Raw genomic sequence first — 57,671 nt, 5'->3', positions numbered from 1 at the left:
CGCAAGTAAGTTGTTTCTTAGAATAAAAAACGGAGGTCTCAATGATTTATACGGAACAGGAATTAACAAAACCTGAGTCAATCATCTCACAGGCTATTGAAAAATATCCGCAATTAAATAAGCCCCAGCATAAGTCGATGCTTAACTTTCTTCTCCGACAAGACGAATCCGGTAATAATCTCATAAACGCTCTCAGCTCAAATCAACCTACTGGTGGAAGCATCGAAATCAAATTGGCGGAATTGGCAATTAAAACTTTGCAAAATGGGAAATTACCGAATGAACTTGCTCTTTTCGTTGTGCTTTCAAGACTATTATCCCCGTTAACCTATGACGATATTCAACTTGTTTGGCGTGAGCTTCAATTGACCGAAGCATTTAACCATTCCCCTGAAGATGCCTTTCTTAGTTTGGCTAACAGCGGTTTCTTATCAGCAGAAATTCTCAAAGAGATCAACTATTTTTCTGTTTCAGAAATAGTAAAAAGAAAGCTTCATGTCTCACAGGAAGATAACCGAAATGCACACATAGCCCTTGCGAACTTTTATACAAAAAAAGTTTGCGATGTCAATTTTAATGAAGGAAATCGAGCAAAAGCGATTCAATTTCATTTGATGAGTGCCGGGCTTGACATGCAATCCGTTCAAATGACATTGTCACTTCTTCCAGAGTTGATTGAAAAAAAAATGTTTCCGGATGCATATGATTTACTGAAAATGGCGTTGGAAGTATCAGAATCTGAACTGAGGTTAACGGTGATGATTCGTCTTCAATTCGCATCAGTTTGTTTGGTTCTTAACCGAATGTTGGAAGCAACAGAGGCGATGGAGAAGGCTATTGGTGAATTAGATGAATTAGAAAACATGATGGGTGCAATGGCTACCAGAAATCAATTAGCGGCGATTTATGCTTCGAATGGTCAAATGAAAAAAGCACGAGCGAAATTTTTAGAAATTTTTGAAACGCAAGATCAATTGAAAAATATTTCCGGAGTCGCTGCGGCTGCTTCTCAACTTGGAATTTTTTTGCATCATACAAAAAGTGACTTTGAAGCGGTTAAGTATCTTTATGTTTCACATTTGCTTTCAAGTTCTTTGGAAGAAGAGGAAGCTGAATTACATCGTCGAAATTTTGAAGGAATTCGGATGGAATTGGGCGAGGTGCCATTTAATGAAATCATGCGCTCAGTTGAAGAAGAGGCTGAAATGATAGTTTCAAAGTATCGCAGTTAAAAACTTCATAAAACATTTTGTAAACATTAAAAGAAAATAATTTTTAAATCTATTCTGTAAATCAATGAATATTCACGAGCATCAAGCAAAAGATTTGTTAAAGCAATATGGCGTTTCTGTCCCAAAAAATGTTGTTGTTTACAACGCAGAAGACGCAAAAGTTGAAGCTGAAAAAATGCTTTCTGCACAAGGGGGAGGAAAAGTGGTTGTAAAGGCACAGATTCATGCAGGCGGAAGAGGTAAGGCAGGCGGAGTAAAGGTTGTTGGTTCGGCGGAAGAAGCGTTTCAAGTGGCAAGTCGCTTAATCGGTGCTAAACTTGTCACCCACCAAACAGGACCTGAGGGGAAGATCGTTCGACGGTTAATTGTTGAAGAGGGAATGGCAATCGAAAAGGAGTTTTACCTTGGAATTACGCTTGACCGTGCTGTATCAATGAATGTTTTGATGGTTTCAACTGAAGGTGGAATGGAAATTGAAAAAGTGGCTGAGGAAGCACCTGAAAAATTATTAAAGATTCACATTCATCCGACTCTTGGTCTTCAAGCATTTCAAGCACGGGAAGCAGCGTTATTCTTAGGTCTTTCAGGAGATCAATACAAAAACGCTGTGCAATTTATTCATGCTCTTTATGATGCTTTTCTGAAATCAGATGCCTCAATTGCAGAGATTAATCCATTGGTGGTGACTAAGGAGGGACGCGTTCTTGCTTTGGACGCGAAGATTAACTTGGATGAGAACGCGCTATTTCGACACAAAGAATATGCGGCATTACGTGATGAAACAGAGGAGGATCCGCTTGAAGTAGAAGCCTCTCGTTCAAACTTAAACTATGTTCGCTTGGATGGAAATGTTGGCTGTATGGTAAATGGTGCCGGACTTGCTATGGCAACGATGGATGTGATAAAACTTGCAGGGGCAAAACCGGCTAACTTTTTGGATGTAGGCGGTGGGGCAAGTGCAAAGACCGTACAGGAGGGATTTCGGATTATCTTGGGAGATAAAAATGTCAAAGCCATTTTTGTTAACATTTTTGGAGGGATTGTTCGATGTGACCGTGTTGCCGCCGGAATTATTGAAGCTGCAAAAGGGATAAATATTCAAGTGCCTGTTATTGTTCGCTTGGCTGGAACCAATGCCGATATTGCACGACAAATGTTAGATGAATCCGGTCTTAATCTCATTGGCGCGGAGGGATTGGGCGATGCCGCTCAAAAGATAACGAGTGTGGTTTCAATGAATTAAAGCTTCAAACAACCTTGTTAAGAAAAAGAGCGCCAAGAAGGCGCTCTTTTTTATCGAACCTGTCCATCTCCACGAATTTTCCATTTATAAGTACAAAGCTCAGGAAGTGCCATTGGGCCACGGGCGTGGAGCTTTTGTGTGCTAATTCCGATTTCTGCCCCCATTCCGAATTCACCGCCATCTGTAAAAGCAGTTGAAGCATTGGCATAGACTGCGGCAGCATCTACCAAATTGAGAAAGTCTTCAATAACTCCCGCATCTTCAGAGATTATGGCTTCACTATGTTTTGAGCTGAATTGAGCTATGTGAGCTAAGGCGTGCTCGAAAGTATCAACGGTTTTAACTGATAATGTGAGAGATAAAAATTCGATTCCAAAATGTTCCTCAGTTGCTTTTTCTAAATACGGATAATTACCATCAAGGGTTTTGAACGAAAGTTCATCGGCGTAAATCAGAACACGCTTTTCAAGTAATGGACGAACTAATGGAATCAGGTCGTTTAGACGGCTTCGATGAATAATTAGGGTATCAAGACTATTACAAACACTGGGGCGGCGAGTTTTTGCATTATATATTATTTCTTTTCCTTTTTCTAAATCGCCTGATTGGTCGAAATAAGTATGAACGATTCCTGCGCCGGTTTCAATTACCGCTACAAGGGATTTTTCTCTTACGAATTGAATCAATTCTTGACTTCCTCTTGGGATGAGAACATCAACATACTCTCTTGCAGAAAGCAAAATATCTGTTGCTGCTCGTTCAATTGGAAGAAGTGTAATGATTGAAGGATTCAGCCCTAAGGATGTAAGAATCTCTTGAATGGCTTGAACCGCTGCTCGATTGGTTTCTTCAGCATCACTTCCGCCTTTGAGTATGCAAACATTTCCAGATTTGAAGCAAAGCGCAAAAACGTCAAAAGTAACATTGGGGCGGGCTTCATAGATGACACCCACAGAGCCTAAAGGAACGCGAATCTTTTCAAGAGTTAAACCATTCTCAAGCTTTTTTCTCTCCAACACAGTACCAATTGGCGATGGTAGCAAAGAAACGCGCCTCATATCCTTTAGAATTGATTCAAGCCTTGAAGGAGAAAGGAGAAGACGATCATACTTAGGATTATTGGGGTCCATTTTCTTCAAGTCTCGCGAATTGGCTTCAAGTATCCGTTGAGAATATTTTTCTAACTCGATTGCAATTTTAGAAAGTGCGTCCTCTGCTTCTTTTGTTGTGAGCCGTAAAAGGGAAGATGAAGAAGACTTCGCTTTTTTGAGAAGCAAAAGTGTGTTTTGTGGAAGAGAGCTAAGGTTATTTAAATCCGCCATAACAACAGAATCAAAATTAGACGAAGTACAAACAGATTGATTTTAAGAATCATCTACGAAATGTACAGATAAAAAAATGTATGTTTATTCATGTTTTCATTAATAAATACTTTAGATTTTCGCATGTCAGATAAAAAGAACAAAAAATCACAAATGAAGCATCAAGAGCATTCAGCGGCAGATTCTTCGATTTTGAAAGAAGCTGTTAAAATTTTGAACAAGATTTTAGAAGCTGAACTTGCAGGTGTTGTTCGCTACACCCATTATTCATTTATGATATACGGGTATAATCGAATTCCAATCGTCTCTTGGCTTAGAACTCAAGCGAGTGAATCGCTCACACATGCTCATCAGGCGGGCGAATTGATTACGGGATTGGGTGAGCATCCTTCACTTGGAATTGGTCAATTGCTAGAAACTGAAAATCATGATATCGGTGCGATACTTCGTGAATCCCTTGAGCATGAAGAAATGGGTCTTTCACTATACAAAGATCTGCTTGACTGTGTTGAAGGCAAATCGGTGCTTTTGGAAGAGTATGCTCGTCAAATGATACATGATGAAGAGCTTCATATTATGGAAGTCAATAAAATGCTGAGAAACCCCGGAGACATTGAACCCTTCCGAAAGAAATAAATTTACCTTTCATCAGAAGCATTGGTAAGAATCTTGCCAATGCTTTTTTATTTTAAATCTTTTCAATTCAATGAATCGGTTATGAAATTAGCCTTAAAGGCACTTGCTTTATTTTATGAATTCATAACTACGCTAAGAAATAAGGCATTTGAAAAGGGGTTTTTAAAGGTTTACAATTCGCCAATTCCAGTAGTCTCGGTTGGGAATCTCTCGGTTGGTGGCGAAGGGAAGACGCCGATTGTCGATTGGTTGATTCAATTTTATTTATCTCAAAATGTGCGAGTGGCCGTAATATCTAGGGGATACGGCAGAAAAACCAAAGGTACGCTTACGGTTTGCGATGGAAATTTAGTAAGGCTTAGTGCAAGCGAAGCAGGTGATGAGCCTTTAATGCTTGCAAGGCGAAATCCGAAAACGATTGTTGTTGTCGCAGAAGTTCGTTCCGAAGGTGTCGAATTAATCTTACGAGATTTTGGAAACCACCTTCCTGATGTCATTCTTTTAGATGATGGATTTCAACATCAATCAATTCGTCGAGATTTGGATCTTTTAGTGATTAATCCCCTGCGTTCTCCATTTGAAGATTTCTTGATTCCTCTCGGAAGATTACGAGAGAGTGTTGATGGGATTAAACGGGCAGACTTTATTCTACTTTCAAAAGTTGATCGTTATTCACCCATTAAACAAATAACAAAAGAAATTGCACCATACCACAAACCTATCGTGAAAACAACTATGGTGATTAAAGGCTTAAGAAGTTTTGCAACCGGAGAATTGATCGACTTAGGAAAGAATAATTTCAATTACACTTCGGTGTTTGCTTTTTGCGGCATAGGCGACCCAAATAGTTTTCGGGAGACACTTGAATATGCAGGACTCTTGGTTGACGAATTCAAAGTATTCCCTGATCATTACATTTTTCAAGAAAGGGATATTGAAGATATTCTTTTAAGAAGATTGAGAAAGGGGATTAACCTTATTGTAACAACCGAAAAAGATTACTTTCGATTAAAGGCAAATGAACAAATTTTTGGAAGGCTGGCAAAAGATGCTTGTTTCTATTTAGAAATCGGGGTGGAATTTGGTGTTGATTCTAAAAACGAGAATGATTTACTTGCTTCAAAATTGATAAGTGTATTGAACATGCATGCGAATTGAGATGAAACAAAAAGGGTTAAATTTTTTCTAAGTAAAACATGCGAGCCTTCTCATTAGCGAATTTCTCTTAATGAGACAGTGAATGATGAAAAAAGTGATTAACGAAGCCAAAGATATTTTTCGATTGATTTCAAAAGATGTGCTTTTGGAGTCTAGAAATAAGTACGGGTTTAATGCCATTTTACTTTTTGTTTTGATCTCAGTATCTCTGGTTCTTTTTTCAGTTGGTGACTCCCGCTTAAGAAATGATGTTGTTGCTACCTTGATGTGGAACACGATTTTCTTTGCGGCTATGACGGCGCTTCAAAGAGGCTTTATTAGCGAAGGGGAGAGAGGAACTTCTTTATTATTAAAGTTATCTTATTCCACGGATGTCATTTTTGGGGCAAAGTTCTTTGTCAATTTAATTTTCTCTTTATTTATCAATCTTCTTATTGCACTTCTTTATTCAGCCTTTCTTCAACTGCAAATTGAAAACACGCTAATATTTTCCGTTACGATGTTTTTAGGGGCGATAGGGACTGCCATCGTTCTTACATTAATCAGTGCTATTGTTTCTATGACCAACGGAAAGAGCGGATTATTTGCCGCTTTATCGTTTGTACCAATACTTCCGGTAATCATTTTGGTGGTTAAAGCAACTGAAGTCGCGACGGAACCAGATGCACCGTTTTTCCGTGCTGAGAATTTTCTTAAACTCCTAACTGCTTACGATATCATCATGATGGTGCTTTCAATCTTCCTTTTTGAGTTTGTTTGGGAGGAATAAAAAAAACGAGGCAAACTGCCTCGTTTTTTGCCAATGATCCGATGAAAGAATTATGCGGGAGGTAAGATTCCCATTTTTCGCTTGAGCTCTGCTAAGGTATCGTTGGCTTGAGAGGGTGACGGTTCTGCAAGTGCCTTTTCGATTTTTTCGTCTAATGAAACATTCACATCAGCAAGTTGACCGTAAGCTTCCGCCAGCGACTCTTCTTCAATCACCTTGGTTTTCATTTTTTCAAGCATCGCGACAGTTCCACCTGAGTCAACATTTGAAAGTTGTTGATTGATTTTTCGTGTTGCTTGTGCGGTTTGTGCGCGAGCTCGAAGCGTAATTAATTCATTCTCATATTTAGTGATGGTGTTTTTCAGCTTTTCAATCTTTGATTGAAGTTGGTCAGCCATTGCTTGCTGTTTTTGCCCATCAGTAATTAAAGTAACTGCACGCTGTGAAGCGTCGTTTTTACGATTCATCGCTTCAAGTGCAAGTTTCTCTGCTTCTGCTGTATTGATTTCTCCCTTTTGTGCGCGTTGAAGAAGCAGCATCGCTTTTCGTTCCATTTCATCAGAAATTCGCTGCTGATCTTCACCGTCTTTTCTCAATCTTACAGCACTGGCTTTTACTTGGGCAAGGGCCATCATCGATTGCTGAAGATCGTTTTTTAAATCACGGATTCCTTGTTCGGTGAGCTTTATCGGGTCTTCAAGTTTATCGACAATCGAATGTGCTTCCGACTGAGTAACTTTAAAAATGCGTTTAAAGAGATTCATATTTCCTCCGAATGATTGATGTTTAAGATTGATGAGCATATTTGAGCAATTCGCTGCTATGTTCAGCCATTGCTAATGAGAGTGCGCGAATACTTCCTTGAAGTTCATTCGAGTCAAGGTTTTCAATTTGAAGGGTATCTCGGAAAAACACAAATCGCTCTTTTGCATCAATTGCAAAAGCGCCGTGAACCAGTGTTTCATTCATTTGAAGAAGTCTTTTGTACAATTCCCCTCGCTCACCTTTGATTGGCATAATGAGTTGTTCAAGAACCACAAGCGGCGGTTCAAGATCGATGATAAGATTTTTTATCCCATTTTCTTCATCATCGACAACAAAGAGTTCTTCATTGGTGTCCTCTTGAATGATCTTCATTTCCATTTCAAGTAGCAAAGCTTTTATTTGCTGGAATTTTTCCGATGGTACTGTTTGGTTTTGTGGCATAAAAGTAGAAGTTTTTAGGTGTAAAGACGGTTTGATTATACTTTTTTAGCTAAGATAAGTTACTTCAAAAAAGTTCATATAATGACGTCGAAAAGGGTTCAATCAAAGGCTATTTCTTACCTTTAAGATATCGTGTCAGTTCTTGATAAGCTGTATTAATCCCTTTGGTAATCTCGGTTGCAAGTTTCTGTTTTTCTGGATCGCCATTGAATTTATCAGGATGATACTTTCGGACAAGGTTAAGCCAAGCCTTACGAACGGTTTCGGAATCCGAGCCGTATGGAAGTTCTAAATTTGCATAGTAAGCAGCAAGGATAGGATCTTTATCTGGTTCTCTCGGGGTGCTGTAACTTTTTTGTCGATAATTGCCGCTTTCCGTTTTTGGATTGCCCTCGGAAGAATAAAACCGGTTGTAGCGGTCATAAAACCATTCTTGTTCAGATTCAAAAAAAGTTTCGCTTCGTTTTGAACCAAAAGAGCCTGAGTAATTCCCCTGCGATTTTTTCTTCTTAAGGTATTCGATGTAAAACTTTCTGAACTCCTCATCTTGCAAGTAATGAAGCCTTGTGCGAAGTTCAGCCTTTAAGATTTTTGATAATCGTGAAAATAAGCTCATTCCGTCGGTCAATTGATGCTAAATAACCTTGTTCAAGTAATAAGTCCTTTATTCATCATTCATTTGAAGCGTGTCTGAAAGAGGCATAGAGAACTTAAGCATCGAAGCGGCCTTACCTGTTAACCTAAGGTTCCCCGAAAGCGTTGAGTCTTTTGTGTATTGACGCTCTTTCATTTTTTGCAGTACAAAACTCATTTGTTCAACACGTTCCTCACGAAGCTTTCCCTCCTTAAATGCCCAAAAAAATCGTTTCGGAGATGGGATAATACTTCCTAAAAACAATGATTCTTCAAGCGTAAGTTGAGAAGGGCGTTTTGAAAAATAAAATTGTGATGCCTCTGCAATACCATAGACATTCGGCCCCCATTCAATGATGTTAAGATAAATTTCAAGTAACCTTTCTTTACTCACAAAACCGCTTCTTTCCAAAAGCCAAACAATCCAAATCTCTTCAAACTTCCTCGCAAGAGTTTTCTTTCGATTGAGATAAATGTTTTTTACCAACTGCATCGAAATGGTACTTCCCCCTCTGACAAATTCTGAACGACGAATATTATCAGCAATAGCCGTTGCGAATGAGGCTTCATTAAATCCGCGATGAAGGAAAAATCCGCCATCTTCATTGGTAAGAACGGCGCCGATAAGATGTTTTGGAATTTGAACTAACGGGGTAAAACTTTGATTTGAAGGATTGAGTTCGATGACCCGCGCGGTTCTTGAATCCTTTTCCTTAGCTTCATGTGAGAATTTCCCTGTAAGCTTTTGGAAATCAATATTCCCATAATCTAACACCTTAAATGAATCCGTATAAACAGAGGATTCTAAGATGACTTCATCTAATTTTCTCCAATCAATGTTGAGGTAAAGCGAATATGCCAGTTTGCCTTTAAATCGCATTTCACCTAAATCTTTTCGCATTGCTAAAGGAAGCGATTCGAAAAAGCGAGTCGCAGAAAGTGTATCGGTTTTTAATTGCAATCCAACTTGAAGTGAATCGGAACGATCAAACCATAATGAAAGCAGAACATTCATTGAATCAACGCCTTCTGTTGAAAATGAGAGTTGCGTTTCGGGTTCAACGACTATCGCTTTAGAATCGATTCGAAAAATGGCGTTCAACGACCCTTTTTCAAGCGAAAGAGTATCAGTAGAAATTTTCGGATGATATAATTGAATCTGATTGACACTAAACAGCGATCCCACCTTCAAATATGAATCCTCAGTTTCTGCCGGATCAACTTTGAACGTCAGATCTTTTGCTTTAGCTACTAGGCCAAATTTATTTTTAAAATATGGGAGTGAAATAAACGGAGCGCCATAAAGATTCACTTCCGCAGATTCACGTTTTCGATTAAGTAATCCTGAAACGATAAACCGCTGTGTTTCCTCTTGAACCGAGTATGGAAGAATATTCCTTTCTGAAAGAGAGACACTCGCTCTAAAAAAATTATCCTGCATCACGAACTGAGGAATTTCAAGAGCAAGCGAAACAGAATCTGTAATGCTCGAATAAAAGACTGATAAATTATCAATTCGAATAGCATCGGGAATTTGAGAGTACAATAAACGAAGCAGATTTTTTGATCGAATATTCCAACCCAAATTCTCCGATTTTATTTTTCTAAGAGTATCAAGGGTTTGAGAGTGTTGAAATGCCTCTAAAATGGCTCCGAAATTTGAAAGAGAATCATTGTATTCTTGCAGTTTTAATGAAAGCCTCTTTGCCTCAAGTGTCTTTAAACGCAAATCACCGTTCATTAAAGGTAAGAGTCTTACCGATGCATCAAGAGTTTCAATGAATAGAAGGGTGTCTTCGGGTGCATCAAGCGGGGTTATTGTAACATTTTCAAGTGATACCGAGCGTAACGCAGACGCAGAAATTGATTCCGCCGAGAGTTTGATGTGATACTTTCTTTCAAGACCTTTTGACGTTTTTTCAAAAGCGTTATGGACAATGTAAGAACGAATCAATAGGACAAGAATGATAACCAAGCCGAGTGTCCCGAAGAAATAAAACTTTTTTTTAGATGATGATTGATGTGAAGCGTCTGTCACGGAAAATAATGATTCGAATGAAAAAATATTTTTACTTAGTTGAGTACGGTTTTCCTTTTTTTCTTTGGCTTGGGGTTTGAAATAATTCCAATTAAGGGACTTTCATTTGCAGCCAAATGAAAAAGCGACTTTACTACTGTTTCATACTGAGGATTTAAATCACTAATGTGAAGCCACTTTGGGAGAGTTTGTTGTGGCTTTAAGGAGGGAAATCGACTGATTAATTCACGATGATGCTCTTGTGATGTCATAAACGAACATCCTCTCCACTCATCAATCAACCCTTTTCCCTTCGACCAACTTCCGCTTTCTTCGGTTCCACCCGAATAAATTAGCATCATTCGATTTTCACCACGCATTTGGTAAACTGTAACACCACCAAACATTGGTTTCACAATTGACCCGTAAAGAGAAGAAAATGTACGAATTGCAAAATCCAACGAGTAATCTTTTTTTGGCTTAACCAATTCTTGATGAATGACTTTCACCCTCAGGATAGGCTTTAAAGTTTTGTAATAAATACCTTAAAAATTTGAACTAAAACACAAACTTAACTAAGTTAAGTTAACGAAGTAAAACCATATAATTCAATTCAAATTCAAAGAGGACAATGCAATTTCGCCCAACCTTAAGCAAAAAACATTTCATCATTCCAATTCTCCAATTCATTTTTGTTTTACTGTTTTTTTCACTTCTTTTACAAGAATTACCTGCACAAACCCGAAAAATTTCTAGAAACAATTCAATTCGCTCCGGCCCAATGCTCGGCTACTCTGAAATGCGTGAAGTTCTCATTTGGGTACAAACACTTGCAGAGTGCGAGGTTTGGGCTGAGTACATTGAAGAAGGGATTAAAAATGAAGCAATTGGCTCCACCAACCGTGTGAAGACGGAAAGGGAAAAAGCTTTTACTGCCAAACTCATTGCGGCTGATCTGGAGCCGGGGAAAAGATATGTCTATTGGATTGTTATCAATGGAAAACGCCAACCCGCTCAATACCCTCAAGTATTTCAAACACTTTCTCTTTGGCAATGGCGAAAAGACGCTCCTAATGTCACTTTTGCTATTGGAAGTTGCGCTTATATCAATGAAGAGCGGTTTGATCGTTCGGGAAAACCGTATGGTGAGCACTATGATATTTTTTCTACAATCGCAGGAAAATCGCCCGACTTTATGGTTTGGTTAGGTGATAACACCTATTTAAGAGATCCTGATTGGGGCTCCCGAAGCGGAATATTGTATCGCTATTCACATACGCGAGAATTAAAAGAATTACAACCCCTTCTTGCCTCTGTTCATCACTACGCAATTTGGGATGATCATGACTATGGCTCAAACGATGCCGATAATAGTTTTATTGGCAAACAATTGACACGAGAGGCCTTCACCCTTTTTTGGGGAAATCCAACTTACGGAATGGATGGAAAAAATGGGATAACAACTTCATTTCGATGGTCTGACGCGGAATTCTTTCTTTTGGATGATCGATGGTTCAAATCTCCTAATAAACGAAGAACCGGAAAACGAGAAATCATTGGCGAAAGCCAATTCGAATGGCTCATCAATTCACTAAGTTCGAGCCAAGCGACTTTCAAATTTATTGTAATTGGAGGGCAAGTGTTAAATAGCGCGGCAATTCACGAGAATTTTTCAACTTACCCTGAGGAACGAAAAAAATTACTTGATGCAATTTTAGCAGAAAAAATCTCCGGTGTAATCTTTTTAACCGGAGACCGTCACTACACTTCATTAAGCAAAATGAATCGTGAAGGGACTTATCCACTTTATGATTTAACCGTTTCTCCTTTAACATCGGGTACATATCAAATGCGTGACGAAGTAAATGACTTTCTCATTCCAGAAACATATCTCTCCGAACGAAACTTTGGATTGCTGAAACTTGAAGGAAAAGGGACTGAGCGAAAATTGGTGATTGAGGTATTTACTTGGGATGGAAAAAAAGCTTGGGTAAAAGAAATCTTAGCGAAGGATTTGAAATAATCATCTTAATTAAAACGGGTGATTGAGATTTCTTGACTAAGAAAGGCTTTTACAAAAAGGATAATGGCTATCAATGGAGTAAAAGCCTTTCTGAGAAATCAGCTATTAGTTATTTTGATTAATGATGACCAAAAATTTTCTGTGCAAGAAGTTCCGTTGCGGCCTTTTCTCCTGAAATGATGTGACCCATTTTTTCGCGTTTGGTCTCCATATACCCTTTGTTGATTTCATTGGTTGGAATTTCAAGGGCAACACGCTCCGTGACTTCTAACCCGTAACCTTGAAGCCCTACAACTTTTTTCGGATTGTTGGTCATCAATTTCATTTTTTTTACTCCAAGATCCAATAGAATTTGTGCGCCAATACCATAATCACGTAGGTCAGCTTTAAAGCCAAGTTTTTCATTGGCTTCTACGGTGTCATAGCCCTCATCTTGCAAATTGTAAGCCTTCAGTTTGTTGATCAGACCGATTCCACGCCCTTCTTGCATAATGTAAACCACAACGCCTCGACCTTCACGCTCAATCATCATCATTGCAGTTGCGAGCTGTTCACCGCAATCGCAACGCATTGAGCCAAAGAGATCGCCGGTGGCACAAGAGGAGTGCATTCTCAAAAGCACGGGTTCTCCGTTCGAAACATCGCCCTTAACCAAAGCAAGATGATTTTTATCATCAACACAAGTTTCGTAAGCGATGAGCCTAAATGTTCCTAAATGCGTAGGCAGATTCACTTCAACTGCCCTTTTGACAAGCTTTTCGCGTTGCATACGGTAAGCAACAAGATCTTTGATTGTTACGAGTTTTAATCCAAATTTTTTCTTCATTTGGATAAGCTCGGGTAACCGCGCCATTGTTCCATCTTCGGCTAAAATTTCGCAAATGACCCCAACAGGTCGAAATCCTGCCAAGCGTGCTAAATCGACAGAAGCCTCGGTATGACCTACTCGGCGAAGAACTCCGCCTTCCATTGAACGAAGGGGGAAAATATGACCCGGACGAGCCAAGTCCGATGGTTTGGTGAGTGGATCAGCAAGCTGGCGGATGGTAACAGCACGGTCGTGTGCGGAAATTCCGGTTGAAGTTCCGGGCAACTTGCTATCCACAGAAATGGTGAACGCGGTTTCGTGTAGTGAAGTGTTGTTACTGACCATCATGTCCAGTTCAAGCTCTTGTGCTCTTAAACGGGTCATCGGTGCGCAAAGTAAGCCGCGCGCTTCTTTGGTGATAAAATTAACCTGTTCTGGGGTTATGGTTTCAGCCACACCGACAAGATCACCCTCATTTTCACGGTCTTCATCATCAACGACAATTATTAACTTTCCATTTTTTAGGTCTTCGAGAGCGTCTTCAATGGTGTCAAAAGCTGTATTATTCATAAGTGTTTCGAAATATTCTTTAAATCTCAAACATTAAAATAGCAAATTGAAAACAAGTGAAAGGCAAGTTCAGTTTTTTGAAAAAAATGGTGTTGATTTAGCTAAATGAATATTTAATAATTTAGAAATCTGTTGTATCTTAACCATTATTTTTGCCGAGGTGGCGGAATTGGTAGACGCACTCGTTTCAGGTGCGAGCGCCGCGAGGCATAGGAGTTCGAGTCTCCTCCTCGGCACCAACTTTAGTGGTTATGTTGAAACGGTCAAAATTGTACCTTGAAAATAGTCTAGTTCAGAACCCTGACGGTTTTTCGAGCGCCTTTCATTTTGTCAAGCAAAATGTTAGGCGCTTTTTTTTTGCCTCTAAGAATTTCACTTTGCTTAAACTAAACTTACAAACACCGTGCGCGAAGAATTAAAAGCCCTACTAGAATTACAACATCTTGACAATGACTTGCGTGATATTTTGAGCGAGCAAGAAGAGCTTCCGGAGGTTATCGAAGGTCTCAAAAATAAAGCAAATAGAATTTATGCCATTCTTCAAGATCGAGAGAAAATTGAAAAGGAAGCTACAGTAAAAAAGGATTTGCTTCGATTAGAAATAAAAAGTTCGCAAGAAAAAATCGAAAAGTACAAAGAGCAGCAGAAAAGCGCTCGAAACAATCGTGAATACGATGCGTTTTCGAAGCAAATTGACCACGAAGATTACGAGATCAAGAAGTATGAATTTCAAATTCAAACCATTGATCAAGAAGTCATGAATCGAATGGAAATTGAAGAGAAAAGCAAATCGTTAATTTCGGATAATCGTGCCGATGAAATTGATGAACGCGATTTACCCACCGAATTCCTCCAAAATCTCTTCAACAAGGCTTCTGAGGAATCTGAAAAAAAATCTCAAGACCTCTCTAAAATCAGTGCGGAAACTGAAGAGGAAGTTAAAGTTTTGCGCGAGAAAATTGAGGCCAAACGCTCAGCTATTATACAATTCGGGAATACGGCCTTGTTTCGCTACGATAATCTTCGCAGACGGGAAATTGAAGATCCTATTGTTCGGTTTGAACGCAATTCATGTACCGGTTGCAATTACATCGTCCCAAAAGAAAGTCACGGAACCATCAGCCGCGGAAATTTTTATATCTGCGAAAGCTGCGGCCGGATGGTAATAAGCCCGAGTATTTTCAATGAAGTTGAAAAGGAACTTTCAACTACGAATTAGGCGCGATTTAACATTCTAATCCCGTTTTTTCTTTAAATTGACGCCCTAAGCAGCAGGGCGACGGCCGCGGTGAAAACTGAGGAAAGTCCGAACATCATAGGGCAGGGTGCCTGACAAGGCTTCGGCGCAAGTCAGGGCGCGTTTTTCGAAAGAAATTCGCGACAGATAGTGCAACAGAAAATAAACCGCCTCTTTGAGGTAAGGGTGAAATGGCGGTGTAAGAGACCACCGGCGAGCTTGTAAAAGCCGCGCACGGCAAACCTCCCCGATGCAAGACTATGTATAGGTTTATAATGCAGAAATGCATTCACTTGTTGCCCGCAAGTGCCGAGCAATCGGGTAAACTTGGGTGAGTCGCAAAGATCAATGGTCGTCCATTTCCAGAATTGGAAGTGAACAGAATTCGGCTTACACCTGCTGCTTTCGTTTTTTCCCCGTTTTACCGAAGTAAATATTTATTCAATATGGCGTTGGATTTCCTTAATTTTGCGCCTTAAATTTACATTTTGACACCAATTCATGTTGCAATCTGCCCTTCGATACACTGAGAAAATTAACGATCGTTTCAAAAGCTTTTTTGAAATGATGCAAGATTTTTTTGGCTTTTCTTTGCATGCCTTCCGAATGCTCGGTTCTACAAAACGCTACTGGAAAGACACAATGAATCAGGCGTTTATTAGTGGAACGGAATCTCTTCCGATTGTTTTTGTGAGTTCCGTTTCAATTGGATCGCTTCTCGTGATGGAGGTAGGAAATATTTTAACCGATTTTGGGGCGAAGGGGCTGACTGGGAGAACCACAGCCTTTTCTGTGATTCGAGAGCTAGGACCAATGGTCACGGGATTAATGCTCTCGGCAAGGGTTGGCGCAAGAAACGGATCCGAACTCGGTGCAATGAAAATTTCCGAACAAATTGATGCGCTTCGTGCTTTTGGCACTGATCCAATTGCAAAATTAGTCGTGCCAAGGCTTGTGGCTTCATTGATAATGTTTTTACCGCTAACGGCCTTTTCTATTGCTATCGGACTGATTGGCGGTTCATACATCGCGGAAAATTATTTGCATCTCGATCCCGGCATTTATTGGAATTCCAGTATTCGCTATCTGAATTACCGCGATTTTATCACTTTTTCAATTAAGCCGCCTGTTTTTGCCGTGATGATTACATTGGTGAGCTGCTATAATGGCTTTTCTGCAAAAGGTGGAACGGTTGGCGTAGGGGAATCAACCATTAAAGGAATTGTGGTTTCATCGGGGCTTGTGATGGTTCTGAATTTTTACCTTTCAAAAATCGTCCACGATTTCATCGATAAGAATTAGGCGATATGATTGAACTTCGAAATGTCAGTCTTCGCTATGGGAAGCGGGAGATTTTAAGAAACATAAACCTCTCCTTCGAAAAAGGTGAAATCTTTGTCATCCTAGGGCCATCTGGAGTTGGCAAAAGCACGATTATTAAATTGATGCTTGGATTAATAAAACCATCAAGTGGGCAGGTATTTATCAATGGTGTTGATATAACGCCTTTGGAAGAGGAGGAACTCTTTCCATTTCGTCAGAAAATGGGAATTGTATTTCAAGGTAATGCTCTCTTCGACTCAATGACGATCAGTGAGAATATGGGATTTTTTCTTCGGGAAAATTTAAAGCTCTCTGAAGATGAAATTTCAAAAAGAGTGCGAGAGCAAATCAAATTTGCAGGACTTGAAGGGTACGAGAACCTTTTACCAGAAAGCCTTTCTGGTGGAATGAAAAAGCGCGTCGCAATCGGGCGCGCACTTATTTTTCAACCCGGTATGATTTTGCTTGATGAGCCTACAGCCGGTCTTGATCCAATTAGCGCAAAAAAAATATTAGAAGTTATAAAGCGACTTCGCGCGGAAATCGGCTTGGGTGCCGTAATGATAACACACATTGTAACGGATGTTTTTGGCGTTGCAGGTAAAGTGGCCGTTCTTTACGGTGGCGAAATTGTCTTTAATGATACGCCTGAACAGTTGCATCATTCTAAACATCCGTTTATTCAGTCGTTTTTAACCAACGAAGAAAGCGGCGAGCTTTGAGGATTGATTCAGGGGTAAGAAATATAATATCGAATTAGCAGAGAATGACAGAACAGGTTAAATGGAAAAATCTCCAAACCGGAATCATATTTACCATTGGTCTTTTTTTTACCGGTCTATTGGCTTTGGTTATTGGAAAAAATACCAGCTTTACAAGCACGAAAAGCCATTACACGATGTTTTCGAAAGATATTCAAGGGCTTGCAGTGGCTAATCTTGTTGCTGTTGCCGGTAAAAAGGTGGGTGTAGTCTCTAAAATGGATTTCGAAAGAAGAGATGGCGCCATTGGGGTGAAAATTGAATTGGAGATTGTTACCGATTACGCTTATCTAATCACAGATGATGCTTTGGCAATCATTAAATCTCAAGGGGTTTTGGGAGATAAGTATGTTGATATTATCCCCGGAAACGGAAAACTATTGAATGAAGGAGAAGAATTGCTTGTGTTTTCTGAACCCGGATTACCGGATTTGATGAATAGTGCACGCTTTATGATCGATTCACTTCGAATGACATTTGGAAAAATAAACCGCGGAGAAGGAACAATCGGACAATTGCTGATAACAAACGACCCGCTTGTACGACTGAATCGAACGCTGAATAACATCGAAAAACTATCGAGCGACCTTGCTTATGGAAAGGGGCCGCTTCGTATGCTGATGACCGATGCTGAAATGGCACAAAATATTAAGGAAACCACCGCGTCATTGAAAGAGATTGCAGAATCATTGAAAAACGGAAACGGAACAGCCGGCAAACTCATTAAAGATGAAGCGCTTTACAATAATCTTAACTCATCTCTTAAAAGACTTGATTCTTTAATGGCGGAGATTCAAAATCCAAACGGAACTGTCGGTAAGCTATTAAAAGACCCTAAGTTATATGACAATCTTACTCAAACAGTCACTTCACTTGATTCTTTGTTAGTCGATTTAAAGAGAAACCCCTCAAAGTATGTTCAATTCAAATTTTTCTAAAGACAACGGGAGAGAACAATGGAAAACGATCGCAATCTTGAACTTCGCTTAAAAGATCCTGAACTTTATGCGTCAATACAAAGTGAATTAGAGCGCCAAACCGATACCATAGAGCTTATCGCTTCCGAAAATTTTACCAGCAAAGCGGTAATGGAAGCCTGCGGTTCAGTAATGACCAATAAATATGCCGAGGGTTATCCGGGCAAGCGATACTATGGTGGATGCGAGTTCGTGGATATCGCTGAAAATCTTGCTCGAGACCGTGCCAAAATGCTTTTCGGTGCTGCATACGCGAATGTCCAACCTCACTCAGGTTCGAACGCGAATATGGCGGTGTTTTTTGCAGTCTTAAAACCGGGGGACAAAATTTTAGGATTTGATCTTGCTCACGGAGGGCATCTTACTCACGGCAGCCCGGTTAATTTCTCGGGAAAGCTCTATCAAGCTAATTTTTATGGGGTTGAAAAAGACGGAGCTTTAGCAGGGAGAATCGATATGAATAAAGTGGCTGAAAAGGCGAAGGAAGTAAAACCAAAACTGCTGATTTGTGGTGCAAGTGCCTACTCTCGCGATTGGGATTATAAAGCATTTCGAGAAATTGCAGATTCAGTAGGAGCCTTACTGATGGCCGATATTGCCCACCCTGCCGGGCTCATTGCAAAAGGGCTGCTGAATAATCCAATGCAATATTGTCATTTTGTAACCACCACAACACACAAAACACTGCGCGGTCCTCGCGGCGGAATGATTTTGATGGGGCAGGATTTTGAAAACCCGATGGGTTTGAAATTAAAAACAAAAACCGGAGAAAGGCTCAAATTGATGTCGGAAGTACTTGATACTGAAGTCATGCCCGGTGTTCAGGGCGGGCCTTTAATGCATATTATTGCGGCAAAAGCGGTGGCATTTGGTGAGGCATTGAAAGACGACTTTAAGACATATATCCTTCAAGTTAAGGCAAATGCAGCAGCAATGGCCGCTCGGTTCAATCAACACGGATTCACCATAGTTTCAGGCGGTACAGATAACCACTTGATGTTGATTGACCTGAGAAATAAAAACGTCAGCGGTAAGGATGCCGAAAATCTTTTACATGAAGCCGGTATTACAGCCAATAAAAATATGGTTCCGTATGACGATAAATCTGCATTTGTTACAAGTGGGATTCGTTTCGGAACAGCTGCGATGACGACGCGTGGTATGAGAGAAAATGAAGCTGAACAGGTTGCTGATTTTATTCACCGTGTGGTTTCAGAGGCTTCAAGTCCAAATATTCATAAAGTGTGCACTGAGGTAAAAGAAGAAGTGAAAACCCTAACTTCAAAATTTCCACTTTATGATTTAATTCCTGTGTAACGTTTGATTTATTTCAAAACCCTATTCATTCGAATAGGGTTTTTTTATTCACTTAACTATTGAGAGCATCAATAGAAATTTATGGGAGATTTATTAACCCTTTTCTCTTTTCCTGATACTTGGATTAGCTTATTAAGCCTGACAGTAATGGAAATTGTGTTGGGTATCGATAACATCATCTTTATCGCCATTATTGTTGGAAAACTCCCCAAAGTCCAACAAGGTAAAGCAAGAACAATCGGATTACTGCTTGCATTGGTCTTTCGAATCGGCCTGTTATTTGCAATTTCGTGGCTTGCTACGTTAACAGCACCACTATTTCATGTAATGGGTCAAGATGTCAGTGGGAGGGATTTGATTCTCCTTATGGGAGGGCTGTTTTTACTCGCCAAGGCTACAGTGGAAATTCATAATAAATTTGAAAATGAAGATGAAAAAGCCAATTCAAGCGTTGGCTCAACATTTGTTGCGGTTATTTTTCAGATTATTGTACTTGATGTGGTTTTTTCAATCGATTCGATTATCACCGCAATTGGGCTTGTTCAGCAGGTGTCAATTATGATTATCGCGGTACTTTTGTCATTGGGAGTTATGCTCATTTTTTCAGAATCGGTTTCGAATTTTATACATCACCACCCCACTATGAAAATTCTTGCGCTCTCTTTTTTGATGATGATTGGAATGTTGCTTGTAGCTGAAGGATTTAAATTCCACGTGCCTAAAGGGTATGTTTATTTTGCAATGGCTTTTTCATTTGCTGTTGAAATGTTGAATATCCGATTGCGAGATAAAAAAGTCAGTTCAGCAAAGTGAATTCAATAAAAAAAAAAGTAGCGTTGAATTAAGCACAGATTCAAACTATTTAAAATTAAAACGAATATCACTTAAGATATTAGTCACATTTTTATTTTTACTTATCTGCTTCTCCCATTACCGGGTCTAAGCTGCCTATACTCACCACCACATCAGCGATCATTCCGCCTTCTACCAAATGTGGTAAGGCTTGAAGGTTACAAAAAGAAGGACTTCGAATCTTCAAACGCCAAGGATAACCACTGCCGTCAGATTGCAAATAGAATCCAAGTTCACCTTTAGGCGCTTCAATGGCATGATAAATTTCACCTTTGGGCATCTGAATCCCTTCGTGGGTCATCATAAAATCATGAATGAGTGCTTCCATCGAGTGATAGATTTCAGATTTCCAAGGGTAAGAAACTTTCGCGTTATCGGTACGTACATCGCCTTTGGGTAATTTTTTCAAAGCTTGCTCTAAGAGTTTGACACTTTCCTCCATTTCTTCCATTCGAACCAAGTACCGAGCGTAGCAATCACCATTTTCAAAAATAGGCACCTTAAAGTTGAGTTCGGGATATGCCAAGTAAGGTTCATCTTTTCGAACATCCATCGCAACACCGCTTGCACGAAGATTTGGGCCGGTGAGACCCAAATCCAATGCGTCTGCTTTAGAAATAACGCCAATGCCTTCCATTCTTTCGATAAAAATGCGGTTGCGGTCAAGCATCATTCGCCACTCCGGAATCCGCTTTTTGAATTCCTTAAGCCATCCGGTCATGTAGTTCACCATTTCAGATGAGAAATCGGACGCGACGCCTCCAACACGGCAGTGTGAAATCGTGAATCGAGCACCTGTGAGCATATCGAACATGTTATAAATGTGCTCACGCTCTTCAAAAGTCCAGAGGAACATCGATACAGCTCCGGTATCCATAACCATTGTACCAAGCCACAAGAGATGTGATGATATCCGTGCGAGTTCGCACATAATGGTTCGGATGTAAACAGCGCGTGGGGGAACTTTGATATCTCCAAGTTTTTCGACCGCTAAGCATAATGCCGTATTATTGGAATAAGGCGACATGTAATCAAGCCGATCGGTATAGGGCATGAATTCGTGATAGGTTTTGTTTTCCGCGAGTTTTTCCATCGCCCGATGTAAGTAGCCAAGTTCTGGAACAGCAGAAAGCACAGTTTCACCATCAAGCTTAAGCACTACGCGAAGTACGCCGTGAGTTGCGGGGTGCTGTGGCCCCATATTCAAAACCATCGTTGATTCTAACGGGTCATCTTGTAAGACGATAGTGGTATCACGATCTTCAAGAACCTCATAAATTTTTTTTCTTTCGCCAAAGCGATTATCAAATGTGGCACGGGGCTTTGGCAACTGTTCGTACCCACTTGCGATTTCTGATACTTGGTGTAACGACATAGAAATGAATGATTGGGTTATACGGTTTCGCCGCGGTTATAACGCTCGGCCGCTTCTCGATTATTGGCTTTTGGGTCAATTTCTGGAAGTGGAATGCTTCCTGCAACACCGACTAAAGGATATTCCTTTCGAAGTGGAAAATATTCGAAATCTTCCGTCATGTACATTCGTCTCAAATCGGGATGGCCTTTGAAGATGACCCCATACATATCGTAAGTTTCGCGTTCATACCAATTGGCCGATTGCCATACGCTAGTAACAGTTTGAACTACCGGATTTTCTTCATTAACCCAAACCTTGAGCCGTAAGCGGAATTTCGATTCAGGATTGAAAAGATTATAGACAACTTCAAATCGATCTTCCGGTGTAAACCGGTCAGCACCGCAAATATCAGTAAGGTAGGTAAAGCCAAGTTTGGATTTTAAAAAGATACAAACACGTTCGATTTCCAACGGGTTGATAAGAAAGGTGGTTTCACCTCGGAAAGTTGTTTTTTCGCGAATTTCGTTTGAAAAGTGCGCTGAAAATTCATCGAATGAGATACTCATAAAACTATTTTTTCAAATTGGCCGAAAGCATAATCAAATTACTTTTGCAAAACGAGTGTATTTTTTTCTTCTGCTTGAAGAATCTTGGTATAAGCGGTATCAGAAAGAAGCGCATTTTGAAAGGAGTGTCTCTCCCGTTTTACTTTTTCTTGGATTTCCATAAGCGCGTGAATCACGGCATCAGGGCGTGGTGGGCATCCGGGTACGTAAACATCAACAGGAATAATTTGATCAACCCCTTGAAGAACCGGATAAGAGCGAAACATTCCGCCAGTAGAACTGCAAGCCCCCATTGCAATGCACCATTTTGGCTCAGGCATTTGATCCCAAATTTTTTTGACAACATGAGCCATTTTATAAGTCACCGTTCCAGCAACAATCATCAAATCGCTTTGGCGAGGGGAAAAGCGGAACACCTCTGAGCCGAATCGCGAAACATCATACTTCGGACCGGCCATAGCCATCATTTCAATTGCACAGCAAGAAAGTCCCATCGGCATCGGCCAAAGAGAATTGGCTCGCGCCCAATTTGTGAGTGCATCGAGAGTGGTTGTTACAAAACCATCACCAAACGGATTTTGATTTGACATAAATTTGAATCGATTGTTAGATGTAAACGAATTGGGAGTGTTTATTTATTCGAAAAACTAATTAATCCCATTTTAATCCGCCTTTTCGTAGCACATAGTAGTATCCTGCAAACAATAGAATCACAAAGGTTAGCATCGGCAAAAAACCAGCAATTCCCATTTCACGAAAGCTGACAGCCCACGGATACATAAAGACAACTTCGATATCAAAAATGATAAAGAGCATTGCAACTAAGTAATACTTAACCGAAACACGGTTTTTTGCGTTTCCAACGGGTTCGACGCCGGATTCATAAACAGAAAGTTTTACAGCTGATTTGCGTTTAGGGCCAATGATAATTCCAAGAAAAGAGAGAATTGCTCCAAGAACAACTGCAAGAGAAATAATGATGAAAACCGGCAGATAGGATTCGATAATCGGAGAAACTTCCATTTTAACCCCTTTGATACTTAAAAAAATAATTTTCACAAAAGAAATATTGGAGACGGGATTTTCACACTTTCAACAAATGTGATTCCAATAACTGTGAATTTTTTAAATGAAAACATCGGTGCAAATGTAAGCCCATTCAGTTTCATTCTCAAATTTTGAAGGGGATTAAGTTGATAATTTTAAGACGTCAATAAATATTTATCAACAAAAAAGAATCCTAAAGAAATATGGAGTTTCCTTTGCTGTGCATTATATTTGTAGGCTTTACCCAACCGAGCCGGCGAAATGCCGGTTTTTCGCATAAAGAGCATTCTGATTTTTTTAGCGATGATTGAAACGCGTGGTTAAAAGCAGAAAAGTAAAAAAAGAGGGACTGCCTCAACCGGAAGGCGAAATTCGCAATATTGACAAGCCTTTGGGATGGACTTCCTTCGATGCGGTAGCGAAAATTCGTAACGCGTATTCGCGTGCGGGTGTAGGTAAAGTGAGGGTTGGTCATGCAGGAACGCTTGATCCTCTTGCAACCGGAGTGCTTATTGTTGCAAGTGGAAAGCAAACGAAAAAAATCGCCGCGCTTGAGCATTTGGATAAAGAATACGAAGCCGTGATTCGCTTAGGTGTTAAGACACCAAGTTTTGATGGGGAAAGTGAAGAGTATGATCATCGTGACATTTCCTCGCTTCGTCAAGAATTAATCGAAGAGGTGATTCGGTCCTTTGAAGGGCGTCAGGAACAAATGCCACCGATGTTTTCAGCGACGTGGCATCAAGGAAAAAGACTTTATGAAATCGCCCGAGCGGGAAGAAGTGTTGAACGAAAACCAAAGCCAATCGAAATTTTTGCTATTGAATTGCTTTCTTATCAAGCTCCTGAAGTAGTGATTCGAGTTCGAGTGTCGAAAGGAACTTACATTCGTGCTCTTGCAAATGATATTGGAGAAAAACTTGGGGTTGGCGCTTATTTAAGAGAATTAAGAAGAACAAAAGTCGGCGATTTTGTAATTACCGATTCAAAGCCTATCGAAAAGCATTGTGAAGAAATCCTGAACAATGGCTTAAGCGGGAAAATGATTCGTAAGGGAGAAGAAAAAGGTGAAGAAAATGAACCCAAATTGGATACGAATCAAATGAATCGGGAGAATAAAATGGCTAACGGTAAAATTGAAGAATCTATGGGTGGAGTAAACGAAATCGATGCAAGTTTTTAGGCTTTCTTACAATAATGATGATTCAGATGTTCCTTTTCACTTTGAATCATTTGACCTAAACAATCAAAAAGGTTTAAGACATACCTTGCAGAAAAAGTCAAAGTGTGTATTGACTTTGGGTTCTTATGATGGGGTTCATTTGGGGCATCGCGAAATCATAGAAGAAGTTATTCGCGAAGCACGGGAGAAAAGCTTAAAGAGTGTCTTAATTACCTTTGACCCTCATCCCCGGCTGGTTTTAGCTCCGGAAAGTAGGCCTAAGATACTCACTACCTTAAGCGAAAAACTAGCGCATTTTGAATCGTTGGGTCTTGATGAAATTGTCGTAATTCGGTTCACGCGAGAATTTTCAAGGATGCGTGCAGATGAATTTGTTCGGAAGGTTTTAATTGACGAATTGCAGATTGCAGGTGTGGTTATTGGTTATGACCACGGGTTTGGCAAAGACCGAATGGGTACTATTGAAACCTTGAAAAAACTCTCTTTGGAGCACGGTTTTTTTGTCTCGATGGTTGAGGAGCAAAACTTGGATGGAGAGCATGTTTCAAGTTCGTCAATTCGAAAAGCATTGGAATCGGGAGATTTAAGGATTGCGAATCGAATGCTGAAATCGCCCTATTGCTTAAGCGGTTTGGTGATTGAGGGAAATAAGTTAGGTCGAAGGATTGGCTTTCCTACGGCAAACCTAAGTCTTTTGCCGGAAAAATTGATTCCGAAAACTGGGGTTTATTTTGCCGAAACAACGGTTTTAGGAAAGAAGTATGCGGCAGCGATGAACATCGGATTTCGACCTTCTGTAACAAGTGTTTCGGAATTAAGGGTAGAAGCGCATATGATTGGATATGAGGGAGATTTATACGGAAAGGAATTAAGTTTTAACTTGTTGGAGCGAATTCGTGATGAACAGAAATTTCCAACAATTGATGCTTTGAAAGATCAAATTCAAAAAGATATAAAAGCAATTCTCGAATATTCAGACGAGTATCACATCATTCAATAAAGTATTTTTTACTAACAACTATCTTTTATTACAATGGCGGTCACGAAAACAAAGAAAACCGAATTGATTACGAAACACGGCGGAAAGCCAGAAAATACAGGCTCTTCGGAGGCACAGATTGCTCTTTTAACAGAGCACATTAATGACCTCACCAAGCATGTCACAGCCAACCCGAATGATAACCATTCACGGTATGGGCTTTTTAAGCTGGTCGGAAAGCGCAAACGATTACTCAGCTACCTTACTAAGGTTGATGTTATCCGATATCGTAAGATTATTGCTGAGCTTGAAATCCGCAAGTAAACTTTATTGTGGTAAAGCAAAAGCCCCGTTTTTCGGGGCTTTTGCGTTTATCTTAAAATCCACTTTTCAAAAAGCGGTTTGAAGGCGTATTATTTATTGAAGGAAGTCTTTCCTCGTAAGTCATTTCTTTTTTTCATGTCGTTTATTGGCTCATTAAAGCATCGATTAAAGCCATTTTATGTTTTGCTGCTTGTTTTTTCTTTAAGTGGTAAATTGCATTTGGCGTATGCTCAAACCGCAGAAGAGATTAAAGTCTTCTTTCTCCTCTCCGAAGCTCACCGAACTTTGAGTGATTTAGGTGTTGTAACCGTATTTGGGCAAGCAACTTCATCGACAGCCGATTCCTCTAAACAATTGGCTTTAACTGTGATGAAACGATATTACTCCGAAAAGCTTCTTAAAATCTCAAGCGAAAGAAAAACCGACTCAATTGGAAATTTAATTTTGGATGATTCAATCTTCACGCGTGTTCAAGAGAGCACCCGAAAATTTTTAGAGAAAAACGGCGAACCGTTTCTGTCTCATACCATTTACGATGCTGATTCGCTTTACTTCAGAACCTACTTGGTGTATTGGGCACCATTTGAAGCAATAAAAGCCTTTGCCATTACTGATTTAAGAAGTGATTCATTGGTAAATCAATCCTTTCTTTCTGTTTTTGAAAACGGTGAGTTCAACTTTCATCAATACTGTAAGAAGGAACTTTCAAAAAAATATGCAAAGGCATATCGAAAACTCAATCAACAAGAAACGCTAGAATCTTACGTCGATTTTAAATTTATCATCTCGGCCCTTCAAATCGAGCGTCACAAAGACGAAGAGCGAAGTGCGGACGAAAAAAAACTTATTCGAAATACGATTTATAATTTTGCGCTTTCTGCGACCAGATTGATTGATAGCGGAATCAAAGAAAAAAGGGCGAAGGTACAAGGAAAAGGAACCCCGATCACGAAGGAAATGAAGTTATGGATTGCCAATGAAGGCGCGGCACCCTTACGAAATTTTGCGGAACGCGAGAATAAAAAACAGCTTTGGCGACTTCTAGCTTTACTCTACGCGAAAGGTGAAAGCACTGAACTTGCAAAAGAGGCATTGAAGCGAGAAAAAACTGCCCTTCCTGAATAGAACGGAATGAACAAACGAAAACCGGAATCCTCACGCAAATTTACTTGCATAAAAATTCGCAAGTGTTCCTTTCGACGCGGAATTGTGTTCGTATTGCTACTCACTTTTTGTTTGTTTAACAATACTTCAGTTTTTGCAAAAAGTCACGAAAAAAAGCCTAAATCCCCTTCGCAACGAAATCTCCACGCTAAAATAAAGAAGAAAAATCAGCCAAAATCCTCTATTGATTTGCAAGAAAAAAGCACACAAAACCGAAGTGATACCTTAAAAGCAAAGGCATCAAAGTCGGGCGAATTCGTGGCAAGTTATCAAGGGCCAATCCCAGATTCCATTCAACTTCCCAATACTTTCATTTTTCAATCATCGATTAAAATCGCCATTGATCAATTGGCATTGGACCGTTCGAAGTACCGACTTGATGCTTCTAAAGGAATGATATTTTTTATTCGCACCCCATTCGACACTTCAACTCACCAAATTGATATTCGCTACCGTGCTTTGCCAATCCGCTTGAAAACAGAGTTTTACAAAAAGGAACTGGAGATAACGCCAGCGAAAACAGCCCAATATCAAGAAGAAAAAAAACGCCGTGATACATTAAAAGTGAAGACCGCTCCAAAACCTGCAATCGATGATTTATTTGGAAATACCAAGCTTCGGAAATCAGGGTCGATTATTCGCGGAATTAATGTAGGGTCAAATCAAGATTTAAATGTGACTTCCGGCTTGCGATTGCAATTGGACGGTGAAATCGCTGACGGGGTAACGGTGTCGGCGGCATTGACAGATGAAAACACACCGATTCAGCCAGAGGGAAACACGCAAACGCTTTCTGAATTCGATCGTGTTTATGTTGAAATTAAATCGAAGGCAGCGAAAGCAGTCATCGGCGATTTCGTAAGTGAATTTCAAGGAACGGAATTTGCTAATTTAAGTCGTAGGCTTCAAGGCGCTGAAGTAGGTGGGGCAACGGATTTTGGCCAATCGGCATTCTCGCTTAAAAGCACCGCAGCTTTTGCCGTTTCGCGAGGGCGGTTTGCGTTCAATCAGTTTAACGGTCAGGATGGGGTTCAAGGGCCGTATCGACTTCGTGGGGTCAATAACGAACCTTTCATTGTTGTGCTTGCCGGAACCGAACGCATTTATGTTGATGGGGTTTTGCAGGTGCGCGGGCAAAACAATGATTACGTTATCGAATATGGAACGGGAGAAATTCTTTTTCAACCTCGACGACTAATCACGCAGCAATCCCGAATCACGGCAGACTTTCAATATACCGATCGGCTTTACCCAAGAAATTACATTTCAGGCAAAACAAACGCTTCCTTATTTGATTCACTCCTCACCTTGCAAGCCACTTACATCAATGAATCGGACGATGAAAATTCTCCCATCGATTTCTTGCTCAGCGATGACGCAAAACGAATCCTTGCTGCTGCCGGTGGAGACCGATTTAAAGCGAGCGACACAAGCGGTTTCTTTCGAGGCTTCGATGCACAAGGCTTTCCTGCCGGGAGTTACGAGCAAGTGGATACAGTGGTAAATGGAGTTGTTCAAAAGGTGTATCGCTATCTCGGTCAAGGCGCTACGGGAGCAATTTGGAGTCCGATATTCAGTTTTGCCGGTGATGGCATTGGCAATTATCGACGGCTTTCAATCGGTATTTTCGAATACGCCGGTGAAGGTGGTGGAAGTTATGTGGCGAGCCGGCTTTTACCAATTGCCAACGCGCAAAATTTGATGGATTTTGCACTTTTACTTCGGCCTTTCTCGGGCTTTCGAATTGAAGCGGAAGGTGCCCTTTCACAAAATGATGTCAATAAATTTTCAATTATTGAAGATTCGCTCAAAGCAGGAAATGCATATAAAATTGGGGCGAGCCTTTTACCGACAGAGATATCGCTCGGCGCTACAAAGCTTGGAAGCCTTCAATTTGCTTTCTCTGAAAGAAATACTTCACGAAGCTTTGCTTTTATCGATCGCACATTGCCGGTGGATTTGAATCGCGATTTCAACCTGATTGATTTTGATGGGCGTTCGCTTTTTTCTTTGCCAAGCGCTGAAAACATTCGCAATGCAAGCATTGGGTTTTCACCGTTTTTGCCGAAAGGAAATCGACTGAACTTGAATTATGCTTTCGGAGGGTTGAAACGTGATAGACTCTTTGAGGCAACACGTCATGAATTGCGTGCGACCTTTAGCGGCGATTCTCTTGGAAGCGGAAGTTATGTTGGGTCTTATATGCAGAGCGAAAATCAAGAAAGTCGTGAGCGTGCCACGTGGCTTCGGCAAACCGTTAAAGGGGCAATCTTATTGCGTGAAGCCTTGCCTTCCATTTTCACCTTTGGGCTGGAGCCTTTTTTTACAATTGATCTCAGCGATAAAGATACACGCGATGCCTTGCTCGATTCGCTTCGAAATGATAGTCATCATATCATTGATTTGAATACAGGGTTGAAACTCACAGGGCTTTTTGGGCAAAGCCTCACGCTTGGCTTTGGGTATCGCACGGATGAATTGCCGGTTCGAGTGAATGATTCTGCTCCTTTAGAACTTTTTCGTGCTTCAGCGGCAAAAACAATCACAGCCGATTGGCGCTATTTCCCCGATGGGGTATTCTTGGCTCAGCTCACCCTAACAAGCCGCTTACGGGAATTCACGGAGGTTTTTCGGCAGCGCGGCAACGCCGATAATGAAACATTTTTGGTGCGTTTGCAAACGAAATACACCCCGCTTCGGGGGGCGTTGGAATCGGAATTTCTCTATGATGTCGGAACAGAAAAAACCGCGCGATTAGAACGTCAATTTTTTCCTGTCCCACGAGGCTTTGGGTCATTCATTTGGGTCGATCGAAATCAAAACCGGTTGCGCGAATTTGACGAGTTTATTCCCTTCAGGTTGGGGGATGTTGGAACGGATTCGTTACAGTATGTGCTTCGAACTTTCCCCTCCGATGATCTCTTTCCTACGATTGATTTAAAGTCAAGCTTTCGAATTCGCTTACGCCCGACACGCCTTTTGGGAAGAGGAGAAAACTTGATTGAAAAAGTCATTGCCGCGCTATCTTCCGAAACCCTATTTCGTGTGGAGGAGCGTAGCCTTGAACGAGAATTAAGCCGAATCTATTTTTTTGATTTCTCCCGATTTCAAAATGACTCAACAACCATTTTTGGCTCCATCACCATTCAGCAAGATGTGTTTCTTTTTGAAAATGATATCACAAACCTTCGGTTTCGCTTTCAAGAGCGGAAGTCTCAGAACCAATTTAGTTTGGGAATTGAGAGGCGAATTTTTCGTGAGCGAAGCTTTCGATTTGTAACACGCGTCGGTTATGAACTTGGGATTGATGTAACGGGGCAGTGGCAAACCAATCGGTCTAGCGCATCAACAGAGACAATTGGAAGCGGGTTTACCGGAGCACAAGGAAGACAATTTGATTTGACAATTTTCAGCCTTTTACCTGATTTATCTTATCGCCCGATTCAGGATTTAGAATTCGGATTGCGGCTTAATGTGGATTTCAGGCAAAATGATTTTCCGACACAAAATGGAAACCCACCTGAAGAAGTTTTTTATAATGCACAGCAACTTCGCGCGACTTATTCCTTCCGCGGCAAAGGTCGAGTTTCGGCCTTGCTTGAGCGAACCGATACACGTTTTACAAACACTTCCGATGCCGGCGCGATTTATGAATTGACCGGGGGATTTTTAGAAGGCACAACTTATCAATGGCGTGTGGATGGCGACTACCGAATCAGCAGCTTTATTACGGCTACAGTGAGTTATGATGCCCGCGCCCTTCCCACTGGAAGAACGCTTCACACAGCGCGTGCAGAAGTGAGGGCAGTTTTTTAACTTGAAAAAATGATGAAGAATATGGCAAATCAATTATTCAATAAACTTGTTCAAAAACTCAGTCATTTAGACCCAAAGAAATTGGCTTCAGTGATTGAATTTGTTGAAAAAATGGAATCGAATGATTCTATCTCTAAAAAGCTGCTAACCAAAGTTAAGGGCGAACCTGAATTTGGAAGTGCAAAAGATAAATATATTTTGTCGGATGATTTTGATGCACCATTACAAGACTTTAATGATTATGTGAAATGAGTGTATTGATTGATACCCACGCATTTCTTTGGTACTTAAGTGGAAACACTCAGCTTACAAGAGTGGCAAGAGCTGAAATTGAAACAAGAGGTGCTAAAAATTTAGTAAGTGTTTCAAGTATATTGGAGATTTCAATAAAACATTCACTTGGGAAACTTCAAATTTTAGGTCCATTTGAATCACTTTACGACGATTTAAATAACAATGGATTTAAAATCATACCGATTGAATTTTCAGAGTTAATACACTTAAATCAGCTTTCTTTTTTTCACCACGACCCCTTTGATCGATTAATCGTTTCTCAAGCACTTGTAAGAAACTGTAACATCGTTAGCGGTGATAAAATATTTGATGAATATCTAAGGGGAACCTCTTTATCTCGAGTTTGGTGATTAAACGCCTCAAGTCATTCAAATGGAAAAAAAGCAAACGAATCACTTTCCCTTAGGCAGAATGCCTTACCGAGAAGCGTGGGCATTGCAGCGGCATTTTTTTAATGAGGTATCAAAAGATGAATCAAGTGATGTGTTGCTTAGTGTTGAACATCTGCCTGTTTTTACGCTAGGCAAAACGGCAAAGCACGAGCACTTGCTCATTGATGAAGATTTGCTCAAAGCAGAGGGAATTGAGATTCTTAATGTTGACCGCGGCGGAGACATTACCTTTCACGGCATTGGACAATTGGTGGTTTACCCGATTGTGAATTTGAAGCGGCGTAAACCAGATATTCATGTGTTTCTGCGCGACTTGGAAGAATGTGTTATTCTCACCCTTGATGCGTTCGGAATTCGTGCTTACCGAAAATCTCATCCCGATAAATCTCAAAATTACACCGGCGTTTGGGTCGGCAATCAAAAAATTTGCGCGATGGGAATTCGTTACTCTCGCTTTACCACAATGCACGGGCTTGCGCTTAATGTCACGACCAATATGCAGTACTTTCGGCATATTGTGCCTTGCGGGATTAGTGAGTATCCGGTGACCTCGATGCATGAAATTATTGGGCAGTCTCTTTCGTTGGAAGTAGTAACGAAAGCGTTTTTGAAATCGTATAGTGAGATTTTTGAAACAGCGATAGTCACCAATGAATCACTATTTACATTTGGATAAGATGAAACATCTCTCTGCTTTGCAAGTTCAGGATTTGATTGAAAAGAAGGATACCTCTGCACCGAATTCATTTTATCTCTTGGATGTACGGACGAAAGGCGAATTTGCTCGCCGCCGAATCAAAACGGCAGTGAATATTCCTCTTGATGAATTGGTTCATCGGACCGGAGAGATTCCAAAAGAGAAGATGATTGTTACGATTTGCGAGCACGGCTTTCGAAGCCAAACGGCAGCGGGAATTCTTCAACGGGTTGGGTTTGAGGATGTTTTTAATATGATGGGTGGAATGTCGCAGTGGCGGGGTATGGCGATTTCGGACGAGGTGAGAAGTTAGAGTGAAGAGTGAAACTTACCTGATATGTCATTCCGGCTTGTCCGGAATCCTGCACGCATTTCAATGAGGATAATGGCCCAACTAAAAAAAATGAAGAATGGCGTGATAGTTTTTGTAAGAGTTAGTTTGATAATTCCAAAGAAACCTTTACTTTTGCATCCCGTGTTTAAATCACAATGGGCTTTTAGCTCAGCTGGTTAGAGCGTCTCGTTTACACCGAGAAGGTCGGGGGTTCGAATCCCTCAGAGCCTACAAATCCCTCTGATTCCTCACAAAAAAATCTTTAATCTCTCCCGCTCAGAAACATCATCTTATTCATTGGTAACACTTTTATAGCATAAAGATTATAGTGATACCTATCGTTAAAGCGGTTGGGGTTAGAAGCCTTAGCACTATATTTATCGATTAAAGTAACGGTGAAAATAGTTTGCTCTAACACAATTGAGATAAAATATGATTACAACCAAAACCTATCGGGCTGTGGTTCGTAACGGCACGATTCGAATTGAGACTCCTGATTTAGCTGACGGTACACCCGTAGAAATAAAGGTTCAGGAATCAACGGCACCAAATCAAACCCAAACGATTTTTGAGCAACTGGAAGAAATTAGGCTGAGAGGTCTGCCAAATGATTTTTCGGTGATGCATAAGCCAAAAGAACAGACCGAATGAAAACCGTATTTATTGATTCTGGATTTCTCATCGCGTTAATTTCTGAAAACGATAGTTATCACAGTAAAGCACTCGCTCAAAGTCAAGTAATGAATCGAGAGTTAAAGCTGAAGCAAAGTCGCTTTCTGACTACAAGAGCAGTTTTATTAGAACTCGGCGCAAGACTTTCAAAACCACTTTATCGGTTGGCAGCAGCGCAAGTCATTTCATCATTTGAAAACTCAAGTGATATAGAAATCATTGAAATCTCTAAAGAGTTATTTTTGAATGGGTTAACTCTATTTTCAGAAAGAAAAGACAAGAAATCGAGTCTGTGCGATTGCATTTCATTCGTCGTTATGAAAGAACGAGGGATTCAAGAGGCTTTAGTTGTTGATGCTGACTTTGAACAAGCTGGATTTTCCATACTGCGTAAATAAACTCTCCAACTTCCTTAATTATCTCCCGCTCTGAAACGTCTGCCAATGTTTCGGTAAAACTTTCTCTGCATAGAGATTGCAGTGATACCAATCGTGCAAGGCAGTTGGGGTTAAGCGGACATCGGTAAAGCTATTGAAAATGCCAAACTCCGCCAGATGCAAGATGAGGTGCTCGGCGCGTTCGATGTTACCGAGGTCGCCATCATAAGCTCCTGAAAGAATATGAAATTTTATCGCTTTGATTTTCTCAAGGTGCTTCTTTTTCGATGAAGCTAAAATATTAAGAGGGTTATATTTTTTCATAACCGAAAGAATTTCTCGTTTTTTTCGTGGGGCAACGCCAAAAGCTGCATTGAAGAAGCCCACTTCACACCAAGTAAAATCGTTAGGCTGCGCGGTGGTTTTGCGTGTATCGTGAAAATTCCGCCACATGTGCGTGCCATCGTAACTGCCGGCTGATGAAAAAAGCTCCGGATGTTTCACCGCGAGCATAATGGCTGTGTAACCGCCTAATGAAAATCCGTCCACCCCGCGCGACTCCCGGTTCGCCAAAGTTCGAAAGGTTGAATCGATGTGAGGAATTAAATCCTTGATCAAATAATCCTCAAATTTTCCGGTTCCGATTCCACCGCCGGTTCCTAAATCGGGGCGAAGCATATTGACGCCAAGGCAGGGCGTGGAATTATCATCGCTTGCGGTGCTAGGGCCAACCAAGATCATTGTACCAACGCGGCCTTCAGCAATGAGTGAATCCATAACATCTTGAACGGTTCGGCCATTGCGGCTTGGGTCTTCGCTTGGGTTAAACCATTCACGGTTATGGCCACGAAAAAGGTACACCACAGGGTATCGGGCAGTATCTGAATCGTAGTTGGGCGGAAGGTAAATGTGAAATTGCTTTTTTATGCCTAAAGCGGGTGAATAAAATTCGCGAAGTTCAACACGGCTGTTTGTTTTAGAGGATGTATGAAGGGAAAGGACAGTCGAAGTGATTGGCCGGGCTGAATGTTCTTTGGCTTGAAGTCGATGGTAAAAGTCAAAAATAAAAGTGGACATGAATAGAATGAGAAATGTCGCCCGGAAGAAACAGCTGTTAAAAAACCGAAGTTTTCCTTTAACTCCACAGAAATCGGGCATAAACTGTTACATGCTTGAAGAGAAATCGTGAAAGCGCAAAAATATTGTCATAAAAGATTCACCGCCGATAACTCAAGAAGTAGATACGCATTAATTTTGGGAAAGGCAATAAGATTGCATCAACAAAAATGAATTTTATAGTTGATCGCGAATTAGGAAAGAAAAGAAGTTGCTTCTTTTCTTGAGCAAATGACTTTTACTTTTTTTATGATGAATATTGAAACAAATAAAAATCTTGATTGAGATGTGAAGAATCTCAAACAAAGAAGAAAAAAAATGAGTGATGCGTTATTATTTTGATACAATCAATTCCAAAAAAACACCTTGACTCAACAATTAGAATATAAGCATCAGCTAAAAATACCAGTTCTTCTCGGCCCCACAGCTTCGGGAAAAACGGATTTGGCATATCATTTGGCGGTTGAATTTGGGGGCGAAGTTATCAGTGCCGATTCACGACAGATATACCGTGAACTCACTATCGGCTCCGGTAAACCAAGTAACGAAATGCTCAAAACCATCACCCATCACTTCATTAACGAGCGTACCCTTCCCGAACCCTACGATGCCGCGACCTTTGCGCAAGAGGCTTGGGAGAGAATTCAAGATTGTATTCAGCGCGGCAAAATACCCATTGTCGCGGGGGGTTCGACACTTTATCTCAAGGCCCTGATAAATGGGTTTTCAGAATTTCCGAAGCCAGACCTTGAGTTAAGAGAAAAGCTTCAACGGCGCTTGGCTTCGAGCAGTTTGGCATCGCTTTATGAAGAATTGAAAGAAAAAGACCCGCAGCGTGCAGCATCAATTGACCCCAGCAATCCACATCGAGTGATTCGCAGTTTGGAAGTGGTGATTCAAACCGGCACTTCTTTTTCAGAATTAGCAAAAAAAAAGTTCTTCATCTCCCCTTACGGCTTTGATGTTTATTTGCTTTCTTTGGTGCGATCGGAACTTTACCGTAAAATCGATTTGCGAATTGATGAAATGCTTGAAAATGGTTTTGAGGCGGAAGCAAAAAAAATATTCGACCAATTCGGGTATGAAAGTTCAATCTCTGCACTTGAAACAGTAGGCTATAAGGAATTTTTTTCCTTTTTTAGAGAAGCGTTTTCAAAAGAGGAAGCAGTAATGCTGATGAAGCAGCATACAAGAAACTATGCCAAGCGGCAAGAGACTTATTTCAGAAACCAATTTGAATTCACAAGGATTGATGCAGCGCAACCGATATCTGAACGAATGCTTGCAGTTACAAAAGTTTCTTCTATATTTTCAACAGGAAGTCTTACAAAGCTTTCGAATTTTTCGGTAAGCAATTAACCTACGACAATGAAATTTTCATTAGACACCAAAAAGGACCTTACGATTTTCAAGCTTCTTGAAAAGCGGTTAGATACCACCAATCACATTGAATTTAAGACTGAGATTCTTGCTCTCGTCGAAACCGGGATGCACCCCTATCTCGTCATCGATCTTGCACAAGTGGATGCCATCGATTCAAGTGGAATCGGGGCGCTTTTGGTGGCGCACCGCCAAACCATTTCGCACGATGGATTTGCGGCACTGATTGGCATTCGTCAACGCGTGCATGATCTTTTGCACATGACCAATTTGGATAAGCAGCTTTATATCTTCAACTCCATTCAAGAAGTTCTAAACAACATCGAAACGGTGGACGAAGATGACAATCCGATTCCAAAAACTCGCGGTAGAAAAAAATCAACTGTCGTGGTTGAGGATGAAGAAGATACTTTGGAAGGTTTACCGGAATTGCCGGACGATGCCCTTGCCGGAGATGATTTAGATGCCCTTCCTGTTGCTGACGATGTCGAGGTTCCGGAATTCCCTGATGATGACGAGGATTCGCCCAAGCGTGGAAAGAAAAAAGGAAAGAAGCCCGCAAAGGCTGCAAAAGGTGCAAAAGCTGAAAAAGAAAAAGCACCAAAAAAAGCGGCTTCAAAAGCAAAAAAGAAATAACGAATCCCTTCCCCCATATTTCCAATTAACAAGAAGAATCAATATGCAATTTACCGGCTTAGATTGGCTTGTGCTTTTTCTGTACTTGGGCGGTGTCGCGGTGTTTGGTTATTGGATGGGTGGCGCGCAGCGCTCGGCAAAAGATTATTTCCTTTCGGAAGAAAAGATTTCGTGGCTGAAAGTCGCGATGGCCATTGTGGCGACTGAAACTTCAGCCGTTACCTTCATCTCTGTGCCGGGTATTGCTTTCAAAGGCTATTGGAGTTTCCTTCAACTTGCTTTTGGATACATCGTGGGTAGAGTGGCAGTGTCATATCTCTTTTTGCCGAAATATTTTGAAGGTGAATTAACAACCGCTTATGCCCTCATTGAAAAGCGTTTTGGGGTCGATGTTCGAAAACTCTCTGCTGTAACCTTCATTATTACACGTTTGTTTGCCGACGGCGTCAGGCTTTTTGTCACGGCGATTCCACTCGCGCTGATTTTTAGAGGTTACAAACTCTTTGAAGGCATTTCAGATTCAGAAATTTATATCGCCTCGATTCTCATTTCTGCGCTTGTAACACTCTTCTATGTCGTGTTGGGAGGAATTCGTGCTGTGATTTGGACAGATATCATTCAACTCGTGATTTACCTCCTTGGCGCCGCAGTTGCGATTGTGATTCTTTTCGAAAAAATCCCGAACCCCACGGAATCGCTTCATTTGCTCAATGAAGCGGGGAAGTTTTCAATTTTCGATTTCTCACTCAATTCCATTTTCACTTCACCCTATAACTTTTTTTCAGCGTTCATTGGCGGGGGAATTTTTGCGATGGCTTCGCACGGCACTGATTACATTATTGTTCAACGGCTTTTTACAACGGGAACGCTGAGCGAAAGCCGCAAAGCCTTGATTGCAAGCGGTGTTATGGTTGCCGTTCAATTTGCTCTCTTTCTTTTCATTGGCTCTCTCCTTTATGCCTTCTATGGCAATCTGACGATTCGCACCGATGAAATCTTCCCTAAGTTTATCATTGAATATGTGCCAAGCGGGTTTGCGGGGCTTATTATTGCTGGGCTTTTGGCTGCGGCGATGTCCACCCTTTCAGGATCAATCAGCGCCATTTCAAGTTCTACTGTGTATGATCTTTATGCCAATAGCAAGTGGGGAAGCACGAAGTCGGAAGCTGAAAAACTTTCTTTATCGAAAAAGGTGAGTTTGATATGGACAGCAATTCTTACGCTTTCCGCCATTTCATTTCTTGGAATGCAACAGTCAGTTGTTGAAGTGGCGCTTTCAATTGCCTCTTTTACTTACGGCGGGCTTTTGGGGCTTTTTTTATTGGCAGTCATGAAAAAGCGGTTTTCAAGTATTTCCGTCGCAATCGGATTCGCGGCATCAATTCTCGTGATGATTTATATCATCAAATTTACCCCACTTGCTTGGACAACTTATACCGTGATTGGATCCGCAACGACCGTTTTTACCACATATCTATGGAACTTCGTAGCCTTCAAAACCCAATCAAGAAAGTAATTAAAAAAAGGCGCCCGAAAGCGCCTTTCATCATAATAATTATCGAGTTTCGCTCTTACTTCACCAAAATCATTTTCTTGCTTCCGGTGAAATTTCCTGCAGTGAGTTTATAGAAGTAAACTCCGCTCGAAAGGCCTGATGCGTTAAAAGGAACACGGTAAGTTCCTGCATTTTGGCGGCCGTTGACAAGTGTTGCCACTTCGCGGCCGAGCACATCATAGATGGTTAAGCGAACTGCGCTTGCTTCAGGCAATTGATATCGGATGGTGGTGGTTGGGTTGAACGGATTCGGATAATTTTGCGCGAGTTCGAATTGGCGCGGACTTAGAGCGTCATTTTTCGCTGAGAGTGGCGCGGCAAATTGAAAGCGTGTCCATACAGGATAGTGGTCGCTTGTAGTCGAGAGATAATTGCCCACATAGTTGGTATTCTCAACACGCTGAGTGCTATCAAGATGAAGTGAGAAGAGTTCGTTGGTGATGGTAATGTGGTCAAGGAAACTGCGGCTGCTGTAAGACTTCAATCCGCGGTCACTCAAAAATCGGGTTACGATTCTATAGTTCGCAGAGTCGTTGAAGAAGTTTAGGAAAGGCGAATTGCTTTGATTGAATGTGGATGTCGGGATCTCATCGTTATAGTCACCGAGAATAATCAAATTATCAGAAGCGCGGTTGGCATCTGCCCAACTTTTGAGTTGCTGATAATCCGTAACGCGTCGGGCATAAGAATCGCCGTCGTCTAAAGCTTTGGCATGAATATTGACGGCTCTGACACGATACTTTGAACCACCAAAATTATAATCGAAAGTAAATTCATAGGGCCAACGGCCGGTTGCCCAATCGCCGGTCGAAAAAGTGAAAGCGGCACTTACTGAATCAATGGTTGATGATTTGAATATATAGGCTGTTTTTTGTTGTTGTGAAATGGGGGCGATAAAGCCACGATAGCCTGCCGACCTGACGGAATCAAGAAGCGTATTAAAAGCGCCTGCTTCACTGATTTCCTGCAAGGCGTAAACATCGGCATCGATGGTTCGAATCACGCGTGCCGCATTCGCGATTTGCAAAGCGCCATCGGTGTAGCCGCTTTGAGCGGGAACCCCAAACCATTTTAAGTTCCAAGTGACGATTTCAAAAGTCTGGGTGCGAGAAAGAGATTCTCTTGGAATTACAAATGGAACAACTCCCAAATCAGCCGTTGAACGCGGAAGAACTTGAAGAACATTGTTGAATCGTCCAACAACTCCAATCACATCCGTTGGCCACGCCGGTGTGGGGGCATTCACCAAATTGGTTTGATTGCTGATTCGAATAACGACACTGCCTGAGGCATCTCTAAGTGTATAATTGGCATTACCGCCGAAAGATCCATTAAAGATGTTTACGTTGTTTTGGTCATAAAGTGTACCATTCTGAATTCGAACCAATTGGCCTGTGATGGCATCTGAAATTTGGGCGGTTGTTACTGTTTTTGGTTCAATAAAACGGGGATTGTCTTTGATTAGTTGAAAGGTGATGCCAGCACCGGATATTTGTCGGAGACCTGAACCAGCCGCTCCGCCACCGGTGAATTCAGAAATTGGGCCTGTGATAATTAATGAATCGCCAACTGCAGATTGCGTGTTGAGCGGGGTTTCAAACGCGACATAACCGCCTGTTCCATCTTGAAAATAGACCGGGCTGCTGGGTTTGCCGCCGTCGGTCACTCTTCCTGCAATGGTGACAACAGTTCCTAAAGGCAATCCGGCAAGTGAAGAGATAGGTCTTATTGCTGAAATTTGGCCTTGAACATTGAGAATAAAATTTTGATTTGTGCTGTCGTTGCTTGAAAAGGTCACTACCGTTTGAAAGAGAGAACTATCGGTAGGCGTAAAAGAAATCACGAGGCTATCGCTTGAGCCCGTGGCGATTTTCTCGAGCGAGGTCTTGGTAATTGAAAAAGCGGTTGTGTTGGAATTCGTGATTGATGAAACAATGAGTGTATCAAATCCGGTATTTCGAACTTGTATTGTGGCTTGAAGGGTTTGCCCAATGTTTTGTGGAACAAATGAGTAAGTGCCGTTGGGATTAACTTCCGTGCTTGCGACACGCACGCGAAGCCGAGCCCCGTTGTCTATTCGCAGTGAATTGATATAAGCCGTGTTATTCGCATTGTTGCCTTGCCCAAGTGTGTAGCCTGTTCCAACGACGGCGCTTGACCCATTAAAATCGGCAAGCGACTGAGTGGGATTTGTGGCAACGGAAAAGGGATTGGAATTGCTCACAGCAGAAGAAATTAATTTTGGCCCGGTAACGCTCGTAAATTGTGCCCCTGCGGTTCCAAAAGCATAAGAATGAATATTTCCTGTTACGCCGGCCGTTGGGCTGCCTGAAGATTTAATTTGTACAAAATCGTTTGTGGAAAGGTCAAAGGTTGCTGTTCCGCCATCATTTGTAAAATAGGTCGTATTGGTAAGACCAATATCTAAACTGTAATCGGAACTTGTGATATCGGCGGCTGTATTTGAATTTGCTCGAAGTATAATTAAAGTTCCTGAAGGGACACTTTGCCATACGGGGTTGTTATTGAAAATCAATTTTCCTCCACCGTCATTAGCCATATTCGAAGAATAATCTTTAATGATCATGCCTCTCATATCCAAATTGTTCTGAATAACCAAGAGTTCGACGGCATCACCTGTACCATTAGCTGTATTGGTATAAAAAACTTTATTAATAACAACACTTTGCGCGAAAATGGTGCAAGTCAAAGTGAGGATGATGAAGATAAAAAGGCCAAGCTTATATGAATTGCGCATAAATTGTGATTGTTCGAGTCAAAAAAAAGTGAAGCAAGTTAGTGGCTTATTGTCTAGATTGAAAATTAACATATTGTAACTGCTGATGGCCAATGTCAGCGTAAATGGGGAAGCTCTTTTGAAATTCCTTGAAAGAAAGCGGAATAAAGCTTTTTGCCTTGAAGTTTATCCGATTTTACCACAATACCCTTTTCATATCGCTCTCGGACAATGGAAAGTTTAAGCTCAGTAAGCCCTGTTTCGATTGGTTCATAACTGAATGAAATAATATACCGATAATAAAACAGCGTTTCTTCTTGTGCCATTGTTCCTCCCGTCACACGATTATCCATCATATAGTTGCTTCGCTCGCCAACTTGATTTTGCTGCTCAAGCACAGCCTTTATAACCAAGAATAAAAAACCTATCGCTAAAATGATGCCAAGTATCCCTAAAATCGCCTCTGCCACCGAAGGCGCAAAACGTCCTGATTCCGCCTGCTCTTCCGCTAAAAGCTCTGGCGAACTCTTTTCGGCTGATAAAATGCCTCCTGAAAGATCGGAGGCAAGAATCGAATAGCCTTCATTTAAGAGGTAATGCACTGCGGCACGGTGAAGCGTCGCGGTATCTACTTTGAATCGTTGTGTATCGTGTGGCTTTGACGAGTCTAAATTTTCAATAATCGAACTGCATCCTGTGAGGCTTAGCGGCAAAAGTGAAATCACGATGAGATGAAAGCAATAGAGAAAAAACAAAAAAGGGGAAAAGCGCTTAAATCTAGAAACAATGAGCGGAGGTGTTTTCTTCGAAAAATTTTGATGGTTAGATTGATGACCTCCCTCGTCGTTACGATGTTCACACAGTGAAATGAACTGAGCGGGGGTTTTAATACTTGACCAATTGGAGAAGGCGATGAATTGAATTAATGAGTCAATCACGCGCCAAAAGAGATGAGGTTGAATAATCTTTGGTGCTTCGGCAATTTAAAAGTGATGCTGTCAGCAATTCCTTTTGAGAATGGATATGCTTACCGATAAAAACCAATTGATTTGGAATCGATTTACCTTCCCGAGGGGCGTCTTCAATTGCATATCGGCCAAAAGCTGAGTTTAAAATGACTGTTGAATCCTTTCCTTCCAACCAAAGCGAAATGATTCCTTTCACTCGCCAAACATTGCTTGGTAAAGATTCGACAAACAATTGCAGTTTTTCTAAATCAAAACTTATTGGGAGATGAAGTGTGAAATTCTCAATTCCTTCAAGCTCAAAGTGATGATGAGAATGATTGTGGGAATTTTCAAAGTGCTCTTCTTTAGAATCATGAATATGAACGTTCTCTTTAAACCCGATTTGCGTTTTGGGTAATTCTGTTTCTATGGAGATAGGGCTCTCTGTGCCGAATAAAATTGAAATTGGAACTTCTTCCTTCAAATAAATGTGTGCTTTTGGATTTAGTTGATGAATCAACACTCGTGTATTTTCCACCAATTCTTCGGATGCTTCGTTATTTTTGGTAAGTAGCAGAATATTTGCGGCTTCAATTTGCTCTTCAGCAACATCCACTTCCTTTGATAAGCGTAAGAAATTTTTGGTATCCACTACCGTTATCACGGAATCCACCCAAAAGCGCGGGTTGAGAATGGAATAAAGGAGTGATATAGGATTTGCGACGCCGGTGGTTTCAATGACAATCAAATCGGGTGAAAGTTTGTGAGCAATTTCATCCAAAACTTCGATAAAATTTTCATTCACTGAGCAGCAAATGCACCCGTCATTCAGCTCAAACATCTCCACAGAAAAGCCGGAAAGAATTTTAGCATCAATCGAAACTTCACCGATTTCATTCATAATAACGGCGATTTTCTTTGTTCCGCCGTTGGATTGCAAAAGCTCCTTTAAGAGCGTTGTTTTTCCGCTTCCCAAAAAACCTGTGACAATGATGATTGGAATTCGTTTTTCTTCCTGCTGAGTCATAAAATTAAATTTCAATGAATTTACAAAAAGTCTTCTGTGAGAACCTTCATTTTGAAATGACTATCGTAAATTTGAGTTGGAAGGAAAAATGATTGAATCTTTTTTTCATGTTCTTTATGATTTGGTCGCATGTTTATGCATGCGTGAAAAGGGAATTCGAAATATTGGCTTTTTGCCTATAAGAACGGAACTGTACCCGCAACTGTAGTTCGCTTGATGTTTTTCTTAGACCTTGCGCCCGTAAGGTAAAAAGAGGCATCGCAAGCATTTCACTGAAAGTTCACCAAAAAACTTTTGGGAAGAAATGACTTGCATCTTTGAGCGATGAGTCAGGAGACCTGCCAAATCGTTGCGGCCACGTGTTTTTATAAACAAGTTGGAAGGTTACGGGAAGATAATCTGGATCGCACAATTCAAATAACTTCAATCCAAATCGTTTAATTCACTAAGGAGAAACTATGACGAATACTATCCAATTCGCGCGGCTATATCGCGTGATTGCTGCATCTTTTTTTATTCTTTTCTTTGCAGCATCATGCAAAAACACGATTGATTTTGATCCAATTCCTGAAATTAGACCCTCGAAGGGCGTCTATGTTTTGAATCAAGGGCTTTTTCAAGGAAACAATGCAACGCTCACTTATTATGATATCGATTCCAATAAAGCCGTAACAGATTTTTACGAGCAAAAGAATGGAAAAAAACTTGGTGATACCGGCAATGACATCGCAATTTATGGTTCTAAAATGTATGTAGTCGTTAATGGCTCAAGTCGTTTAGAGGTAATTAATCCATTTACGGGTATTTCTCTTAAAACAGTGCCTCTTTTTGATAGTTCTTTTACAACCCCGCGTGCGAGGTCACCAAGAAAAATGGCTTTTGGCGATGGATTTGTTTTTATCAGTTGCTATGATGGAAGCGTGGTAAAGATTGATACAATGTCTCTTTCGGTGGTGGCAATTGGAAGAGCGGGTTCAAATCCTGAAGGAATCGCTTATGTAAATGGAAAGCTCTATGTCGCAAATTCAGGAGGGCTAAATTTCCCGAATTATGACAGCACCTTATCGATTCTATCAGCAACTTCGCTTGCGACACTTAAAACGCTCACTGTACGAATTAATCTCATCGGTGTTCAACGAGATGCATCGGGTGATGTTTATGTGGTTTCACAGGGAAATTATGGCGACATTCCGCCTCGGCTCTTTGTAATTAATACCTCTGCCGATACAATTAAACAACGATTTGATATCGACATTTCTCAAATTGCAATTTCAGGGGATACGCTTCTTTTCAATAGCAATTCAAATATTGGATTGCTAAGAGCTTCGACAAAGCAAATCCTTACGCAAAATTTTATTTCAGGCTCACAATTTGGGTATGTCTATAACTTCTCTAGAGATGAGCAAAATGGGAAGATTTATGTCAGCGATGCAAAGTCATTTGTGGTAAGTGGGGAAGTCACACGGTTTTCTGCTCAAGGCACAAAGGAAGCCACTTTTGCAACAGGAATAGTGCCGGATGGCATTGTATTTCTTAGGTAAATGTCTTAGAAAAGAATTATTTCAGCAACTATAATGAGGCTGAAAAAGTAAGGAAGAATGCTCGCCCGTCGGCAGGGATAATTCCGGGTCCCGGATAGCTCTCAGCACGGCGGGTGTAGTAAAATGCATCGGTAAGATTATTCACGCTTCCCTCAAAAGTGAAGTCTCCAAATGAATATCCAAATGAAAAATCCAATACTTGATAGCTCGGGATTAAGCCGCTGACGGCGTTTCCGGTTCCTCGTCTTGTATTGGTCGCGTCGGTAAAGTGTTCATCCACAAAACTGTATTGCAAGCTCGCCCGAAAGCCACTGTTCCGATAAGTAATTCCGCTTCGCAGTGTAAGCGGAGGAATCAATTCCACTTCATTTCCAACAATCGTCGAAAGTACGGCGCTGACATACTGGCCTTGTTGAATCGAAAGATTGGAAAACACAAGAAGGTTTTCGTCTTTATTTCCGATTCCAAAGAGTCGAAAGAGGTCGGCTTCGAGAAGCGATTCCAGCCCGATGGTTCTTGTATCGCCAACATTGGTTCGGAAACGGTAGTCGTTGAAAAGCACCGTATCGGTAAGAAGTAAATTATTGATTCGGTCTTGATACCTTAGGAGATAAATGCTGACATCAAAAATGAGCACATCATCAAGATTTCCCCGAAACCCAAGCTCGGCATTAAACCCGCGTTCATCGGTAATGTTAGGGTCAACTCGAAAGTTAGGGTTATCAATGCGCAAATCGCTGAAAGTAATCGAGCGAAAATTTTGAGAAAGATTTCCATACACTTCGAGATCGCTGCTCAAAGAATAGCTTATACCACCGCCAAAAAAAGCGAAGTCGCGCTCGCGAGAAAACACTTCATTCGTTCTTCTATCGGCGATGATATTGCCAGCAAAGTCAAACGCTCGTTCGCGAAAATATCCTTGAGCCCCTGTATTAATGTACTCATAACGAGCACCAAGGGTAATTGAAATGGAAGGTGAAAATCGAAACAGTTGCTCTGTGAAAAGAGAGACATTTTTATTTGGAAAACGATAGTCTGAATTTTCTAAGTTATCGGGGTTCAGGAAAGTGAAGTTTGGTGCACCGGTAGAATCGGCATCGCCTTGTCTTTGCAAAGTAGTTCCGGAGTATAATCGAATGCCAAAAAGCGAAACCGAGATTTGATCGAAGAGAGGAAATTTATGAATGAGTCGGGTTTCATTACCGATATTTTCATATTGTCCTTCAATCAGTGTGCGATTGAAAGAGCGATCGATACGCGGAACAAGATCAAGCCGGTTAATATTATCTAAATTTCCCAAAGAACTTCTTGAGGAAAGAAGTCCAAAGGTTCGGCTGTCAAGTTCCGTACTGCCAGAAAACCGATAATTCATCAACAGCGATGCCACTTTCCAATCGATGCTGAACCAATTTCGGGGTCGAAATGATTGACGGGCATCCCGCTCAAATTGCGAATCGGTGAGCCCGCCCGGCTGCTGAGCAAGGTAAGTCATGTAAGTGAGGTCAACTTGAACTTTCAATTCCGGTAGCGGGGTGAAAATGAATGAAGAAAAAGCGGTGTGAACATCGAAGCCGGAATTCGGCCGCCACCCATCTCCCCGCTTAAATTGATAGAAGCCATAATAATTGAGTGTACCTAGCGAACCACCAATGCTGTTAAAGGTATTGAAAAACCCAAAAGACCCGCCGCTCATCCTTGAGGTAAATTCAAATGCCTTTTCTTCAGGACCTCGCTTAAAGATAAAGTTCAACATTCCGCCAAATTGTGTTCCGTATTGAAGCGAAGCAGCGCCGCGAATCACTTCGATTTTATCTAATGCTTCCGCAGGAGGTGTGTAGTAACTTTCAGGATAACCCAAGGCATCGGCGGAAATATCGTATCCATTTTGCCTCACATTAAAATTCGAAGAGCGGTTGGGTGAGAGACCGCGAGCACCAATCGCCAATTGAATTCCGGCGCCGTCATTTTCCCAAACATTCAACCCCGATATTCGAGAGTAAATTTGCCGTGCGTTATTGGTTGCCAAATTGGCGGTGAGATTTTCAATGCTAATTACTTCAGATTTTTTTGCTTCATAAATAGAAGTGCCTTCCACTGAACCCAAACGATTGGTTGAAAACTTAACCCCTCGATTTCCTCGCACCAACAACTCTTTCACTGAAACAGCTTTTGGATTCAGAAAAACTTTTTTTGTTTCAAGAAGTGAAGAAAAATCGAGAAGCGCTATCGTTCTTACCTCATATCCAATGGCACTGATACGAAGTGAATCAGGGAGATCGATGGGTTTTGAAAAGGTGAATCGACCGGAAAGATCTGTAATGCTTGTTTCTTTATTTAGAATCAAACGGAGTATCGCCCCGGTAATTGGCTCATTTGTATCTCGGTCAATCACTATCCCACTGATCGATTCAACTTTATCATTTGTTGTAAAATCACCGGGATTCGCCTGTTGAGTAGTTCCTCTCAAATACGAAAATGGAATTAAAAATACGAGACTCAATAAAATTCGTATCGAGCGTAACACACTTAAAGTTTTAAAGCGTAATAGCATTGAAAGAACATTAGTATGGATAAGGGAGTACCCACTTTTTTTCAAAAAAATTCTCAGTTTCAAGGGCAAGATTTCGTGTAGAATCAATAAAGAGCTGACTTGGCCGACCGTTTAAGGTGACATAAACTTCCGCCCGAACCTCAGGATTTTTCATTCCTTTTTGGCTATAATGATTATGAAGAAAATGTGCAAATTCTAAAATCATATCCGGTTGAAAAGACATTTGCTTTTCTTGAGTAGCATTCAAGAATTCACGATTTATCACCATTCCTTCTCGACCGGTGGTTGAATCCTTCACATAAAAAGTGGCTTCACCCGATTTTTCCATAAGCATCACGCGCCAAGAAAACCGATAACCATTTTCTGTCCAATAAAGATTTCCTGAATACAAAAAGCTGCGGAGAGGGATGAGAATTTGAAGCGTGATGTAACTGAAAAAGAAAAATTGATGAATGACTGAAAACCCTTGTTGTAAGGGATGATTGATACTTTTTGAGGTATAAATAAAAAAATTTTTTGATTCAATCCAAAACACAAGACGGTCGTGAAATTGGTGATGAAAAAAGAGCGGGGTAGAAAAAATCATCACCAAAGGAAATAAACCAATCGGAAATAGAAGGCCTGTAATGGAATGAAAAAGAACAACGGTCGCATAGGCGAAAAATTGGGTGCGTTTCCAGAGAAGAAAAAATACAATCAATGTATCAAAGAGCATCCCTGCCCAAGAAAAAACAAAAGCAGTTTCCACATAAGAAAAGATCGAACCAACAAGCGGAAGATCGTTATGTGCCGGTAACCAAATGCGTAGTGGAAGCGCGTCAAATAGCCAATCCGCATTCATTTTTGCAATCCCAGCAAAAAAGTAAACACATCCGATTTGAAGTTGTAATAAAATTAAGTTCCAACGAGGAAGCCGAACTCTATAGCGTTCCGGTTTGAGATAACAATCGATGGATAGCCGTGAATGGGTGGGTATCACAATCAAAAGAAATACCGTTAGGCTTACAAAATAATAGTGATTCAGATAGTACGCTTTGTCAAGAAGCTCGAAATAGTTGAAGAGAATAAAAAAGCAAACTGTGGCAATTCTGTAATAAAACCCAATGAGAATTAATAATGCAGCAAGCGTCATCAATCCATACAAACCATAAAGCATAATTGGTGGTAGGGGCTTGACCCAAGAAAAGCCATAATAGCTGAAATGAAAAACCGGCGAAATGTATTGATCGTCAATCCAGCCTAAGATTATAAACCGAATTGAACTAAAGACTAAGGCAAACCCAAAGAGTACTCTGAAGACAGCAAAAGGCGCTGATGAAACAGGCACGGTTAACCAAGCGAGCAAGTTCCTTTGGGCAGTCAATTCTTTGCTTTGATTTCGTTGTTGGACTTGGCTATGAAATGAGTGAATCAATGAAAACACTGAACGCACACCGAGCATTTTGCTTTGCGTGCGTTCAGTCAGACCTTGAGAACGAAGGAATTTTTGATTGACTTTCTTCATTCTAAATCATATCCGTCAAAATGAATTCAATCAACATATAAAATCGTAACAGCAATTAACCCAAGAAAAAAACGGTATGAATTTAATCCCCATCGTTACTGCTGAATGTAATTGTTAGTCCAAGGAGTGACGCCATATCCGATTTGAAATAGCGGGTCATTCTTTGGAGTTCCGTATGAACGGTGTTTACTGAATTAAAATTGGAAGAAATTTGAGTTTGAAGAGGCGACGTGCCAAGCGCATTTATCGCCGTTCGAGTGATTTCGAGTTGTGCTTTTGTGCTTGAAATAAGTGCTTCACCTCCTGTAACTGTTGAAAGGTACTCTTCAAAGCCGATTCCCGCATCTCCGGAAAGCGTTGTTCCTTCCCAAAGTTGAACCACCGAAGTGAAATGTGATTTCGCAAAATCAGTAGAGCGACCGCTGTAATAAGCTTCTACCCTTGAAGGTTCGGTTGAAACTTGACCGGCACGTTTTCCAAGCGGCACACCAAATTTGAAGTTTTTAAGATTTTCATAACTCGCGACAAAACTGTTGAAAAGTTTCGTCGTCGAACTCGCAACATCCGTTCCGGTATTGATAATAAATTCATTTCTGTAAGTGTTTTCCCATTGGGTTCGGGTTGAGCTGATTCGGTTACGTAAATCACGCACAATACTTCTAAGATATGCTCTTCGATTTGCACCTGCAGATCCGGTAAAGGAATTAACCAATTCGGTGTTGCCGGGTTTCCCAAACAGCAAGTACTCGATTGCCAAAAAACCCCGTGTATCACGATTAAAATTATTGAGAGAGGAATCTCCTGAAGAAATATATGCTTCGGTTTGAGTTGTGTTTATCGGATAAGTCCCAATGTTTTGCAAAAGCGTCCCTGATGAGGTTTCAGCTGGCCCAAACTCAAAATGCTGCGCATATTGCCAAGCATCATACGCATTGATCCAAGCGGTTTGGGCGGATACAAGCGATTCACTCGTAGGTGAATTCAGAAATGAAGAAGTGGTTGTATCTAAATTTTGAGTCAATCGATCAAGATCTTGATAAGCGGGAAGGATATAATTATCGGCGAAGTTTCGGAGCATTGCTTCGCGCTCAAATTTGCTTGATTCACTACTGCTGCTCGAGCAGGAAGAAACAAAAACCAGTATTACAATGAGGGAGTAATAAGGTTTCAAAGAGAGTATAAGATTTTTGAATTGATACATGTTTAATCTTATAAAATCGGGGCAAGCATAATTTCTTGCCCCTTTGGTTATATCAATGAAAAATTACAATGCGTTTTATCGGCGATTTTGATCGGCTACCCAGTTTCTTCTAAACGATTCAATTTCAGAATTGGTAAAACCATAGATCTCTTGCAAGCGTTCAATAACGCCGAGATTGGGATCGTTTCTTCCATCTAATCGATAAAGTTGCGCTGTCGTTGGTGTAGCGCTCAATAATTGGTATGCCGTTGATGTGCTGTTGTAAGGTGCTCGTAGGAGCGAGAGGATTTCATCGCACTGAGCGTTTGTGATCCTTTTATTTCCTTCTGAAATTGCGCGAAGCCCATAGGTAAATCCTACACATTCACCATAAGCATGCATTGCAATTGTAATGGCACTATCGGTTCTGTTTCCCGAGTTCAATGTTGATAGTGTGGTATGGCAGTAATTGATGACTGTTGCAGCGATAACTTTTTCCCAATTCAGTCGGAAATCGGCAAGAGCTTGATCTCTTTCCGTTGTTCTACCCGCTTCGATGGCAGCGCGAGCTGTAATTAAATTTCTGCGAATTGATGAGTAAAGGCTATTTGCATTCGTTGTATCGCTCCGACGAGCAGCATAAACGGCACTAAAACGATCACGCTGCGGATCGCTATTTTTTTCATTCGAACGGAATCCGGGCTTTGCACCGAAAATTTCAATTAATCGATCAATCGACGATTTGGTAAGCGTTGTTGCTGCCATTACGGATAAAGCATGCTGATACATTGCGCCAAAAAAAAGACCCTTTTCGACGATTTGTTCATGCTCTAGCACGTTTTCATCGTAAAGGTAACCGGTTTTAAAATTTGGTGCGTTTGATGTGGGAATCACGCCACCAGTAGAACCCGAAGCCGGGGCATTTTCCCAAGGAAGGCGAGCTGCTTTTCCGGAAGAAGCGGCTAACTCGCGAATACTATTTTCAACCACAGAAGTAAATCCAGAGGCGGTTACACTACGAAGCGTCGTTCCGTTCCAAAGGCCTAATAAGCGAGATTCGGTGACTGTGCTATCCATATTTCTTCCAACTTGCATCGCACTGGTTAGAGTTGCTAATTGGGTTCGAACTGAAGATTCCGCAGTAACTGATGCGGAGTAACCTGTAGAGTCATAGACGGCCGGAATTTCTAATTCAGGAGTTACTCCCGTTTCTTCTTTGCACGAAGAAAGAAACATCGTAACAAATAAAAGCATGATTGCTTGGCTCAAGAACGATTTTGATGAAGGCATAATCTTGAATAAAATTAAATTAAGCATTATTTAGACTTAATCTAATTTAAGAATTTCACTAATTTCTACAAAACCGGTATGTCGTTTTTTACAAAATGAATTCGAATTACTGATGTTGAATTGGAAGGTAGGAGACTTAAGGGAGAGTTTAAGAGAGTAAATCCATTTTTGGAATTATAATTGATGCAATAGCTCCCTTACCGTTGCTTTTATTTTTGATTTCGATTTCACCTCTATGAGCTTGAATGATTTCACGAACAATGTATAACCCTAGTCCCGTCCCACCTGTTTTGGTTGAATAAAAGGGAGTAAATAGTTTTTCTTGAAATTCACTTGGAATCCCATCACCGGTATCGGAAATTTCTATGCGAAGCCCTTCATCCTCTTCACGAAATAGTACGATTGGATGTAACTCATCATAAACTCCGGTTTCATAATGAGTCGCCTCAAGCGCATTTTGAAATAAATTGGTTAAAGCTCTTGTGAATTGGTGTAAGTCAAGATTCGCGTAAAGATTTTTGGGAGGTTCAGTTGAAATGAGTTTGATAAGGCCAGTCCCGATTTCGCGGTCTTCATTAAACTTCTGTATCGTTTGGTTTAAGAATGGAAAAATCAAAGTGGGCTTAAATTCAATCTTCGAGAGCTTTGAAAGTGAGAGATAATTGGAGACGATTGCACTCAATTTCTCAATTTCTTCACGAAAAATATATAGCTGCTTTTTTGCTTTATCATTCAGTTGCTCAGGGAGACTGTCTTCAAGTAAGTCAAGATTAAGGGTTAAAGAATTGAGTGGGTTTCGAACTTCGTGTGCGACCGCGCCAGCGATTTTGGCCATTGCTGAAAGCCGCTCGGCATCGATAACTCGATCACGCATTTGGCGAATCTCCGAGGCATCTCGAATCACAAGCACATACGCGGGTTCTTTCTCACTTTCAGCGTCAATAATTGAAACTGATAGAGACGCCGGAATTATCGATTCGTCCGCTCTTCGTAAGGTGAGTTCTACGCCAAAAAGCTTTCCCTTTTTATCGGCTTCACGCATCATCGCGCGAAAATCACCGTCATGAACCGTTAGCTTTTCAAGTGATTTCCCAAGAAGCATCACGGGTTTGTAGCCAATGAGCTCAGCGGCAGAAGCATTCCACAATCGCACCCTTCGTTTTGAGTCCAACAGAGCAATGGCATCAGGGGAGTTTTCAAGTAAAGAGGTGATGAATCGCTTCTGTTGCTCGAGCTTTTTTCTAGTTTTATACAACTCGTCGGCAATTTCATCTGCCACAAGCATATCTGCAGTTTCAGATTTCATGATTTCAATCTCATAATCATACGCAATTTCTACAAGGCTCTCCTCAAGCATCGTGGTAATGCGTGTAGCGGATGCCCCTGCAAAAAAAGGTGCACTGGAAAGTTTTTGAAGAAGTGTTTTTTTCGCTACAAGCAGCAACTTAATTCGCTCATCGATTCGTAAGTCCTCCAAGAAATCACGATTCTTGATGAGGCACTTTTTTAGATATTGATTCGTTTCTTCTTCTAAATCAGCAATTAATTCTGTGAATATATGCTTGTAAAAATCGCGGAGTTCTTTTTCACTGAAGTTTTCAAGTGTATAATTAATGCTTCCTCCCAAAAGCAGCACCGCTTCGCGCGTCAGTTCTGAGAGTGAATCTTTTAGGAGTGTTATTTCACGGCGCATAAAAACAAGGCAAAAAGCAGATTTCGAGAATTAAACGAGTTCTTATATAAATAATCAATTTACTCTGTTGTAAATCAATGATTAAAGACAATTTGAGTTCCATAAAAAATCGAATTCGTGACGCAGAGTTTCGCTTCGGAAGGCATCAAGAAGAGGTGCAACTTATTGCGGTTTCTAAAACCAAATCCGCCGCTGAAATCAGCGAGGCGTTTACATCAGGTCAATTTCATTTTGGTGAAAACTATGTTCAAGAACTTCAAAAAAAATCTCAAGACCCAAACATAGCGTCATTAAACCTTTGTTGGCATTTTATCGGACACTTGCAGTCCAACAAAGTGAAAGCGCTTTTTGAAACACCGATTTATTCAAAGCTTCATACGATTCATACGGTTGACCGCGAGTCACTTGCAAAAGAAATCAATAAGTACGCGCTGAGAAACCACAAACCGATGAAAATATTGATTGAAGTAAACAGTTCACGAGAAACGACGAAGAGTGGCGTTTTACCCGAAGATCTTCTCGGTTTACTGAAAAGCCTTAAGCAATATGACGGTTTAGAAATTGAAGGACTTATGACAATCGCTTCGCCGGAAATTGAATCGGCACGCAGTAACTTTAAAATGATGCACGACCTTCTTCTACGAGGTAAAGCGCTTTTCAATGAACCTCACAAATTTGCTCGTCTTTCGATGGGAATGAGCAATGATTTTGAAGATGCAATTCAATTTGGTTCAACTGAGGTTAGGTTAGGAACAGCGATATTTGGCGAGAGAGTTTAGTAATATTTACAAGACCTTATAATGCTCAATTCAATGAGACTTGAAGAAAGGTTCTCAAAAGCAGTATCTTAAGATTCGATGTGAATTGTGAGATATAAATTTGTAACAAGTTGCTCTCGTTCGTCTCAATATCTTAGCTTCTACCGGCGATTGAATTAACGATGCTTCTCAGATTGAATATCACTTTTGTTCTATGATTTAAACAAATTTCAAAATGGCGATAAGATTAACACCGATTGAAATCAAAAAGCACGAATTTCGAAAGGCAATGATGGGTGGTATAGACCCACTTGAAGTTTCCTCTTTTTTGGATACCCTATCAAAGCAATGGGAATCGCTGTTAATCGAATTGGAGGATGAAAAAAAGAAAAATGCGCAACAGGATGCCGAAATAAGAAGGTATCGTGAAGTGGAACAAATGCTTCAACAAGCCTTGCTTCAAGCGCAGCAATCATCAGCAGCCACTATCGAAAACGCAAGAAAAGAAGCTGAAAACATCCTTAAAGAGGCGAGCCTTAAATCAAAAGAATTAGAAGATGATGCTAAGCAAAAGGTATTCAAACTATCGCTTGAAAATGAAAAGCTGATCCAAAAGAAATTTGAAACGCTAACAAAGTTGAAGATTTTTCTGCAAAGCGAACTCGAAGTGCTTCAAACATTTTCAAATAACGAAGAGCTTTTTGCGACTTCTCCCCATAAAGTTAAACCTAGAGAAAAAAGTGAGCAAGGAAACGGTCCAGTTACAACTGCCTCACACTTAGAGAACTTGCCCGCAACTTCAAATGTAGAAAACCAATTGTATGAAACGAGTTCACAAAAGAAAGAGACGTCATTCTTTTCTACTCAAACACCGATTCCTGTTTCTCAAACGGAACAGAAAAAAGGCGCAAGCGAGAGTGGTGAATTTGGGGCGACAACTGCGTCAATCATAAACCAAGAGAAAGTTCGATTGGAGCAATTTTCACCAAAACCTGAAAAAAATGAGGAGCCGCCAAAGCCGAGCTCCAGAAAACTTTCTTTGGATGATATTCTAAACGAATTGGATTAAGGAATTTAGTAATGATTAAGCAAGTTATAAATTGCTTAAATCGGGCTTCCCCGCGCGAACCCACGCGGTAAACCAAATCATCGCAACACGCTCCGCACTGATTTCAAATCGAGACTCAACCATTCCATTCATTTCTCCCTTGAAATGCTCGTAATAGAAGGGCGAGTATATTTCTCGCTTTCGACCTTCGCGGCCGGTGACAATTTTTTTTAGGGAATCGCCGGAAAGCCCCTTTTGTGCCGCAAGATCACCTTTAAGAACCGGTGAGCAAAGAAGAAAACTTTCACGAGCCCATTTCATACTTTCTTCAGTGATATTTTCAATTTCCTTGAAGGATGTGTATTGAAGAAGGCTATCAGGTAAGGGGCGAGCTTCATAATGCCGCATAAATCGCTCCGGGTATTCGGATTCCCAACGACCGTGAATCCCGTTTTGCCCCGTTAGTTGCCCGTCATAATTCTCGGTTGCATGAAGGGGAACATTGCAATCAGCGACATAATGACCTACATTCGCAGCAAAAAATAAGATTCGCTCGAGATCCTTTTTTTGAAAAGCAAGCGTTAGGCTATCAGTAAAATTTGAAATCCTCCACGGTACAAGCCCGTTCGCTCTTAATGAATCCTCTCCATACTTTTGTTTTGCATCTTCCCACCGAACCGGTAAATCAGGAAAAGGAAACTTCCCAAAGCGATCAAGATCGATATAATGCTGCGGGCCTTCCGTCGGATCAATTCGGCGGCGATCGTCGGGGTCGACGGCGTGTTCAATCAAAAATTTTTCATGCTTCCTGAAAAAATTAAAAGCTGAAGCGGGCATCACATTTTCTAATCGATTTATGGCCAGTCGATGAATTTGTTTGTGAGCCCAAAACCCCCATACGACTGGCAAAAAGGAGAAGCTCATAAGCAGAAAAGCGAATATGAAGATGATAATCGGTAATCGTTGATGCTTAATTTTCATTCGTTTTTAATTTGAATGTTCATTTGAAAAGAGTCCAAAGAGTTCGTTTTCAATCCGTTGAACCACCAAGTTGTAATCGGAAGGATTTTCAACAAAGTCAAGTGATTCAGTTTCTATAACTAATTTGCGACCGTGATTGTAGTTATTGTACCATTGATCGTAATAGTCGTTTAGGCGTTGTAAGTAATCGAGTTGAACTTTTGATTCATAATCACGGCCGCGCTTTTGAACATGAGCAACGATTTTAGGGATTGAAGCCCTAAGATAGATTACCAAATCGGGTGGAGTCAAAAGGCTCACAAACTGTTGATAAAGCGTACGATAGGTCTCGTAATCCCGTTCACTCAAAATGCCCATATCAAAGAGGTTACGCGCAAAAATTTCAGCATCCTCATAAATCGTACGGTCTTGTATGCATGAATCGGATTCGGTTAAAATGTGTTTATGTTGGCGAAATCGCTCAATAAGAAAAAAAGTTTGATGATTAAAAGACCATCGTTTCATATCGGAAAAAAAATCAGGGAGGTAAGGATTCTTATCAGCATTTTCAAAAACCGCTTTCCATCCAAATCGCTCGGAAAGCAAACCGGTCAATGTTGATTTTCCTACACCCATATTTCCAGCGATGGCGATGTAACGCTTTTCAGACATAATTCAAACGAACTGTGTGGCAAAGATTTGAAGCGCCAAAAGTAACGAAAAATTTTGCCCCACTGAAGTCAAGTGAATTATTCGCACAAATTTAAAATGGAAGTATAATTTGCCGTGCGTCAGTCAATTTCACACAATTAAAAAATCAAATTAATATGCCATCGAAGTCAACAAAGGTAAAGCTTTCGCCTTTTGTCAATGAAGCGCCAACGAATTTTTCAAATCCAAAGGAAGCCGCAGCTATGAAAAAGGCTTTCGAAAAAGTACGCGCTCAATTTGGAAGGACGCATTTTGGAAGAATTGCAGGAGAAAAAATCAGCGCAAACACCGATTTTCAATCAATTAACCCTTGTAATAAAAAAGAGGTGTTAGGTACTTTCCCTAATCATACAGAATCTGAAGCAGAAAAGGCATTGATGGCTGCAACAGAAGCATTTCAAAGCTGGCAAAAAGTCCCGGTCGAAAAAAGAGCGCAATATCTCTTTAAGGCGGCAGCCTTAATGCGAAAGCGCAAGCACGAGTTTTCCGCTGCTTTAGGCCTTGAGATAGGCAAGAATTGGGGCGAAGCTGATATGGAAACAGCTGAAGCAATTGATTTTCTTGAATTTTATGCGCGCGATGCATTTAAGTATCAAGGCCCGCAGGCAGTCGTTAAATCGCCGAAATGGTTGGGCAAAGAAGAAAATCAAATGATTTACATTCCATTAGGTGTAGGTGTCTCACTTCCGCCGTGGAATTTTCCCTTAGCGATTCTTGGCGGGATGACCCTTGCACCGATTGTTATGGGGAATACAATGGTCTTAAAACCTTCACCGGATGCACCATTCATTGCCTCAATGTTTATGGCGTTGATGGAAGAAGTGAAATTGCCAAAGGGTGTTTTGAATTTGGTCTATGGCGGTGCGGAGGTGGGTGAAGCGTTGGTTTCAAGCCCTCTTACTCGGTTTATATCTTTTACCGGATCAAAAAATGTAGGATTGCGAATCAACGAAGTTGCAGCAAAAACACAGCCCGGTCAGCGGTGGATGAAGCGGCTTGTCGCTGAGTTAGGTGGAAAAGACGCCATCATTGTTGACCGCGAAGCCGATCTCGACGCGGCCGCGCAAGGAGTGGTACAATCGGCCTTTGGCTTTTCTGGTCAAAAATGCTCAGCGTGCTCTCGTGTTTTGGTTGATGAAAAGGTGTATGACAAGTTTCTTGAAAAACTCGTTCCAAAAGTTGAAACCATTAAAATTGGTGATGCCGAGCAAAATGCTGTGATGACTTCTGTTTCAAGCGAAAAGGCTTTTAAGAAAGTCTCAGAATACATCGAGATTGGAAAGCAAGAGGCTCGGTTATTGACGGGAGGTCAGTATCGTAATGAAAATGGTTTTTTTATTGAACCTACGGTGTTTGCGGATGTGCCGAAGGATGCCAGAATCGCACGCGAAGAAATTTTTGGTCCAGTGCTTTCAATTGTGAAAGTGAAAGATTTAAATGAAGGTCTTGAAGTTGCCAATAGTTCCGAGTATGGACTGACTGGAGGCGTATTTACAAAAAATAAGAAAAAGCTTGAGCGTGTCCGAGAAGAAATGATGGTGGGAAATTTGTACTTGAATCGAAAAATTACTGGCGCATTGGTAGGTGTTCATCCCTTTGGAGGATTTAATATGAGCGGCACCGATTCAAAAACCGGAGGAAAAGATTATTTGCTTTTATTTGTTCAGGCGAAAACCATTACAGAACGAATCAACTAATCATACATAAGGCACTTACGATCATAAAATCAAAGAGAGGGTACCCCCCTCTCT

52 protein-coding genes, 2 tRNA genes, 1 other RNA gene and 1 riboswitch are annotated in these 57,671 nt (G+C 40.9%); of the genes, 33 read left to right on the top strand and 22 right to left on the bottom strand.

Going from position 1 to position 57,671, the window contains the following annotated elements; genetic code table 11:
• Window positions 1–41: 41 nt before the first annotated feature.
• Window positions 42–1,232, top strand: coding sequence for a hypothetical protein (locus SFU91_00955; protein ID MDX2127584.1), 1,191 nt, complete (start codon window positions 42–44; stop codon window positions 1,230–1,232).
• Between the two features lie 64 nt (window positions 1,233–1,296).
• The gene (gene sucC, locus SFU91_00950) at window positions 1,297–2,475 is read left to right on the top strand and encodes an ADP-forming succinate--CoA ligase subunit beta (GenBank protein MDX2127583.1); all 1,179 of its coding nucleotides are present in this window, start codon (window positions 1,297–1,299) and stop codon (window positions 2,473–2,475) included.
• A 50-nt stretch (window positions 2,476–2,525) separates the two neighbouring features.
• On the opposite strand, the gene SFU91_00945 is transcribed toward sucC, so the two are convergent.
• Window positions 2,526–3,797, bottom strand: a complete 1,272-nt coding sequence (locus SFU91_00945; GenBank protein ID MDX2127582.1) for a glutamate-5-semialdehyde dehydrogenase — start codon at window positions 3,795–3,797, stop codon at window positions 2,526–2,528.
• Between the two features lie 153 nt (window positions 3,798–3,950).
• On the opposite strand from SFU91_00945, the gene SFU91_00940 reads away from it, so the two are divergent.
• The 3 genes from SFU91_00940 (at window position 3,951) to SFU91_00930 (ending at window position 6,360) form a co-directional block, all read left to right on the top strand.
• Window positions 3,951–4,433, top strand: a complete 483-nt coding sequence (locus tag SFU91_00940; protein ID MDX2127581.1) for a ferritin-like domain-containing protein — start codon at window positions 3,951–3,953, stop codon at window positions 4,431–4,433.
• A gap of 81 nt (window positions 4,434–4,514) precedes the next feature.
• Window positions 4,515–5,591 carry a tetraacyldisaccharide 4'-kinase gene (gene lpxK / locus SFU91_00935; GenBank protein ID MDX2127580.1) on the top strand — a complete coding sequence of 359 codons (1,077 nt, stop codon included), beginning with the start codon at window positions 4,515–4,517 and terminating at the stop codon, window positions 5,589–5,591.
• An 82-nt stretch (window positions 5,592–5,673) separates the two neighbouring features.
• Window positions 5,674–6,360 (top strand): heme exporter protein CcmB, encoded by a 687-nt coding sequence (locus SFU91_00930; protein ID MDX2127579.1) that lies wholly within the window; start codon window positions 5,674–5,676, stop codon window positions 6,358–6,360.
• 50 nt (window positions 6,361–6,410) lie between these two features.
• Here SFU91_00930 and SFU91_00925 read toward each other — a convergent pair whose 3' ends face one another.
• From SFU91_00925 to SFU91_00905, 5 genes are all read right to left on the bottom strand, one after another.
• The gene (locus SFU91_00925) at window positions 6,411–7,124 is read right to left on the bottom strand and encodes a PspA/IM30 family protein (GenBank protein MDX2127578.1); all 714 of its coding nucleotides are present in this window, start codon (window positions 7,122–7,124) and stop codon (window positions 6,411–6,413) included.
• Window positions 7,125–7,146: 22 nt separating this feature from the next.
• Window positions 7,147–7,566 (bottom strand): molecular chaperone Tir, encoded by a 420-nt coding sequence (locus SFU91_00920; protein MDX2127577.1) that lies wholly within the window; start codon window positions 7,564–7,566, stop codon window positions 7,147–7,149.
• A 109-nt stretch (window positions 7,567–7,675) separates the two neighbouring features.
• Entirely contained in the window at window positions 7,676–8,182 is a 507-nt protein-coding gene (locus SFU91_00915; protein ID MDX2127576.1) for a J domain-containing protein, read from the bottom strand.
• A gap of 48 nt (window positions 8,183–8,230) precedes the next feature.
• Window positions 8,231–10,237 (bottom strand): transglycosylase domain-containing protein, encoded by a 2,007-nt coding sequence (locus tag SFU91_00910; protein MDX2127575.1) that lies wholly within the window; start codon window positions 10,235–10,237, stop codon window positions 8,231–8,233.
• Window positions 10,238–10,272: 35 nt separating this feature from the next.
• Entirely contained in the window at window positions 10,273–10,725 is a 453-nt protein-coding gene (locus tag SFU91_00905) for a hypothetical protein (protein MDX2127574.1), read from the bottom strand.
• 122 nt (window positions 10,726–10,847) lie between these two features.
• Here SFU91_00905 and SFU91_00900 point away from each other — a divergent pair, with 122 nt between their 5' ends.
• Window positions 10,848–12,239: an alkaline phosphatase D family protein gene (locus SFU91_00900; GenBank protein MDX2127573.1), complete on the top strand. Its 1,392-nt coding sequence runs from the start codon at window positions 10,848–10,850 to the stop codon at window positions 12,237–12,239.
• A 118-nt stretch (window positions 12,240–12,357) separates the two neighbouring features.
• Here the strand turns inward: SFU91_00900 and SFU91_00895 are convergent, their stop codons facing one another.
• Window positions 12,358–13,617 carry a bifunctional 3,4-dihydroxy-2-butanone-4-phosphate synthase/GTP cyclohydrolase II gene (locus SFU91_00895; GenBank protein ID MDX2127572.1) on the bottom strand — a complete coding sequence of 420 codons (1,260 nt, stop codon included), beginning with the start codon at window positions 13,615–13,617 and terminating at the stop codon, window positions 12,358–12,360.
• Window positions 13,618–13,771: 154 nt separating this feature from the next.
• Here SFU91_00895 and SFU91_00890 point away from each other — a divergent pair.
• The 8 genes from SFU91_00890 to SFU91_00855 all read left to right on the top strand — a co-directional run bounded on the left by SFU91_00890 (window position 13,772) and on the right by SFU91_00855 (window position 20,045).
• Window positions 13,772–13,856, top strand: a tRNA-Leu gene (locus SFU91_00890).
• A 164-nt stretch (window positions 13,857–14,020) separates the two neighbouring features.
• Window positions 14,021–14,836 (top strand): hypothetical protein, encoded by an 816-nt coding sequence (locus SFU91_00885; GenBank protein ID MDX2127571.1) that lies wholly within the window; start codon window positions 14,021–14,023, stop codon window positions 14,834–14,836.
• Between the two features lie 47 nt (window positions 14,837–14,883).
• An RNA gene (gene rnpB, locus SFU91_00880) (RNase P RNA component class A) lies at window positions 14,884–15,263 on the top strand.
• Window positions 15,264–15,355: 92 nt separating this feature from the next.
• Window positions 15,356–16,156, top strand: coding sequence for an ABC transporter permease (locus SFU91_00875; protein ID MDX2127570.1), 801 nt, complete (start codon window positions 15,356–15,358; stop codon window positions 16,154–16,156).
• 5 nt (window positions 16,157–16,161) lie between these two features.
• Window positions 16,162–16,899, top strand: a complete 738-nt coding sequence (locus tag SFU91_00870; GenBank protein ID MDX2127569.1) for an ABC transporter ATP-binding protein — start codon at window positions 16,162–16,164, stop codon at window positions 16,897–16,899.
• A 44-nt stretch (window positions 16,900–16,943) separates the two neighbouring features.
• A complete protein-coding gene (locus SFU91_00865) occupies window positions 16,944–17,876 on the top strand; it encodes an MlaD family protein (GenBank protein ID MDX2127568.1) in 933 nt (310 codons plus the stop codon).
• Between the two features lie 18 nt (window positions 17,877–17,894).
• The gene (gene glyA, locus SFU91_00860; protein ID MDX2127567.1) at window positions 17,895–19,232 is read left to right on the top strand and encodes a serine hydroxymethyltransferase; all 1,338 of its coding nucleotides are present in this window, start codon (window positions 17,895–17,897) and stop codon (window positions 19,230–19,232) included.
• Between the two features lie 81 nt (window positions 19,233–19,313).
• On the top strand, window positions 19,314–20,045 hold the full coding sequence (locus SFU91_00855) for a TerC family protein (protein ID MDX2127566.1): 732 nt from the start codon (window positions 19,314–19,316) through the stop codon (window positions 20,043–20,045).
• Between the two features lie 97 nt (window positions 20,046–20,142).
• Here the strand turns inward: SFU91_00855 and nuoD are convergent, their stop codons facing one another.
• The 4 genes from nuoD to SFU91_00835 all read right to left on the bottom strand — a co-directional run bounded on the left by nuoD (window position 20,143) and on the right by SFU91_00835 (window position 23,066).
• Window positions 20,143–21,459, bottom strand: coding sequence for an NADH dehydrogenase (quinone) subunit D (nuoD, locus tag SFU91_00850; protein ID MDX2127565.1), 1,317 nt, complete (start codon window positions 21,457–21,459; stop codon window positions 20,143–20,145).
• Window positions 21,460–21,476: 17 nt separating this feature from the next.
• Window positions 21,477–22,007 (bottom strand): NADH-quinone oxidoreductase subunit C, encoded by a 531-nt coding sequence (locus SFU91_00845; protein ID MDX2127564.1) that lies wholly within the window; start codon window positions 22,005–22,007, stop codon window positions 21,477–21,479.
• Window positions 22,008–22,045: 38 nt separating this feature from the next.
• Window positions 22,046–22,597 (bottom strand): NADH-quinone oxidoreductase subunit NuoB, encoded by a 552-nt coding sequence (gene nuoB / locus SFU91_00840; GenBank protein ID MDX2127563.1) that lies wholly within the window; start codon window positions 22,595–22,597, stop codon window positions 22,046–22,048.
• Between the two features lie 61 nt (window positions 22,598–22,658).
• A complete protein-coding gene (locus SFU91_00835; protein ID MDX2127562.1) occupies window positions 22,659–23,066 on the bottom strand; it encodes an NADH-quinone oxidoreductase subunit A in 408 nt (135 codons plus the stop codon).
• A 304-nt stretch (window positions 23,067–23,370) separates the two neighbouring features.
• On the opposite strand from SFU91_00835, the gene truB reads away from it, so the two are divergent.
• From truB to SFU91_00775, 12 genes are all read left to right on the top strand, one after another.
• Window positions 23,371–24,237, top strand: a complete 867-nt coding sequence (gene truB, locus SFU91_00830; protein ID MDX2127561.1) for a tRNA pseudouridine(55) synthase TruB — start codon at window positions 23,371–23,373, stop codon at window positions 24,235–24,237.
• Window positions 24,224–25,237 carry a bifunctional riboflavin kinase/FAD synthetase gene (locus SFU91_00825; protein ID MDX2127560.1) on the top strand — a complete coding sequence of 338 codons (1,014 nt, stop codon included), beginning with the start codon at window positions 24,224–24,226 and terminating at the stop codon, window positions 25,235–25,237. Before truB ends, SFU91_00825 begins: the two co-directional genes overlap by 14 nt.
• Before the next feature lie 33 nt (window positions 25,238–25,270).
• On the top strand, window positions 25,271–25,540 hold the full coding sequence (gene rpsO, locus SFU91_00820; protein ID MDX2127559.1) for a 30S ribosomal protein S15: 270 nt from the start codon (window positions 25,271–25,273) through the stop codon (window positions 25,538–25,540).
• A 135-nt stretch (window positions 25,541–25,675) separates the two neighbouring features.
• Window positions 25,676–26,665: a hypothetical protein gene (locus SFU91_00815; GenBank protein MDX2127558.1), complete on the top strand. Its 990-nt coding sequence runs from the start codon at window positions 25,676–25,678 to the stop codon at window positions 26,663–26,665.
• A 228-nt stretch (window positions 26,666–26,893) separates the two neighbouring features.
• Entirely contained in the window at window positions 26,894–30,520 is a 3,627-nt protein-coding gene (locus SFU91_00810) for a hypothetical protein (GenBank protein ID MDX2127557.1), read from the top strand.
• 21 nt (window positions 30,521–30,541) lie between these two features.
• Entirely contained in the window at window positions 30,542–30,772 is a 231-nt protein-coding gene (locus SFU91_00805; protein MDX2127556.1) for a DUF2281 domain-containing protein, read from the top strand.
• The gene (locus SFU91_00800) at window positions 30,769–31,164 is read left to right on the top strand and encodes a type II toxin-antitoxin system VapC family toxin (protein ID MDX2127555.1); all 396 of its coding nucleotides are present in this window, start codon (window positions 30,769–30,771) and stop codon (window positions 31,162–31,164) included. The genes SFU91_00805 and SFU91_00800 overlap by 4 nt, the downstream gene beginning before the upstream one ends.
• Window positions 31,165–31,186: 22 nt before the next feature.
• Window positions 31,187–31,882: a lipoyl(octanoyl) transferase LipB gene (gene lipB / locus SFU91_00795; protein ID MDX2127554.1), complete on the top strand. Its 696-nt coding sequence runs from the start codon at window positions 31,187–31,189 to the stop codon at window positions 31,880–31,882.
• On the top strand, window positions 31,857–32,216 hold the full coding sequence (locus SFU91_00790; protein ID MDX2127553.1) for a rhodanese-like domain-containing protein: 360 nt from the start codon (window positions 31,857–31,859) through the stop codon (window positions 32,214–32,216). The genes lipB and SFU91_00790 overlap by 26 nt, the downstream gene beginning before the upstream one ends.
• A 178-nt stretch (window positions 32,217–32,394) precedes the next feature.
• Window positions 32,395–32,468 (top strand) — tRNA-Val (locus tag SFU91_00785).
• A gap of 201 nt (window positions 32,469–32,669) precedes the next feature.
• Entirely contained in the window at window positions 32,670–32,888 is a 219-nt protein-coding gene (locus SFU91_00780) for a hypothetical protein (protein ID MDX2127552.1), read from the top strand.
• Window positions 32,885–33,307, top strand: a complete 423-nt coding sequence (locus tag SFU91_00775) for a PIN domain-containing protein (protein MDX2127551.1) — start codon at window positions 32,885–32,887, stop codon at window positions 33,305–33,307. Before SFU91_00780 ends, SFU91_00775 begins: the two co-directional genes overlap by 4 nt.
• A gap of 18 nt (window positions 33,308–33,325) precedes the next feature.
• Here SFU91_00775 and SFU91_00770 read toward each other — a convergent pair whose 3' ends face one another.
• Window positions 33,326–34,363 (bottom strand): alpha/beta hydrolase-fold protein, encoded by a 1,038-nt coding sequence (locus SFU91_00770; protein ID MDX2127550.1) that lies wholly within the window; start codon window positions 34,361–34,363, stop codon window positions 33,326–33,328.
• Between the two features lie 405 nt (window positions 34,364–34,768).
• Here SFU91_00770 and miaA point away from each other — a divergent pair, with 405 nt between their 5' ends.
• From miaA to SFU91_00755, 3 genes are read left to right on the top strand one after another with little or no spacing between them, the layout of a single operon-like run.
• Entirely contained in the window at window positions 34,769–35,761 is a 993-nt protein-coding gene (miaA, locus tag SFU91_00765) for a tRNA (adenosine(37)-N6)-dimethylallyltransferase MiaA (GenBank protein MDX2127549.1), read from the top strand.
• A gap of 9 nt (window positions 35,762–35,770) precedes the next feature.
• Window positions 35,771–36,418 (top strand): STAS domain-containing protein, encoded by a 648-nt coding sequence (locus tag SFU91_00760; protein ID MDX2127548.1) that lies wholly within the window; start codon window positions 35,771–35,773, stop codon window positions 36,416–36,418.
• A gap of 43 nt (window positions 36,419–36,461) precedes the next feature.
• On the top strand, window positions 36,462–37,934 hold the full coding sequence (locus SFU91_00755) for a sodium:solute symporter (protein MDX2127547.1): 1,473 nt from the start codon (window positions 36,462–36,464) through the stop codon (window positions 37,932–37,934).
• Between the two features lie 55 nt (window positions 37,935–37,989).
• Here the strand turns inward: SFU91_00755 and SFU91_00750 are convergent, their stop codons facing one another.
• The 3 genes from SFU91_00750 to SFU91_00740 form a co-directional block, all read right to left on the bottom strand.
• Window positions 37,990–40,731 carry a T9SS type A sorting domain-containing protein gene (locus tag SFU91_00750; GenBank protein MDX2127546.1) on the bottom strand — a complete coding sequence of 914 codons (2,742 nt, stop codon included), beginning with the start codon at window positions 40,729–40,731 and terminating at the stop codon, window positions 37,990–37,992.
• 95 nt (window positions 40,732–40,826) lie between these two features.
• A complete protein-coding gene (locus tag SFU91_00745) occupies window positions 40,827–41,435 on the bottom strand; it encodes a hypothetical protein (protein ID MDX2127545.1) in 609 nt (202 codons plus the stop codon).
• 205 nt (window positions 41,436–41,640) lie between these two features.
• Window positions 41,641–42,684: a GTP-binding protein gene (locus tag SFU91_00740; protein ID MDX2127544.1), complete on the bottom strand. Its 1,044-nt coding sequence runs from the start codon at window positions 42,682–42,684 to the stop codon at window positions 41,641–41,643.
• A gap of 105 nt (window positions 42,685–42,789) precedes the next feature.
• Window positions 42,790–43,045, top strand: a riboswitch (cobalamin riboswitch).
• Between the two features lie 97 nt (window positions 43,046–43,142).
• Between SFU91_00740 and SFU91_00735 the strand changes: the two genes are divergently transcribed.
• Complete coding sequence (locus SFU91_00735; GenBank protein MDX2127543.1) at window positions 43,143–44,225, top strand: hypothetical protein; 1,083 nt, start codon at window positions 43,143–43,145, stop codon at window positions 44,223–44,225.
• Window positions 44,226–44,253: 28 nt separating this feature from the next.
• Here SFU91_00735 and SFU91_00730 read toward each other — a convergent pair whose 3' ends face one another.
• From SFU91_00730 to SFU91_00710, 5 genes are all read right to left on the bottom strand, one after another.
• Window positions 44,254–46,776 carry a TonB-dependent receptor gene (locus SFU91_00730; GenBank protein MDX2127542.1) on the bottom strand — a complete coding sequence of 841 codons (2,523 nt, stop codon included), beginning with the start codon at window positions 46,774–46,776 and terminating at the stop codon, window positions 44,254–44,256.
• A gap of 10 nt (window positions 46,777–46,786) precedes the next feature.
• Entirely contained in the window at window positions 46,787–48,280 is a 1,494-nt protein-coding gene (locus SFU91_00725; protein ID MDX2127541.1) for an HTTM domain-containing protein, read from the bottom strand.
• A gap of 82 nt (window positions 48,281–48,362) precedes the next feature.
• Complete coding sequence (locus SFU91_00720; protein MDX2127540.1) at window positions 48,363–49,358, bottom strand: imelysin family protein; 996 nt, start codon at window positions 49,356–49,358, stop codon at window positions 48,363–48,365.
• Window positions 49,359–49,556: 198 nt separating this feature from the next.
• A complete protein-coding gene (locus tag SFU91_00715) occupies window positions 49,557–50,750 on the bottom strand; it encodes a hypothetical protein (protein ID MDX2127539.1) in 1,194 nt (397 codons plus the stop codon).
• A 148-nt stretch (window positions 50,751–50,898) separates the two neighbouring features.
• The gene (locus tag SFU91_00710) at window positions 50,899–52,443 is read right to left on the bottom strand and encodes an ATP-binding protein (protein ID MDX2127538.1); all 1,545 of its coding nucleotides are present in this window, start codon (window positions 52,441–52,443) and stop codon (window positions 50,899–50,901) included.
• 77 nt (window positions 52,444–52,520) lie between these two features.
• On the opposite strand from SFU91_00710, the gene SFU91_00705 reads away from it, so the two are divergent.
• On the top strand, window positions 52,521–53,222 hold the full coding sequence (locus SFU91_00705) for a YggS family pyridoxal phosphate-dependent enzyme (protein ID MDX2127537.1): 702 nt from the start codon (window positions 52,521–52,523) through the stop codon (window positions 53,220–53,222).
• A gap of 214 nt (window positions 53,223–53,436) precedes the next feature.
• A complete protein-coding gene (locus SFU91_00700; protein MDX2127536.1) occupies window positions 53,437–54,270 on the top strand; it encodes a DivIVA domain-containing protein in 834 nt (277 codons plus the stop codon).
• 24 nt (window positions 54,271–54,294) lie between these two features.
• Here the strand turns inward: SFU91_00700 and SFU91_00695 are convergent, their stop codons facing one another.
• Both SFU91_00695 and SFU91_00690 read right to left on the bottom strand, forming a co-directional pair.
• The gene (locus tag SFU91_00695) at window positions 54,295–55,230 is read right to left on the bottom strand and encodes a zinc dependent phospholipase C family protein (GenBank protein MDX2127535.1); all 936 of its coding nucleotides are present in this window, start codon (window positions 55,228–55,230) and stop codon (window positions 54,295–54,297) included.
• Between the two features lie 6 nt (window positions 55,231–55,236).
• Window positions 55,237–55,881, bottom strand: coding sequence for a deoxynucleoside kinase (locus SFU91_00690; GenBank protein ID MDX2127534.1), 645 nt, complete (start codon window positions 55,879–55,881; stop codon window positions 55,237–55,239).
• A gap of 155 nt (window positions 55,882–56,036) precedes the next feature.
• On the opposite strand from SFU91_00690, the gene pruA reads away from it, so the two are divergent.
• A complete protein-coding gene (gene pruA / locus SFU91_00685; protein MDX2127533.1) occupies window positions 56,037–57,617 on the top strand; it encodes an L-glutamate gamma-semialdehyde dehydrogenase in 1,581 nt (526 codons plus the stop codon).
• The last annotated feature ends 54 nt before the right edge of the window (window positions 57,618–57,671 follow it).

This window comes from Chloroherpetonaceae bacterium (assembly GCA_033763895.1).
Taxonomy (GTDB): domain Bacteria; phylum Bacteroidota; class Chlorobiia; order Chlorobiales; family Thermochlorobacteraceae; genus JANRJQ01.
Note: the sequence above shows the minus strand (reverse complement) of the source record. Positions and strands in the feature narration are given on the sequence as shown.

Coding starts and splice junctions, on each gene's coding strand:
- SFU91_00955 (MDX2127584.1), top strand. CDS start 42: ATGATTTATACGGAACAGGAATTAACAAAACCTGAGTCAATCATCTCA.
- sucC (MDX2127583.1), top strand. CDS start 1,297: ATGAATATTCACGAGCATCAAGCAAAAGATTTGTTAAAGCAATATGGC.
- SFU91_00945 (MDX2127582.1), bottom strand. CDS start 3,797: ATGGCGGATTTAAATAACCTTAGCTCTCTTCCACAAAACACACTTTTG.
- SFU91_00940 (MDX2127581.1), top strand. CDS start 3,951: ATGAAGCATCAAGAGCATTCAGCGGCAGATTCTTCGATTTTGAAAGAA.
- lpxK (MDX2127580.1), top strand. CDS start 4,515: ATGAAATTAGCCTTAAAGGCACTTGCTTTATTTTATGAATTCATAACT.
- SFU91_00930 (MDX2127579.1), top strand. CDS start 5,674: ATGATGAAAAAAGTGATTAACGAAGCCAAAGATATTTTTCGATTGATT.
- SFU91_00925 (MDX2127578.1), bottom strand. CDS start 7,124: ATGAATCTCTTTAAACGCATTTTTAAAGTTACTCAGTCGGAAGCACAT.
- SFU91_00920 (MDX2127577.1), bottom strand. CDS start 7,566: ATGCCACAAAACCAAACAGTACCATCGGAAAAATTCCAGCAAATAAAA.
- SFU91_00915 (MDX2127576.1), bottom strand. CDS start 8,182: ATGAGCTTATTTTCACGATTATCAAAAATCTTAAAGGCTGAACTTCGC.
- SFU91_00900 (MDX2127573.1), top strand. CDS start 10,848: ATGCAATTTCGCCCAACCTTAAGCAAAAAACATTTCATCATTCCAATT.
- SFU91_00895 (MDX2127572.1), bottom strand. CDS start 13,617: ATGAATAATACAGCTTTTGACACCATTGAAGACGCTCTCGAAGACCTA.
- SFU91_00875 (MDX2127570.1), top strand. CDS start 15,356: ATGTTGCAATCTGCCCTTCGATACACTGAGAAAATTAACGATCGTTTC.
- SFU91_00870 (MDX2127569.1), top strand. CDS start 16,162: ATGATTGAACTTCGAAATGTCAGTCTTCGCTATGGGAAGCGGGAGATT.
- SFU91_00865 (MDX2127568.1), top strand. CDS start 16,944: ATGACAGAACAGGTTAAATGGAAAAATCTCCAAACCGGAATCATATTT.
- glyA (MDX2127567.1), top strand. CDS start 17,895: ATGGAAAACGATCGCAATCTTGAACTTCGCTTAAAAGATCCTGAACTT.
- SFU91_00855 (MDX2127566.1), top strand. CDS start 19,314: ATGGGAGATTTATTAACCCTTTTCTCTTTTCCTGATACTTGGATTAGC.
- nuoD (MDX2127565.1), bottom strand. CDS start 21,459: ATGTCGTTACACCAAGTATCAGAAATCGCAAGTGGGTACGAACAGTTG.
- SFU91_00845 (MDX2127564.1), bottom strand. CDS start 22,007: ATGAGTATCTCATTCGATGAATTTTCAGCGCACTTTTCAAACGAAATT.
- nuoB (MDX2127563.1), bottom strand. CDS start 22,597: ATGTCAAATCAAAATCCGTTTGGTGATGGTTTTGTAACAACCACTCTC.
- SFU91_00825 (MDX2127560.1), top strand. CDS start 24,224: ATGCAAGTTTTTAGGCTTTCTTACAATAATGATGATTCAGATGTTCCT.
- rpsO (MDX2127559.1), top strand. CDS start 25,271: ATGGCGGTCACGAAAACAAAGAAAACCGAATTGATTACGAAACACGGC.
- SFU91_00815 (MDX2127558.1), top strand. CDS start 25,676: ATGTCGTTTATTGGCTCATTAAAGCATCGATTAAAGCCATTTTATGTT.
- SFU91_00805 (MDX2127556.1), top strand. CDS start 30,542: ATGGCAAATCAATTATTCAATAAACTTGTTCAAAAACTCAGTCATTTA.
- SFU91_00800 (MDX2127555.1), top strand. CDS start 30,769: ATGAGTGTATTGATTGATACCCACGCATTTCTTTGGTACTTAAGTGGA.
- lipB (MDX2127554.1), top strand. CDS start 31,187: ATGGAAAAAAAGCAAACGAATCACTTTCCCTTAGGCAGAATGCCTTAC.
- SFU91_00790 (MDX2127553.1), top strand. CDS start 31,857: ATGAATCACTATTTACATTTGGATAAGATGAAACATCTCTCTGCTTTG.
- SFU91_00780 (MDX2127552.1), top strand. CDS start 32,670: ATGATTACAACCAAAACCTATCGGGCTGTGGTTCGTAACGGCACGATT.
- SFU91_00775 (MDX2127551.1), top strand. CDS start 32,885: ATGAAAACCGTATTTATTGATTCTGGATTTCTCATCGCGTTAATTTCT.
- SFU91_00770 (MDX2127550.1), bottom strand. CDS start 34,363: ATGTCCACTTTTATTTTTGACTTTTACCATCGACTTCAAGCCAAAGAA.
- SFU91_00760 (MDX2127548.1), top strand. CDS start 35,771: ATGAAATTTTCATTAGACACCAAAAAGGACCTTACGATTTTCAAGCTT.
- SFU91_00755 (MDX2127547.1), top strand. CDS start 36,462: ATGCAATTTACCGGCTTAGATTGGCTTGTGCTTTTTCTGTACTTGGGC.
- SFU91_00750 (MDX2127546.1), bottom strand. CDS start 40,731: ATGCGCAATTCATATAAGCTTGGCCTTTTTATCTTCATCATCCTCACT.
- SFU91_00740 (MDX2127544.1), bottom strand. CDS start 42,684: ATGACTCAGCAGGAAGAAAAACGAATTCCAATCATCATTGTCACAGGT.
- SFU91_00735 (MDX2127543.1), top strand. CDS start 43,143: ATGACGAATACTATCCAATTCGCGCGGCTATATCGCGTGATTGCTGCA.
- SFU91_00730 (MDX2127542.1), bottom strand. CDS start 46,776: ATGCTATTACGCTTTAAAACTTTAAGTGTGTTACGCTCGATACGAATT.
- SFU91_00725 (MDX2127541.1), bottom strand. CDS start 48,280: ATGAAGAAAGTCAATCAAAAATTCCTTCGTTCTCAAGGTCTGACTGAA.
- SFU91_00720 (MDX2127540.1), bottom strand. CDS start 49,358: ATGCTCCGAAACTTCGCCGATAATTATATCCTTCCCGCTTATCAAGAT.
- SFU91_00715 (MDX2127539.1), bottom strand. CDS start 50,750: ATGCCTTCATCAAAATCGTTCTTGAGCCAAGCAATCATGCTTTTATTT.
- SFU91_00710 (MDX2127538.1), bottom strand. CDS start 52,443: ATGCGCCGTGAAATAACACTCCTAAAAGATTCACTCTCAGAACTGACG.
- SFU91_00705 (MDX2127537.1), top strand. CDS start 52,521: ATGATTAAAGACAATTTGAGTTCCATAAAAAATCGAATTCGTGACGCA.
- SFU91_00700 (MDX2127536.1), top strand. CDS start 53,437: ATGGCGATAAGATTAACACCGATTGAAATCAAAAAGCACGAATTTCGA.
- SFU91_00695 (MDX2127535.1), bottom strand. CDS start 55,230: ATGAAAATTAAGCATCAACGATTACCGATTATCATCTTCATATTCGCT.
- SFU91_00690 (MDX2127534.1), bottom strand. CDS start 55,881: ATGTCTGAAAAGCGTTACATCGCCATCGCTGGAAATATGGGTGTAGGA.
- pruA (MDX2127533.1), top strand. CDS start 56,037: ATGCCATCGAAGTCAACAAAGGTAAAGCTTTCGCCTTTTGTCAATGAA.